This window comes from Streptomyces sp. NPDC002851, from assembly GCF_053591935.1.
Genome location: NZ_JBSFUT010000020.1, coordinates 1 through 57,671, shown reverse-complemented (window position 1 = coordinate 57,671; position 57,671 = coordinate 1). Strand labels below are relative to the sequence as shown.

The window sequence follows — 57,671 nt, the reverse complement described above, 5'->3', positions numbered from 1 at the left end:
GGGCGCAGCTTCCAGAAGACGGCACCCGAGCCGACGGCACGGAAACGTGATGCGGAAGACTCGTCAGCGCCCCAAATACTTCGGCTGCTCCTTGGCGATGAACGCCTGCACCGCGATCGTGTGATCCTCCGACGTCCCCGCCTTCTCCTGAAGCTCCTCCTCCTTGTCGAGCGTCTGGCTCAACGAGTGGTCGGCCCCGTATGCGAGGGACTCCTTCAGCGCCCCGTACGCGAGCGTCGGACCGGCGGCCAGCGTCCGGGCGATCTTCTCCGCCTCGGCGGCCAACTCCTCGGCCGGTACGAGCTTGTTGGCGATGCCGAGCTCGTACGCCTCGTCGGACTTGATGTTGCGCGGGAACAGCAGCAGGTCCGCCGCGCGGCCCCGCCCGACCAGGCGCGGCAGCGTCCACGACACACCCGAGTCGGCGGTGAGCGCGACCCCGGCGAACGAGGTGTTGAACGCGGCGGTGTCCGCGACCACGCGGTAGTCCGCGGCGAGCGCGAAGCCGAATCCGGCGCCCGCGGCGACGCCGTTGACCCCGGCGACGACGGGCTTGGGCATCTCGGTGAGCGCCCGCACGATCGGGTTGTAGTGCTCGCGGACCGTGCTCATGGTGTCCCCGGTGCCCGCCTCGCGCCCGGCCTGGAGCGTGCCGATGTGCTCCTTGAGGTCCTGGCCGACGCAGAAGGCGCGCCCGGTGGCGGTGAGCAGCACCGCCCGGACCGCCTCGTCGGCGGCCGCGGCCAGGGCGGCCTCCCGTAGCGCGACCTTGGCCTCCGTGTTCATGGCGTTCATGGCCTCGGGACGGTTGAGCGTGATCGTCGCGAGTCCGTCGGTCACGTCGTAGAGCACGGTTTCGGCCATGGTGGGGATCCCCTCCGTCGGTGCGGCTCGCCCGCTTCGGAGCCGTCGTCAGAGCACAGCATGACGTAGATCACTTACGCCGGGCACGGGGGCCGGGATGTGACCTGCGTCAAAGAATCGCCGGTCCGCCGGGCATGTGCGGTGGCGCAGTATCGCAGCCACGTCGCCGAATTGAGTGGTTTTGCGGAGGCGCGTTGCGCAAGCGATGCGGACCGATGTTGGTCATCGGGTCCTGCGATGCGGGATAATGGCTGGGAAGCAATGTGTTCGATGCCGGTGACGCGGCGCCTGTTACGGGGCCGTCGGCTGACGGTGAGCTGGTTTCAGGAAGGGGAACGAGCATGGCGGCCATGAAGCCGCGGACGGGCGACGGCCCGCTCGAGGTGACCAAGGAGGGGCGGGGCATCGTCATGCGCGTTCCGCTCGAAGGCGGCGGTCGACTTGTTGTCGAGCTGACTCCGGACGAAGCCGATGCCCTCGGCGACGCCCTGAAGAAGGTCGTCGGCTAACGATGCGAATACGGCGATTCCGCCGTCGCGCGTGATGCGCTTATTCGGTTTTTCCTGCCCCGGCACACTAACAGCGTGCTGGGGCAGGGTCATGTCGGGGGACTCCGCCTCCGATGACGCGGTGGGGCGCGCGGATGCTCAGGCGCTCCGGCGCGTGCTCAGCGCTTGACGGCGCAGAGCAGTCCGTCGCCCATCGGCAGCAGCGCGGGCACCAGGTCGTGGCTCTCGCGCACCGTACGCAGCAGCTCCCGCAGCGTCAGGACCTCGGCGGGCTGCGGTCCCGAGCCCACCGTACGGTCGTCCGCGAAGACGCCCTCGAAGCAGACCAGGCCGCCGGGCCGGAGCAGGCGCAACGATTCAGCGAGGTACTCGAGGCACTCCATGCGGTCGCCGTCGCAGAAGACCAGGTCGTATCCGCTGTCCGCGAGCCGCGGCAGCACCTCCAGGGCGCGGCCGGGGATGAACCGGGCCCGGTTGTTCGCGAAACCGGCGGCGCGGAAGGCCTGGCGGGCGAACTGCTGCCGCTCGGGCTCCGGGTCGACCGTGGTCAGGACGCCGTCGGGGCGCATGCCGTGCAGCAGATGGATCCCGGAGACGCCGGTTCCGGTGCCGATCTCGGCGACCGCCTTGGCGCCCACGCTCGCGGCGAGCATGCGCAGGGCGGTGCCGGTGCCGGGCGACACCGGGCGCAGCCCGGACTCCTGAGCCCGCTCGCGGGCCCAGTTCAGGGCGTCGTCCTCGGCGACGAACGCGTCGGCGAACGCCCAGCTCGTCTGCCGGTTGGCGGTAATGACCCTCTCCTGTCCCCGTTGTTGGCGGCCTCGGCCTGCCGGTGACTGTATCCGTTGGACCGGGAACCCGCAGATGGGACCGGGCGTTGGAAAGGAGGGGGAAGGAGAACGGCGCTTATGCCAAATTCACGTAAAAAAGCTTATCCGGAGCTAACGGACGGGATGGCTATGGTAGGTGCTCCACTGGACACCACCAGAGCCGACAGGGGAGGTGCGGCCGCTGCCGGGGACCGGGGACGAGTGTCGCGACTGCGGCGCTTCCTCAGGCCGGCGAGCGAGCCGAAATCCGTGACCTACACCGCTGACCGTGACCGCGCCGCCGACTCCGCACAGACCGCGACCTTCGCCGCCGATGCGGAATCGCAGGCGTGGACTCCGCCCACCTGGGAGGAGATCGTCAGCACGCACAGTGGTCGCGTCTACCGCCTCGCGTACCGACTGACGGGCAACCAGCACGACGCCGAGGACCTCACGCAGGAAGTCTTCGTGCGCGTCTTCCGCTCGCTCTCCACCTACACCCCGGGCACCTTCGAGGGCTGGCTGCACCGCATCACGACCAACCTCTTCCTGGACATGGTCCGCCGCCGCCAGCGCATCCGCTTCGACGCGCTCGGTGACGACGCCGCAGAGCGCCTGCCCAGCCGCGAGCCCTCGCCCCAGCAGGTCTTCAACGACACCCACTTCGACGCGGACGTGCAGCAGGCGCTCGACACCCTCGCGCCCGAGTTCCGCGCCGCCGTGGTCCTCTGCGACATCGAGGGCCTTTCGTACGAGGAGATCGCCGCGACCCTGGGCGTCAAGCTAGGTACGGTCCGCAGCCGTATCCACCGCGGCCGCTCCCAGCTCCGCAAGGCCCTCCAGCACCGCTCACCCGAGGCCCGTGCCGAACGCCGTTCCCTCGCGGTCATGGGTGTGCCCGCTCTGGGACGAGGGGGCGCGACCGCGTGAGTGGATCACGGCGGAACCCTGCCGAGCAGCACCTCGCCGAGCAGCACCTGGGGGACCGGCTCGCCGCCCTGGTGGACGGAGAGCTGGGCCATGACACCCGCGAGCGTGTGCTCGCCCACCTTGCCACCTGCCCGAAGTGCAAGGCCGAGGCCGACGCCCAACGACGCCTGAAGACGTACTTCGCCTCCACGGCCCCACCCGGCCCCTCCGAGAGTTTCCTGGCCCGCCTCCAGGAACTGCCCGGCGGCGGTGACGACGACTCGACCGGCACCTTCGCCTCGGGCCTGGCCGATACGGTCTTCGAGCCCGAGGCCGACGGCGTCTTCACGCGACGGCGCGGCACCTTCGGCCTCGGTCCCTCCGGGGCACCCGGCGGCATGCTGCCCGGCGGCGCCCGGGAGCGCGGCTTTCGGATACATGAGGTCGGCCGGACCGACGCAGGCCGGACCGCGCAGGAGCGTGCGGCCGCCTCGCGCGGGCGTCGATTCGCCTTCGCGGCCGCGGGGGCGGTCTCGCTCGCCGCGATCGCGTTGGGCGGGGTGACCACGGGCACCCCGATACCGGCCGACACCGGCGCGGAGTCACGGGGCTCCAAGGCGGCCCCACAGCGCGGCCCGAACGCCTCCGGCGGCACCGCGGCCGACCCGGGACGCCGCCGCTCTGCCGGACGCGGCAGTACGACGGACACAGTCGGCGCTTTCGGCCTGACCGGGGCGCAGCGGAGCGGTCCCGGTACGGGCTCGACACCCATGTCGATCACGGGCACGGCGCCACCGGGCATGCCCGGACCCGTCCTGCCGGGGCTCGCACCGCAGGGGCCCGGGCTGCTCGGTTCCGGAACACATCTGCCCGGTGGATCAGGACCCGACCCCGGCACGGCCCCGGGCGGAGCCCAGGAGCCCCGCGCTCCCGGCTCCTCGCCGCTGCTCTCCGGAGCGACCGCCCTGTCCCCGCTGATACGTCCGCCCGCCGGTTCCCCGCAGTACCCGGCGCCGGGCCTCGGCGGCCGACCCGGGCAGGCGACGGCACCAAGCACCTCGCCCCTGCTGCCCCAGCCCCCGACGGACGCCTCGTTCCCGTCCGGCCGCTGAGCGAACTCTGCGCGGCGGTTCGCAAACCTGATTGAATCTGGGTGGGCCGTGTCCGCTGAGGCGGGAGTTCGACGAGCCGCGGGCCGAGCCCCGCGGACCAGGTGTGGGGAGAGCATGGACGAGGCGAAGTCCACGGGGCCGAAGGCGAAGTGGTGGAGCCGCCCCCGGACGAGTGCGGCGGGCGAGACAGCCACGGAGCCCGAGGCGGAGCGGGCCGGTACGGCAGATCAGGCGGCGGGAAGCAGGTCCGCCGACGGCCGGGCTCCGGTGGACGGCGGTCCGGGCGCGCGGATATCCGGGGGTGTTCCTGGGGCGCGTGCTGCCGGGGATGCCACTGAGCCCGTCGGCACCGCCCAGGCGCCTGCCGCTGCCGAGGCGGTCAGGGAGCGGCCCAAGCCGTTGCACGATCCCGATCCGTACGGGACCCCGCCTTACGGTGAGCCCGGTCCCTGGGCCCCCGCGCCGCCGGTTCAGCACCCGGGGGCGACTCCCGCGCAGGGCACGCCGGTTCCACAGGGCGGCGGCGGTGCCCCGACTGGCCTGGGTACTCCGGCGCAGGGCACGCCCGTGCCTCCGTACGCCGAAGCGCAGAGCGCACCGCTCCCGGCGAACCCGGGGAACCCCGCGAACCCGGGTAGCGGCACCCCGCCCCACGGGACCGTCACCCACCCCCCACAGCACCACCCTCAGGCCCAGCCGCCCCAGGACCCCCACCCGCAGCCGCAACCCCAACCCCAGCCCCACCCTCAGCCGTCCACCCCCGCCCCCGCCCCCTGGCAGCAGTACGACCCCTGGAGCGCCTCGCGCCCCCAGCCCCTGCTCGGGGTCGACGGAGCCGCGCCAGGGCGGAAGCCGAAGCGGGGGCGCCTGGCCGTTGCCGGGCTGCTGCTCGCGCTGGTCGCGGGCGGGATCGGTGGCGGCGTAGGGGCGTATGTCGAGCGGAATGGCGCCGCGGGCACCGTTGAACTGCCGCAGGCGGGGCCGGAGTCCAAGGAGCGGCCGCCGGGGAGCGTTGCGGGGATCGCCGCCAGTGCGCTGCCGGGCGTGGTCACGCTGCACGTCAGCGGGGCCGACGAGGCGGGCACCGGTACGGGGTTCGTGCTCGATGCCCGGGGTCACATCCTCACCAACAATCACGTGGTGCAGCCCGCGGGCGACGGCGGCGACGTCACGGTGACCTTCAGCGGCGGTGAGACCGCCAAGGGCGAGGTCGTCGGGGGCGACGCCGGGTACGACCTCGCGGTGGTCAAGGTCGACGGCGTCTCGGGGCTCAAGCCGCTGCGCCTGGGCAACTCCGAGAACGTGCAGGTCGGAGACCCGGTGGTGGCCATCGGCGCGCCCTTCGACCTGTCGAACACGGTGACCGCCGGGATCATCAGCGCCAAGGAGCGGCCGATCACCGCGGGCGGCGAGGAGGGCGACGGCAGCGACGTCAGTTATGTCGACGCGCTCCAGACCGACGCCCCGATCAACCCCGGCAACTCGGGCGGCCCCCTGGTCGACTCCAAGGCCCGGGTCATCGGGATCAACAGCGCGATCCGTTCCGCGGGCAGCGGCTCAGGGCTCGACGGCGGTCAGGCGGGCTCCATAGGGCTCGGCTTCGCGATCCCCATCAACCAGGCCAAGCGGGTCGCCGAGGAGCTGATCAACACCGGCAAGGCCACCCACCCGGTGATCGAGGTCACCCTCGACACCAAGTTCACGGGCGACGGCGCGCGGGTCGCGGAGAAGGCCGGGGACGGCAGCCCGGCGGTGCGTCCGGGCGGGCCCGCGGACAAGGCGGGTATCGAGGCGGGCGACGTCATCACCCAGGTGGATGGCCAACGGGTGCACTCGGGTGAGGAGTTGATCGTGAAGATCCGCGCCCACCGCCCCGGCGACCGGCTGAAGCTGACCCTGGAGCGAGGCGGCAAGGAGCGCACCCTGTCCTTGGTCCTCGGCACCGCGGCCAGCAGCTGAGCCCCCGGTTCCGGGCGGCAGCGGCTGCCGAGAACGGCCGCCGGTTCCGGGCGGCAGCGGCTGCCGACGGGCGGTCCCGGTCGGCAACGGCCAACAGACGGCCCACGGTGGCTGGGCGACAGCGTCCGACCACCCGTACGCCACCTCGGGAACACCCGGAGGTCGGCTGAACCGCCCCGGGACAGTACCGGGCGTACAGGATCGCCGGGTACCGTGGGACCGGCCCGGACCCGGCCTCGGCCTGCCCCGGGACGCGGACGACGCGGACATCGCAAGGAGCTGCAAGGAGCTGCAAGGTGTTCAACGACATAGGTGGACTCGAGCTGGTGACGCTCGTGGTCCTCGCCGTGCTCGTCTTCGGCCCGGACAAGCTGCCGAAGGTCGTTCAGGACGTGTCCCGGTTCATCCGCAGGATCCGGGACTTCTCGGACAGCGCCAAGCAGGACATCAGGCAGGAGCTGGGCCCCGAGTTCAAGGACTTCGAGTTCGAGGACCTCAACCCGAAGACGTTCATCCGCAAGCAGATGGACAACGACGAGCTCGGCCTCAAGGAGATCCGCAACGGCTTCGACCTGCGGAAGGAAATGGTCGAGGTGGCCGACGCCGTGAACGGCCACGACACCGGGACCTCCGTCGGCGGCTCCGCCACGACGGCATCGAGCACGTCCGGCACCTCCGGCCCCAGCCTGACGAAGAGCTCCGGCCCCGACCTGGAGAAGAAGCCGCAGAGCCTCCAGAAGGACGAACGCCCGCCCTTCGATTCCGACGCCACCTGAGCCGTCGAGCGACCCCGCCGAGCAGCCGAGCGACCCTACCGAGCCGCGGAGCGACCCCGCTGAGCGACCCGCGCGCCCCCGCCTGAACCCCATCTTGAGTTGATGAGATGGCTATTCTGCTCAGTTGTTGTCCGGACTCAGGACGCCCGAGGGGGGCGGGCCGCTCCGGACCGACAGAAGGAACGAGGAGGCGGCCGGGCACATGGACACCACGAGTCGGACCGGGACGTATGCGACGTCCACGGCGCGGATGGAACACGCGGTCGACGGCTACCTGCTGGCGTCGTTCCCGTGGTACGGCCTCGACGAGGCATTCACGGGCCCACGCTGGCTGATGCCGGTCGGCACCGCCGCCGACGGCACCGTCGAGCACGGGTCGATCGGACACGGTGACGAGCCAACGGTACGGAACGACGCGAACCCGGGCCGCGAGCGCTTCACGGTCGTCGTGACCGTCGGGGCCAGCCCGGTGCGGCGCAGCGCCGACGGCACCGGCACCCTGGAGGCGACCTCGGTCTCGTCCGCGGCCTGGCTGGCCGGGGTCGGCCTGCTCACCGTCAGCTGGCCCCGCCAGATGGACCACACACTGCGCGACGACTGGCTGGAGCAGCAGACCGAGACGGCCTGGGTGCTCGCGGACGACCTCGGGGGCGCGGACTGGTCGGCGCTCACGCTGCCGGTGGACGGCGTGCCCACGCCGTTCCACTACCGCGAGTCCGAGTTCGGCTGGGTCCTGGCCGGGTCCCCGGGCTCGGGCGTGCACCTGGGCGCGTACGGGCGCGGGATGAGCGCGTACGGCCTGGGCTTCTCGGTGGTGAAGGACGTCGCGGCGTACGCCTGATACTCCAGCCCCTCCGGCGTTTGAGGAGCGGGGGTCTGGGGGCGGAGCCCCCACCACGCGGCGTTAGCCGCATATCGATACTGCGGGAAGGGGCGGGACTGGGGAAGAAAGCCATCCCAGTCCCGCCCCGACGTACCGAAGCGCTTCAGAACTTGTTCTTCGGCGTAATCCCCAGCGACATCCCCGACAGCCCTCGCTGCCGCCCACCCAGCTTGCCCGCGATGGCGCGCAGGGCGGAGCCCGCCGGGGACTCCGGGTCGGTCAGGACGACCGGCTTGCCCTCGTCGCCGCCCTCGCGCAGGCGGACGTCGATCGGGATGCCGCCGAGCACCGGCACGTTCGTGCCCGTGGTCTTCGTGAGGCCCTCGGCGACCCGCTCGCCGCCGCCGGTGCCGAAGACGTCGACCATCTCGCCGCAGTGCGGGCAGGGCATCCCCGACATGTTCTCGACGACGCCGACGATCTTCTGGTGGGTCTGCACGGCGATCGCACCGGCTCGCTCGGCGACCTCGGCCGCGGCCTGCTGCGGGGTGGTCACGACCAGGATCTCGGCGTTCGGGACCAGCTGGGCCACCGAGATCGCGATGTCACCGGTGCCCGGCGGGAGGTCGAGGAGCAGCACGTCCAGGTCGCCCCAGTAGACGTCGGCGAGGAACTGCTGGAGCGCGCGGTGCAGCATCGGGCCGCGCCACACCACCGGGGCGTTGCCCGGCGTGAACATCCCGATGGAGATGACCTTCACGCCGTTCGCCGCCGGGGGCATGATCATGTTCTCGACCTGGGTGGGGCGGCCGTCGGCGCCCAGCATGCGGGGCACGCTGTGGCCGTAGATGTCCGCGTCCACGACGCCGACCTTCAGGCCGTCCGCGGCCATCGCCGCCGCCAGGTTCACCGTCACCGAGGACTTGCCGACGCCGCCCTTGCCGGAGGCCACGGCGTACACCCGGGTCAGCGAGCCCGGCTTGGCGAAGGGGACCTCGCGCTCGGCGGTGCCGCCGCGCAGCGCGGTGGCGAGCTCGCGGCGCTGCTCGTCGCTCATCACATCGAGCGTGACGTCGACCGAGGTCACGCCCTCGACGCGGGCGACCGCCTCGGTCACCCGGTTCGTGATCGTCTCGCGCATGGGGCAGCCGGAGACCGTCAGATAGACCGTCACGGCCACCGCGCCGTCCGCCCCGATTTCGACCGATTTGACCATGCCGAGGTCAGTGATCGGCTTGTTGATCTCGGGGTCGTTGACCGTCGCGAGCGCTTCGCGGACCGCGTCTTCGGTCGGATACGTGTCGGTAGCCATACGGGAATGGTACGGCGGTGGTGTCGGGGGTGGGGAAGGGCTACTGGCGGTCGCCTTCGTCACGGTGACCGTCGGGGCCGCCGTGCAGGTCGGCCATCTCCCTGAGCACCTCCTGGAGTTCCGAACGGATCCAGTCGCGGGTGGCGACCTCGCCGAGTCCGGTGCGCAGGGCCGCGATCTCCCGGGTCAGATACTCGGTGTCGGCCATGGACCGCTCGTTCTGCTTGCGGTCCTGCTCCAGGTCGACCCGGGAGCGGTCGTCCTGCCGGTTCTGGGCGAGCAGGATCAGCGGGGCGGCGTACGAGGCCTGGAGGGAGAGGGCCAGGGTCAGGAAGATGAACGGGTACTCGTCGAACCGCAGGGAGCCCGGAAGGAGCACGTTCCAGGCCACCCACACGATGATCACCACCGTCATCCAGACGATGAACCGGCCGGTGCCCAGGAACCGGGCGATCTTCTCCGACAGCCGCCCGAACGCGTCCGGGTCGTACTCGGGCAGCAGCTTGGGGCGCCGGGGGCGCGGCTGGTCGAGGCGGATCCGCGGCTGCCACTGCTCGGCCGCCGCCCGTGACTCCCGGTCGCGGCCGCGTTCAGTGATCGCCATGGGGTGCCTCCCCCGAGTCCGTGGAGCCCGCCGAGTTCGTCGGGCCCGCGTCCGTCGAGGCCGCGTCCGCCGCGTGGAACTCGGTCTCGCGCCAGTCCTCCGGCAGCATGTGGTCGAGGACGTCGTCCACGGTCACCGCGCCGAGCAGCGCGCCGCTGTCGTCGACGACGGGCGCCGCGACCATGTCGTACGTGGCGAAGAACCCGGCCACCGCGGGCAGCGGGGTGTCCGGGGCGAGGGTCCGAAGGTCCGTGTCGAGCATGCCGCCGACCAGCGTGAACGGCGCGTCGCGCAGCAGCCGCTGGAAGTGCACAAGGCCCAGGTACTTGCCGGTCGGCGTCTGGTCGGGCGGTCGGCACACGTACACCTGCGCGGCCAGCGCGGGCGACAGATCCGGTTCCCGTACTCGCGCGAGCGCGTCGGCGACGGTGGCGCCCGGCTGCAGCACGATCGGCTCGGTGGTCATCAGACCGCCCGCGGTGCGCTCCTCGTACGACAGGAGGCGCCGCATGTCGGCAGCGTCGTCCGGCTCCATCAGGCCGAGGAGGCGCTCCTGGTCGTCCTCGGGCAGTTCGTTGAGGAGGTCGGCCGCGTCGTCCGGGTCCATGGCCTCCAGGACGTCGGCGGCGCGCTCTTCCTTGAGCTTGCCGAGGATCTCGATCTGGTCGTCCTCGGGCAGCTCTTCGAGTACGTCGGCCAGGCGGTCGTCGTCGAGGGCCGCGGCCACCTCGGAGCGTCGCTTGGCGGAGAGGTGGTGCAGGACGTTCGCGAGGTCGGCGGGACGCAGCTGCTCGAGCGTGGCGAGCAGGCTCTCGGCGCCCTGGCCCTGCTCTTCCAGGGAGAACCCCGTGACCGCCGACCACTCGACCGTCAGCGTCTCTCCCTTGCGCCGCAGCGCGCCCGTCTTGCCCTTGCGTACGAAGACCCGGTCGATCTCCCAGTCACGGCGGGCCGGAAGCTGCCGCACCGACACATCGAGCACGGTGACCTGCTCGCCGGTCTCGACCAGGGTGACCCGGCGGTCGAGCAACTCGCCGACGACGAGGCGCTCTGCGGGCCGCTGCTCGAACCGCCGCACATTGAGCACGCCGGTGGTGATGACCTGGCCCGCCTGGATGCTGGTGACGCGGGTCATGGGCAGGAAGATGTGCCGCCGGTTGTGCAGCTCGACGACGAGCCCGAGCAGCTGGGGCGGCTTGCGGCCCACGCGCAGCATGGCGACGAGGTCCCGGACGCGGCCCACCTGATCGCCGTTGGGGTCGAAGACGGCGGTGCCGGAGATGTGCGAGACAAAGACCCGGGTGGCAGTGGCCGGCATTCCGTACGCCTCCTTCGCGGTGCCGCAGCCGTACCTTTACGTCCGTCGCTCTCTTCCGTGGCTCTCTTCCGTGGTTCTCTTCCGTCGTTCTCCGACGTCGTTTTCGCCGTTTTCTTTGTCCGTCTTTTTCTTCCGGCTTCGTGTCGTATCGCGGGCTTCAGGCTAGCCCGTCCTGGTCAGAGACGCCCTGGTGGGACGTCCGGACGGCTCTCTTCCGGGTGCCGTCTGCGGCCCGGGTACGCTGCCGTACTGTCTCCCCGGACCACCGTATGAGAGGCAGTGCAACACGTGACCCTCCTTGCCCTCGGCCGAGCCCGCCGTACCGCCCTGGCCAGCGCGGTGTGCGCGGGGATCGTGGCCGGAATGACGGGCCTGACGGGGTGCGGCGGCGGCAGCACCGAGAAGAACCCGGACGCGGGCACCAACGGGATCGGCAAGCTGACCGCCGCGAAGATCCAGGACGAGGCACAGCAGGCGGCGCGGTCCGCGTCCTCGGTGCGCCTCGCCGGATCGGTGGTCAGCAAGGGCGCGACGTACAAGCTGGACATGCGGCTCACCGGCGACGGCGGCAGCGGCGAGGTCACGTCGAAGGACCGCACTTTCGAACTGCTGCGGATCGGCGGGCACCTCTACCTCAAGGCCGACGGCAGGTTCTGGGCCAGCCAGGGCGGCGAGGGCGGCAAGGCCGACCAGGCGGCGGCCGGGAAGCTCGACGGCAAGTTCGTGAAGGTGCCGCAGGGCGACCCCTCGTACAAGCAGCTCAGCGGCTTCACGGACAAGGACCTGCTGCTCGAGGGGCTGCTCACGCTGCACGGCAAGGCGTCGACCGGGGCGCGCGGCAAGGTCGACGGCAAGCGCACCATCAAGATCTCCGGCGACAAGGGCGCGGGCGGCACCCTCGACGTCTCCCTGGAGGGCAAGCCGTACCCGCTGCGCCTGGCGCGCGCGGGCGACGCGGGTGTCCTCCACCTCACGGACTGGGACAAGGACTTCGACCTGGAAGAGCCGCCGAAGAGCGACACGGTGGACTACGGGAAGCAGCTGCCGACGTCCTGACCCGGTCGTGACCGCAGGGCCGCGCTCAGTCCGTCTTGCGGCCCGTCTTGCGGCGCCGCTTGAAGAGTATCCGCGGCAACGCGCCCGGGATCGGCTCCCGGGTCGTCGCCGGAGTCGGCAGCGGCGGGGCCGCGAGGGAGCCCGAGGGCGGCTCGGCGCCCGCGGTGTTCTGCGGCTCCAGGCGTACGACCCGGCACTCGCGGGCCCAGCGCTCCGTCATCTGCTCGGCGTCCGGCGCGTTCAGGCGCTTGCCCTTGAGATCGGCGACCGCCGCCTCCCACTCGGGGGAGTGCGGCGCGAGCTCGACGACCTTGGCCGTCCAGGTGACCAGACGGCCGCCCTTGTCCTTGCTGCGCACCGTGACCTCGGCACTCGCCCCGTCGGCGAGCTGCGGCAGCGGCTGCTCGCCGGGGCCGTCGCCGACGACATGCGCGGCGCCCTCGTGCCATACATGCCAGAGCGCGCGGGCGGGACCGGCGGCCCGGACCCAGATGAGGCCGGACTTCTTGGTGGCTTCCTCGACGAGGGCGCGGTCGAGCATGGGGTCACTCATGGGCGCAGCTTATCCAGCGGGTGCGTACGAGGTGCCCGGCGGGCGCGTACGGGCCGCAGGGCCGGGTCAGAGCCAGCCGTTCCGCTTCAGTGTCCGGTGGATGGCGAAGCAGACCACGGCGATCCCGCCGAGCACCATCGGGTAGCCGAACCTCCACTTCAGCTCCGGCATGTAGTCGAAGTTCATGCCGTACACGCCGCAGATCATGGTGGGCACGGCGATGATCGCCGCCCAGGACGTGATCTTGCGCATGTCCGCGTTCTGCGCGACCGTCGCCTGCGCGAGGTTGGCCTGGAGGATCGAGTTAAGCAGCTCGTCGAAGCCGATGACCTGCTCCTGCACGCGCGCGAGGTGGTCGGCGACGTCCCGGAAGTACTTCTGGATGTCGGGGTCGATCAGCCGCATCGGCCGCTCGCTGAGCAGCTGAAGCGGCCGCTGGAGCGGGGAGACGGCCCGCTTGAACTCCAGGACCTCGCGCTTGAGCTGGTAGATCCGCCCGGCGTCGGTGCCGCGCGGGCCGCCCTTGCCCGCGGGCTGCGCGAAGACGTCGCTCTCGACCTCGTCGATGTCGTCCTGCACGGCGTCGGCGACCGCGATGTACCCGTCCACGACGTGGTCCGCGATGGTGTGCAGGACCGCGCTCGGCCCCTTGGCGAGCAGCTCCGGGTCGTCCTGGAGGCGGTGCCTCAGCGCCCGCAGCGAGCCCTGGCCGCCGTGCCGCACGGTGATGAAGAAGTCCCGCCCGGTGAAGCACATGACCTCGCCGGTTTCCACGACCTCGCTGGTGGCGGTGAGTTCGGCGTGCTCCACGTAGTGGATGGTCTTGAAGACGGTGAACAGTGTGTCGTCGTACCGCTCCAGCTTGGGCCGCTGGTGGGCGTGGACCGCGTCCTCGACGGCCAGCGGGTGCAGCCCGAACTCGGCGGCGATACCGGAGAATTCCGCCTCGGTCGGCTCGTGCAGCCCGATCCACGCGAAGCCGCCGTCCCGGCGTACCTGGAGCATCGCGTCGTGCGGCGTGAGCGGCTCTTCGGTGGGTACGCGGCGGCCGTCCCGGTAGACCGCGCAGTCGACGACGGCGCTGGTGGCGGTCGCGTCGCGGCGGGTGTCGTACGCGCCGTAGCCGCCGTCGCGGCCCTTGCGGAGCTGGGGGCGGACGGCGGCGCGCAGGTCACGAATCATCGACATTGGCAGGCTCCTTCGCAACGCGGCTGCGACGCGGGGGTGGAACTGCCCGGAATGGGGACGTACGGCTCTTGTCACGTCCGCAAAGCGGGCGGCACCGCTCCGTCGCGGCGACATCCTTCGCTACTGACTCAGGTCAAGCAGAGAGACGAGACGCTCTTCCGTGGTGCGAAGTGCCGTGGGAATGCACAGGGCTTCAGGTGTTTGCCCGGCTGCGGCCCGGGTACGGAAAGCCCCGATGAAAAGATGCAGTCACCTGGCGGAAGAGCGGGTGGTACTGCACGGTCGACTTCGGTCCATGTGAGCCCCACCTCCTCCGGCCGGTCCCCGTAGGGAAAGTCCTGTCCCCGTAGGGAAGTCCCGCATCGCCCGGGCGCGAACTCGCGCTTCTGCGCGCTGCCCTGGACGGCTGCCAAGAGTATCAGCCGACCGGAGCGTCAAGGCGCCGCTTTGCCAGCCCTCCACGAGTTCTATGCTCGCGCCATGGCAGAAGTTCTTGCGCTGGTCGAGGCCAGGTTGCGTACGGCACTCGGGGAACCGGACGCGCGGGCGGCGGTGACGTTCCTGGGCACGGAGCGGATCGAGGTGTTGCGCTTCCGGGACGGCGACGTCCTGCGGTACGCGACGCTCGGGATGTCGGCGCAGCCGATGGCCGATCCGGCCGGTCCCTCGCCCGACCACCACCCCTCAACGAGCCGCTCCGCGGCGCCCCTGTCGATTGTGCTCGCCGACCCGGTGAAGGGGCCGCGCGCGGAGCTGGTTCTTTCGGTACGTGGGGGCGCCAAAGGCACGGCGGACACCGACAAGGTGCTCCGGCCGCTCGCCGTGCTCGCCGCTTCGCCGCAGGTCGAGGGGGTGGTCGTGGTCCCGGGGGCCTCGCTCGACGTGGGGGAACCGCTGTGGCCGGACGCCCCGTTCACCTCGGTCCTGGTCGCCGAGCCGGGCGGCCTGGTCGAGGACCTGGTGCTCGAACCGCCCATGGATCCGGTGCAGTTCCTGCCCCTGCTTCCGATGACGCCGAACGAGGCCGCGTGGAAGCGGGTGCACGGCGCCGGCGCGCTCCAGGAGAAGTGGCTCGCGCACAACACGGACCTGCGCGATCCGCTGCGCCGGTCCGTGAGCCTCGACTGAACTCCTCACTTCGACCTGGCGCCGTACGGCCCGGACGGGTGATCGTCCTTGACGCGGCGACGGCCGGGTAGGACTGTTGAACGCTATGAGGGGCGAACCCAGTTGCCCGAAGTGCGGTGGCCGGGTCAGGGCTCCCGGTCTCTTCGCCGATACGTGGCAGTGCGATGTACACGGGACCGTGCATCCCCTGCAGCCCGTGATTCCACCGAGCGTCGAGGCCCTCAGTGTTGTGGTGCACCGCACCCACGTACCGGTGTGGATGCCGTGGCCGCTGCCGCTGGGCTGGCTGTTCACCGGGGTGGCGTGCGCGGGGGACGACAGAAACGGGGGCCGGGCGACCGCGGTCGCCTGCTCCGGGCCCGGGCCACTCGGCGGGATGGGCGAGATGATCCTCGTCTCCGAAGAGTTGGGTGTCGGCCTCGGCGCGCGGTACGCGGGCATCCAGGGCCCCGACCCCGGCCCGCACCTCAACGTCGAGAAGCCACCGCAGGCCAAGGTCCTCGCGGCCGGCCGACCGACCCCGCTGTGGCACGTCCCGGGTTCCCCGGACGACCGCGCCGTCTTCGTCGGAGAGGCCCGCGGGCTCTGGCTGTGGGCCGTGGTCTGGCCCGAGCAGACCGGCCTCCTGATGTACGACGAGCTGGTCCTTACGGATCTGCGGGACGCGGGCGCGGAGGTCGAACTGCTGCCGTGCGGGGCGCTGTCGCCGAGGCTGATTTCTTCGAGCCCGTCCGGCGATTGAGGACGAGCGCCTTCAGCGCGATGGGGGGGTCTGGGGGCGGAGCCCCCCACGCGGCGTTAGCCGCATATCGACACAGCCGGGAAGGGGCGGGGCCGGGGAGGAAGCCCGCCGCAGGCGCACCCTCGCACCACGCGCGTCAGGGAGCACACCCACCGGGCGATACCCTTAAGCGTCCCCCGCCCGTCCCCGTCCGCCGCCCGGAGGGTCCTCGTGCGCATCGATCTGCACACCCACTCCACCGCGTCCGACGGTACGGACAGCCCGACCGAGCTCGTCCGCAAGGCCGCGGCCGCCGGGCTCGACGTCGTGGCGCTGACCGACCACGACACCACCCGTGGCCACGTCGAGGCCCGTGCCGCGCTCGCCGAACTCTCGACCGGGCTGACCCTCGTCACCGGCGCCGAGCTCTCCTGCCGCCTCGACGGCACACCGCTGCACATGCTGGCGTACCTCTTCGACCCCGAGGAGCCGGAGCTCCTGCGCGAGCGCGAGCTGGTCCGCGACGACCGGGTGCCGCGCGCCCGGGGCATGGTCGGCAAGCTTCAGGAACTCGGCGTTCCGATCACCTGGGAGCGGGTCGCCGAGATCGCGGCCGACGGCTCGGTGGGCCGCCCGCACATCGCCGAGGCCATGGTCGAACTCGGCGTCGTGCCCAGCGTCTCCGACGCGTTCACGTCCGACTGGATCGCCAACGACGGCCGGGCGTACGTCGAGAAGCACGAGCTGAACCCCTTCGACGCGATCCGACTGATCAAGGCGGCCGGTGGGGTCGCCGTCTTCGCGCACCCGCTGGCCGTCAAGCGCGGCGAGGTGGTGCCCGAGTCCGCGATCGCCGAGCTCGCCGCGGCCGGTCTGGACGGGATCGAGGCCGACCACATGGACCACGACGCGGCCACCCGCGCCCGCCTGCACGGCCTCGCCACGGACCTGGGCCTGCTCGCCACCGGGTCCAGCGACTACCACGGCAGCCGCAAGACCTGTGTCCTCGGGGAGTTCACCACCGACCCCGAGATCTACGGCGAGATCACCCGCCGTGCCACCGGGGCGTTTCCCGTGCCGGGTGCGGGCGGGACTGACGCCTAGGCGTCGCTTCCGTTTTACGTATCCCCGCTTTACGTATCCCCGCCGTCAGCTCGGTGACCGTCCTGGGGGCTGCGCCCCCGGACCCCCGCTCATCGCGCTGAACGCGCCGTCCTCAAACTCCCCCACTCTCGGCTTCGCTCGAGCGGGAGGTACCCCCGGGACGGGCTCCTTCAGTACCACCCCAACGCAAGGCTCACCGTGTTCGATCTCGCCGTCTTCGGCTCGCTCTTCTTGACCCTCTTTGTGATCATGGATCCGCCCGGGATCACGCCGATCTTCCTCGCGCTCACCGCGGGGCGCCCCGCCAAGGTGCAGCGGAAGATGGCGTTCCAAGCGGTGTGCGTGGCCTTCGGGGTGATCGCCGTCTTCGGCGTCCTGGGCCATCAGATCCTCGACTACCTGCATGTCTCCGTGCCCGCCCTGATGATCGCGGGCGGTCTGCTGCTTCTGCTCATCGCGCTCGATCTGCTCACCGGCAAGACTGACGAGCCGAAGCAGACCAAGGACGTCAACGTCGCCCTCGTACCGCTCGGCATGCCGCTGCTCGCCGGGCCCGGCGCGATCGTCTCGGTGATCCTCGCGGTGCAGGACGCGGAGGGGCTCGGCGGGCAGCTGTCCGTGTGGGGCGCGATCGTGGCCATGCATGTGGTGCTGTGGGTGGTGATGCGGTACTCGCTGGTGATCATCCGCGTGATCAAGGACGGCGGTGTCGTGCTCGTGACGCGGCTCGCGGGGATGATGCTCTCCGCGATCGCCGTGCAGCAGATCATCAACGGGGTCACGCAGGTGATTCAGGGCTCCTGAGCTCCTGGGCGCCCGGACGCCTCTCGTCGGGTACGCACATCTCGTCGGGTATGCAAACGGCCCCCGTGCCGCGTTGCACGGGGGCCGTTCGAGCTGGTGGCGGCGTTACGAGGCCGCGGGCTCGGTCGGGCGGATGTAGATGCGCTGGCCGATTGCGGCGGCCTGCTGCACGATCCGGTTGACGGAGGCGGCGTCCACGACGGTGCTGTCCACGGCGGTGCCGTTCACATCGTCCAGGCGCAAGATCTCGAAGCGCATAGCTTCTCCCTTCGTCCGGTGATCCTCCTGCAAGGAGAACTTTCAGTATGTACGCGCGCTATGTCGCCCGGTTTCCCGAGCTGTTACGAGCGCGCGTCACTGGTGACAACGACTTGCCCCCTGCAAACATTCCCTACGCTAAGGAAATTTTTCGCGCCCCTAATTTTTGGCGCTAAACAGTCGCTGTGACGTCGTCCCAGAAGGCGACGAGTGCGGCCGCCGTGGGCCCGGGTCGGTCCGTGTTGGGGGAGTGCTCGGCGCCCGCGATCACGGTCCGGTGCGCGTCCAGGCGTACGGCCATGGAGTCGAGCAGCGGCACCGGCCAGACGTCGTCCCGCTCGCCGGACAGGACGTGCTTGGGCAGGGGTACGCGGGCGAGCGCGGCCACCCGGTCCGGCTCGGTGCGCAGCTGCCGACCGGTGGTGGTGAGCTGGGCGGGGCTGGTGCGGAGCCAGCGGTTCCGTAGTGCGGGCCTGGTGGGTTCGTCGAAGCTGGCGGCGGCGTCCTCAGGGGGCTCCAGCTCCTGCATCGCGTCCCACACCGCCGCCATGTCCAGGACGGTGAGCGCGTCGAGCAGCAGCTTCACGCGGTCCTGCTGGGACGGGGAGACCTGGGCGGGGCCCGAGGACACCAGCGTCAGGGAGGCGAACGGGGCGGCGTCCCGCAGCACGGCGGCGCGGGCGACCAGTCCGCCCAGGGAGTGCCCCAGGAGGTGCACCCGGCCCCCGCCGCCGATCGCCTCGGCCTGCGCGAGCACGTCCTGCGCCAGCTCGTCCATTGCGTAGGGGGCCTCGTCGTCGTCCGGCCCCTCCGTCTCGTACTGCCCACGACCGTCGACGGCGACCGCACGGTAGCCCGCGGCCGCGATCGGGGCGAGCAGCTCGATGAAGTCCTCCTTGCTGCCGGTGTACCCGGGCAGCAACAGCACGGTGCCCCGGTGCGCCGTCTCCGGCCCGGTGTCGAGAACGGCGAACGCGCCGCGCGCGGTGGGGAGTTGGTACGCGGCGATACCGGGCGGGGGCGTGAAGAAGGGGGGCCTGCTCATGGGAGGAGGCTAGGCCCTGTCGTCGAACTCCCGCCCACCGGGCGACGACGGGACGTTGACAGCAGGACCTGGCGACAAGATCTGGCGACCGGACCTGGCGGCACGACCTGGCGGCAGGCGTACGAATGCCGATGGCCCGGCCCCTCATGGAGAGGACCGGGCCATCGGCGTTGCGGTGAGGCGAGTGTCAGGCGTCCGCCTGCTCGGCCGCGGGCTTCGCGGTCGCCTTGCGGGTACGGCGACGGGGCTTGGCCTCGCCGGTCGTGTCCGCGGTCTTGGCCTCTGCCTCCGGGGCGGTGGCGGTGGCCTTGCGGGTGCGACGGCGGGGCTTGGCCTCGGCGGCGGCCTCGGTGCCTTCGGCGGTGGCGACGGCGGCCTCGGGGGCCGCCTCCGGGGCGGTGGCCGTCGCCTTGCGAGTACGGCGGCGGGGCTTGGCCTCGGCAGCCGCCTCGGTGCCTTCGGCCGTGGCGACGGCCGTCTCGGCGGGGGTTGCCTCCGGGGTGGCCGTGGTCGCCTTGCGGGTGCGGCGGCGGCGCGGCTTGACCTCGGCGGTGTCCGTCGAGTCCGTCGCGTCCGTCCGCTCCGTCGTTTCCGGCGTCGCCGTCGGCTGGGGGATCACCGCGGTCTCGGCGGTGGTCTCCGGGGCCGTGGCCGCTGCCTTACGCGTACGGCGGCGACGGGGCTTCGCCTCGGTGCCCTCCGCCGTGTCGACGACGGCCTCCGCCCGCCCGGCCGGAGCCGGGACCGAAGCCTCGGCGGTCACGGTCGCCTCGGAAGCGGGCGCACCGGCCCGGGTACGGCGACGGCGGCGCGGAGTGCGCGGTGCCTCGGCCGGCGCGGCGGCCGCGTCGGCGTCCGGACCGGCCGGAGCCGGAGCCGTGGCGCCGTCGACCGCGGACCCGCCGACCGTGGACCCGTCGGCCGGGGCGCCCTCGACCGGCGCGCCCCCACGGGTGCGGCGGCGCTGACGCGGGGTCCGGGTGCGCCGCGGGCGCTCTTCCACAGCGTCCTGGGCGTCTCCACGCGAGCCCTTGCCGCCGCGGCCACCACGGCCGCGGCCACCGGTCTCGCCCAGGTCCTCGACCTCCTCGGCCCGCAGCCCGGCGCGGGTGCGCTCGGAGCGGGGCAGTACGCCCTTGGTGCCCTCGGGGATGCGGAGCTCCTCGAAGAGGTGCGGGGACGTGGAGTACGTCTCCGGCGGGTCGTTGAAGTCCAGCTCGAGCGCCTTGTTGATCAGCTGCCAGCGCGGGATGTCGTCCCAGTCGACCAGCGTGATCGCGATGCCCTTGGCGCCCGCGCGGCCGGTGCGGCCGATGCGGTGCAGATAGGTCTTCTCGTCCTCGGGGGACTGGTAGTTGATGACGTGCGTGACGCCCTCGACGTCGATACCGCGGGCGGCGACGTCGGTGCAGACGAGCACGTCCACCTTGCCGTTGCGGAACGCGCGCAGCGCCTGCTCGCGGGCGCCCTGCCCGAGGTCACCGTGGACCGCGCCGGAGGCGAAGCCGCGGCGCTCCAGCTGCTCGGCGATATCGGCCGCCGTGCGCTTCGTGCGGCAGAAGATCATCGCGAGTCCGCGGCCCTCGGCCTGAAGGATGCGGGCGACCATCTCCGGCTTGTCCATGGAGTGGGCGCGGTAGACGTGCTGCGCGGTGTTCGCCACCGTCGCGCCCTGGTCGTCCGGGGCGGCGGCACGGATGTGCGTGGGCTGCGACATGTAGCGGCGGGCCAGGCCGATGACGGCGCCCGGCATGGTCGCCGAGAACAGCATCGTCTGACGCTTCGCCGGAAGAAGGTTGATGATCTTCTCGACGTCGGGCAGGAAGCCCAGGTCGAGCATCTCGTCGGCCTCGTCGAGGACGAGCGCGCGGACGTGCCGCAGATCGAGCTTCTTCTGGCCCGCGAGGTCGAGCAGTCGGCCGGGGGTGCCGACGACGACGTCGACGCCCCGGTTCAGCGCCTCGACCTGGGGCTCGTACGCCCGGCCGCCGTATATGGCGAGGACCCGGACGTTGCGGACCTTGCCCGCGGTGAGCAGGTCATTGGTGACCTGGGTGCACAGCTCGCGGGTGGGAACGACGACGAGCGCCTGCGGAGCGTCGGTGAGCTCCTCGGGGGCCGCCCGGCCGGACTCGACGTCCGCGGGGACGGTGACGCGCTCGAGGAGCGGAAGGCCGAAGCCGAGGGTCTTGCCGGTGCCGGTCTTGGCCTGGCCGATGACGTCCGTACCGGCGAGGGCGACGGGGAGAGTCATCTCCTGGATGGGAAAGGGGGTCGTGATGCCGACGGCCTCGAGGGCTTCGGCGGTCTCGGGAAGGATCCCGAGCTCTCGGAACGTAGTCAGGGTGCTGCCTCTTCTGTGAGACGCGGCGCGAGGCGAACGCTGGGGGGTCGTGACCGCGCCGGGGTGTGCATCCGGCCGCTGTAGTGCGAGGCCGGGTGGCACGGGACCACTGCCGTCGCTCGAGCGTCACGCCGCTGAGGGCCCCTCCTGCGTACGCGCTGACGCATACGGCCCGGAGGGCTGTCGGGTCGGAGCCGATCGGGCCACCGACCGGGCATCCTCATTCGGATGGCCCGTTGAGTTACTCGGAAACCTCCGAATACTCGGCGGGCGCATTAGCACCATACCCCGGATCGGCGCAGGCGTGTCTGCCAAATTGGTCACGTAGTCGTGGTCACAGTGACTGACCAGGAACTTCCCTGATCGTACGAGCGGGCTATTGTGCGCTCCATGGAGACGCCTGACACGCCTGACCACGCCAAGGACGCCGCCGAGGCCACGGACGCCGCCGCGGCCGAAGCCCCGACCGGAGTCGCCGCCCAGGACTGGGCCACGGCCTCCGCCGATCCGCAGTACCGCGCCGCGGTCGTCGACCTGCTCGGGGCGCTCGCGTACGGCGAGCTCGCGGCCTTCGAGCGGCTCGCGGAGGACGCCAAGCTGGCGCCGACGCTCGCGGACAAGGCGGAGCTGGCGAAGATGGCCTCGGCCGAGTTCCACCACTTCGAGCAGTTGCGGGACCGGCTCGCCGCGATCGGCGCGGAGCCGACCGAGGCGATGGACCCGTTTGTGGAGGCGCTCGACGGCTTCCACCGCCAGACCGCACCGTCGGACTGGCTCGAGGGCCTGGTCAAGGCGTACGTCGGGGACTCGATCGCGAGCGATTTCTACCGTGAGGTGGCGGCCCGGCTCGACTCGGACAGCCGGGAGCTGGTGCTCTCCGTGCTCGACGACACCGGGCACGCGAGCTTCGCGGTGGAGAAGGTGCGGGCGGCGATCGAGGCGGATCCGCGCGTGGGCGGGCGGCTCGCGCTGTGGGCGCGGCGGCTGATGGGCGAGGCACTCTCGCAGTCGCAGCGCGTGGTGGCGGACCGGGACGCGCTGTCGACCATGCTGGTCGGGGGCGTCGCCGACGGGTTCGACCTCGCGGAGGTGGGCCGGATGTTCTCGCGGATCACGGAGGCGCACACCAAGCGGATGGCGGCGCTGGGGCTCGCGGCCTGACGACGGCAGGTCCTGACGACGGGAGCTAGGTCGCGACTGATCGCCGCGGCCCCCGTGACGGCCGGAGCAGCAGGGAGAGCAGGGCCATCGTGAGGACGGCCGCGCCGGCGAGAGTGGCCAGGGCGTGGCCCGGGCCCAGGGACGAGTGGGTGATGAACGCACCGAACACCGCCCCGGCGGCGCCGGTGGTCAGGACGAGGGCGCGGGACGGCAGCCGCTCGGCGAAGCGGTAGGAGGCGGCCCACGCCAGGGCCAGGCCGAGCGCGGCGGAGCCGAGCGCTTCCCAGATCATGTGTCCTCCCGGCGGCCGGAGCGGAATGTCGTCCTTACGTCGATGCCGGTCTTACCCGGGGTGGCCGGAATGCAATCCTCCGCTTGCTCCGGGGCGTCCAGTTACTCCGGGGTGTCCGGCACAGCAGACGCGGTACGCAGAAGGGCGGGGCCCGGGTTCGATGGAACCCGGGCCCCGCCCTTTGAAGTTGCTGCGCGGCGCTCAGAGTGCGCTGAAGCCCACCTTGCGCGCCGTCGGCTCGCCGATCTCGACGTACGCGAGCTTTTCCGAGGGAACCAGAACCTTGCGGCCGTGGTCGTCCACGAGGGACAGCAGCTGCGCCTTGCCGCTCAGCGCCTCTTCCACCGCCTTTTCGACTTCCTCGGTGGTCTGAGCGCTCTCCAGCACGATCTCGCGCGGCGCGTACTGCACGCCGATCTTGACCTCCACGGCTTTGTCCCTCCGACGGTCAGTGATGTGCGCGGCCGTCCGCGCCGTACTGACCACACATTAGCCCGGTGAGGGGACGGACAGTCCGCGACGCTGCACGCTGGCAGCGAACAACCCGCGCCGGTACGGAGCTCAGTGCTGTTCCGTGCCGTGCAGCGGGAAGCCGGCGATGCCGCGCCAGGCGAGCGAGGTGAGCAGGCTGACCGCCTTGTCGCGGTCGACCGTGCTGTCGCTGGACAGCCAGTAGCGGGCCACCACCTGCGAGAGGCCGCCGAGGCCGACGCCGAGCAGCATCGCCTCGTCCTTGGGCAGTCCGGTGTCCTCGGCGATGACCTCGCCGAACGCCTCCGCGCACTCCAGGGTGACCTTCTCGACGCGCTCGCGGACCGCGGGCTCGTTGGTCAGGTCGGACTCGAAGACCAGGCGGAAGGCGCCGCCCTCGTCCTGGACGTAACTGAAGTACGCGTCCATCGTCGCGGCCACCCGGAGCTTGTTGTCCGTCGTGGACTCCAGGGCCGTGCGGATGGCTTGCAGCAGGGCGTCGCAGTGCTGGTCGAGCAGCGCGAGATAGAGGTCGAGTTTGCCGGGGAAGTGCTGGTAGAGCACCGGCTTGCTGACCCCGGCGCGCTCCGCGATGTCGTCCATCGCCGCCGCGTGGTAGCCCTGCGCGACGAAGACCTCCTGGGCCGCGCCGAGAAGCTGGTTGCGACGGGCCCGGCGCGGCAGGCGCGTGCCCCGCGGGCGCGCCGCCTCTGTCTGCTCGATGGCTGTCACGCCGCCTCCCATGTCATTGAGCACGGCCTTCTCACGAGCGTGCTGTGGCCGTTCCGTGTGCGGTGTGCTGCCGCACCGCCATCGTACTTTTGGGTAACCGTGGTGTGCGCGGTGCGGACCGAGAATTTCACGTAGCGGACGCTCCGGCACCTGCCGCGACGGCCCGGAATGACCTCATACGTGGATGAAATAGTCATAACGGCAGGTGGCCGTGGTGGAGGTTTCCGGCCAGCCGGTGCACGGTGCGCGGTCGACGCCGGTCGTCCGGCCGCGGTCAGCGGTACTCGTCCTCGTCCAGGTCGATCACCCGGGCCTGCTCGGCCGCGTCCGCCGGGTTAGCCGTGGCCGGGTCGTAGTGGGGGAGCGGATCGTCGTGGTGCTGGCGCAGCTCCGTGTGCTGTTCGGCGGCGTCCACCTCAGGGGTCTCGGCGTCTTCGGTGAGGGACATCTCCGCCGCGTTGTTCGCCGCCTCGTCCTCGTCGTGCTCAACGGCGTACATGGGGTATTCGGGGTTCTCCGGGTCGCTCCGGTCGACGGTCATCGCTTCCACTCCCCTTTTCCCGGGATTCCCCCTCCCTTGAGCCTAGGAGACACCCCTGTCCGGCGCTACGTGATCGCTACCCGATCGTTGTGCGATCTGTGACGGCGAACACGTGATCCCATGCGTGATCGTCTCGTAACATTGCCGCATGTCTTCGACCGAGCTGCCGGGCGCCGTCGCCACCGAGGCGACTCCCGGGACCTTGCCCGTACGGGTGGCCGACGGCGAGGCGCTGCGCTCGGTCACGCTGCCGGGCCTCACGCTCGCCGTGCGGTCCCGCCGGTCGGCCCGCGCCGGACTGCCGCCCGCGCTGTACGTGCACGGGCTCGGCGGATCCTCGCAGAACTGGTCCACCCTGATGCCGCTGCTCGAGGACGTGGTGGACGGCGAGGCGCTCGACCTGCCCGGCTTCGGCGACTCACCGCCGCCGGACGACGGGAACTACTCGGTCACCGGGCACGCCCGCGCCGTGATCCGGTACCTGGACGCGAGCGGCCGCGGCCCCGTCCACCTCGTCGGCAACTCCATGGGCGGCGCCGTCACCACACGCGTGGCCGCGGTCCGGCCCGACCTCGTGCGCACCCTGACCCTCGTCTCGCCCGCCCTGCCGGAACTGAGGGTGCAGGCCAGCGCGGTGCCCACCGGGCTGCTCGCGGTCCCCGGCGTCGCGGGGCTCTTCGCCCGGCTCACCAAGGGCTGGACCCCGGCGCAGCGCACCCGCAGCGTGCTCGGACTCTGTTACGGCGACCCGGAGCGGGTGACGCCGGAGAGCTTCGCGCACGCGGTGCACGAGATGGAGCGGAGGCTTCAACTCCCGTACTTCTGGGACGCGATGGCCCGTTCGGCGCGCGGTGTCGTGGACGCGTACACGCTTGGCGGGCAGCACAACCTGTGGCGGCAGGCGGAGCGGGTGCTCGCCCCGACGCTGCTCATCTACGGCGGCCGTGACCGGCTCGTCGGATACCGCATGGCCCAGAAGGCGGCGCGCGCCTTCCGTGACTCACGGCTGCTCACACTGCCGGAGGCGGGGCACGTCGCGATGATGGAGTACCCGGAGACGGTCGCGGCGGCGGTGCGTGACCTGTTCGTCGACACCGGGCGCCTGGGCGCGGAGAGCTGAGGCGTCGGGGTGGGGAGGCATGCGAGGCGGGGGCCCGCGCCGGAGGGGACGGCGACGGGTACGGGGCAGATACCCGTCGTGCCCGGCGACGCCTCGGCCGGTGCCGCGTCGGCCGGTGCCGGGCGGCGCCGTCGCCCCGGCCCTGACGGTCGCCCCGAGGCGTACCCACCTCAGGAGGCGTACCTACCTCAGGAACCCCAAGCGGACCCGCGCCGACCCCGAACGGCGGTGGCGGAGCCGCATGTTCGTGGCGGGCATCCCGAGCACCGTGAGCCCGGCGGCGGCTGGGGTGCCATCGGGCCCATGACCACGGGAACCGGGCCCCGCGTGCCCGGCCCCCGGCGGGAGTACATAGCCGCCTTCGACGGGCTCGACGGCTCCGGCACCTCCGGTGGACCCCCCGGTGGCCCCGCCGGTCCCGCGGGCGGGCGCGAACTGCTCGAGGACGACGACGTATTCGCCGCCGGAGCGCCCGCGCGGCCCGACGACCCGTACGCCCCCGGCACCGACCGGCACGCCACGCCGGACCGCGAGGACGCACAGACGCCGGTGGGGACGCCCGAGGACGGCAGGGGCCGGAGCGGGAGCAAGGGGCGGACCTTCACCGGGATCGCCGCGGCCGCCGTGACCACCGTCCTCGCCGTCGTCGTCGCCGGGCAGGTGGCCGAAGGGCCGCAGCGCAGCGACACCCGGACCGCCGGTAGGGACCAGGGTGCGCACGGCGAGGCCGACTCCGTCCCGGGCTCCGAGGGCGGAACCTCCGCCGACAAACCCGCCGAGCCCGACAAGCCCGCCCCATTGACGTACGACCAGAAGATGGCCAAGAGGTTCCCGCTCGCCGTCGACCTGAAGGGCAGCGGAGAGTTCGAGGCCATCGGCGGGTTCGACAAGGCGCCCGGCCAGGGGCAGAAGTTCCGCTACCGGATCGACGTCGAAAAGGGACTCGGGCTCGACGGGCAGCTGTTCGCCGAGGCCGTGCAGAAGACCCTGAACGACGAGCGGAGTTGGGCGCACGGCGGCGGGCGTACCTTCGAGCGGATCTCCAGCGGACAGCCCGACTTCGTGATCACCCTGGCGAGCCCCGGGACGACGGCGGACTGGTGCGCCAAGTCCGGGCTCGACACCACCGAGGACAACGTCTCCTGCGACTCCGCCGCCACCGACCGCGTGATGATCAACGCCTGGCGGTGGGCCCAGGGCGCGAAGCCCTACGGCGACGCGATGCTCGCCTACCGGCAGATGCTGATCAACCATGAGGTCGGCCACCGGCTCGGGTTCAACCACGAGACGTGCACGCGCGACGGCGCGCTCGCGCCCGTCATGCAGCAGCAGACCAAGTTCCTCGAGCACAACGGCATCAAGTGCCGGCCCAACCCCTGGGCCTTCCCCGGGAATTGACCCTGCGTAACCGAGTCCGCGCTTAACGCGACGAAACGCTGGCCGTACGGGAAAGTTACGGTCCTTCACCCCTTTTGGTGGCGCGATGGACAACCGTCCGTCGCGCCACCGGTGGCACCGCTTACGTTCGTCCCGCTGCGGGCCGTCGGACCAACGGCGGCCCCCCTAAAGGGAGATCGGGGGTGTACTCGTGCGCATTGGACTGCTTACGGAGAGTGGCTACCCGTATGTCACCGGTGACACCAGGCACTGGTGCGACCGCCTGGTGCGCGGGCTCGACCAGCACGAGTTCGACCTCTACGCGCTCACCCACGGCGCCCACCAGGAGGAGCGCGGCCGGGTCGAACTGCCGCCCCAGGTAAGGCGGTTGCGTACCGCGTCGCTGTGGCGCGCCGAGGACGACGGCGTGGTGTACGGACGGCGTGCGCGCCGCCGGTTCGCCGCGCACTTCGGTGAGCTCGCGGCCGCGGTCTGCGCCGCCGAAGACGGTGACGCGGACCAGGCGGACCGTTTCGCCAGTGCCCTGTACGGGCTCGCCGAACTAGCCCGGGACGAGGGCGGTCTGGTCGCCGCGCTGCGCTCCGAGACCGCCGTGCGCGCCGTGGAGCGCGCCTGTCGCGCACCCGGCGCACGCCGCGCCGCCCTGCACGCACGCGTGCCCGACCTGCTCGCCGTCACCGGACTCCTGGAACGCCACCTGCGGCCGCTCTCCTTCGACTGGTACGAGGGCGCCGAAAGCCCCGACGGCGGGCTCGCGGAGGTCGACCTCTGCCACGCCGCGTCCGGCGGCGCCGCCGCGCTGCCCGGCCTGCTCGCCCGGCACTTCTTCGGGGTGCCGCTGCTCGTCACGGAGTACGGCGCGCATGTGCGGGCGCAGTACGTCGCCTCCGCAGCCTCGGCCGCTTCCGCCGCTTCCGCCGCTTCCGCAGCCTCGGCCGCCTCCGCCACCGGGCCGGTGGGCACGCCCGCGCGGGCGCTGCTCGCGGCCTTCCAGCGGCGGCTCGCGGCCGAGGTGTACCGGCGCGCCGAGCTCATCACGCCCGGCAATACGCACGTACGGCGCTGGCAGGAGAAGTGCGGCGCCGAGAAGGCCAAGCTGCGCACCGTCTACCCGGGGATGTCCGCCGGGCGGTTCGCCGAGGTCGGAGAGGCCGGGGAGACCCCCGGGGAGGAGCCCGGCGACCCGGACACGCTGGTGTGGGTCGGCCGGATCGAGCCCGCCAAGGACCTGATCGCGCTCCTGCACGCCTTCGCCGAGGTGCGCCGCGAAGAGCCCCGCGCACGCCTGCGCATCGTGGGCGCCCCGGCGCACGGCCAGGGCCCCGAGGCGGCCGCGTATCTCGCGCACTGCCGGGCGCTCGCCGCGCAGCTCTTCCCGGACGAGGCCGACGACCCGCACGCTGTCGGCGACAACCCCGTCTCCTTCGAGGAGCTCGGCAGCCCGGAGGTGCCCGAACTCGCCGACGCGTACGGGGCGGGCAGTGTCGTCGTCCTCTCCAGCGTCATCGAGGGGTTCCCCGTTGGCCTCGTCGAGGCGATGTTCTGCGGGCGTGCCACCGTCTCCACGGATGTCGGCGCGGTCGTCGAAGTCATCGGCGGTACGGGGCTCGTGGTGCCGCCGCGCAATCCCCGGGCGCTCGCGGACGCCTGTGTGGCGCTCCTGCGCGACCCCGAGCGCCGGAAGCGGATCGGGGCGGCCGCACGCGCGCGTGCCCTCGAACTCTTCACCGTCGAGCAGAACATCGCAGCGTTTCGTGGCATTTACCTGGAAATCGTCTCGCACTGCCCGGTCCGTCGCGAGGCCGTCGACGAGACCGGCGACCCACTGCCCTTCGCCCACCCCGCCGAGGCCCATGTGCCGGGGCGGTGGGCCGCGGTTCGGGGGCGGCCGGGGAGTGCTCGGTCCGGGCCTCGGCCTGCTGGGCGTAACTCTGCGAAGGGTGGGCCTAGTTGGGCGGCTGCCGGTGCTGGCGCTGGTGCTGGTTCCTGTTCCGGTGCTGGTTCCGGTACGGGCGAGGGTGCGGCTTCGGACGGGGAAGCGGTGCCTGCCGGAACCCCGGCTGCCGACCCGGCTGCCGACCCGGCTGCCGACCCGGCGCCGGTCGCGGTGTCCGCCGGAGCCTCCGGTGCCCGGTCCGGGGAGGTGGAGGCGTGAGGACGTCGCGAGGAGTACGTACGTCGCGTACGGAGTCGGCGGACATGCCGGTGACGCCGGGCAGCCCCGGGGGTTGGGACAGCCGGTCCGAGGAGGTGCTTGCCTCCGGTTCCGCGGCGGCGCGAACGGCAGGGGCCGCGCGCAGGGCGCCGCGGCGCGGGGCCGTCGATCCCGTTAAGGCGCTGATGCACCGGCACCAGGAGCTGTGCGCACGGGCCGTCGATCCACTGGAGATCGCCGCGGGCCTGGAGGCGCACGGCATCACCGACCGGACCGCGGCGCGGTTCCGGCACCGGGATGTGTTCTCGCTCGCCGAGGAGATGTACGCCCGCGTGCCGCGCGGCGCCGAGCAGAGCACCGTGCGCGCACCCCAGGTGCCCGACGCGCCCGCCGCCTCCGCCGTCCCGCCGACCCCGCCGATGCCCGCCGGGTGGGCCGTCGTAGCGCTGCTGCCCGGCGCGCTCTGCGCCGCCGCCTTCGCCGTGGTGCCGCTCACCCCCGGGCGGATGCGGCTCGCCGTGCTCGCGGCAGGGGTGCTCGCCGTATGCGCCGCGCTGCGGGTGAGCCTGCGGTACGGGCCGCTCGGGCCGGTGTCGGCAGTCGCGGCGCCTTCCCTTCGGGTGGACGCCGCGGGGCAGGCGGGACTTCCGACACAGGCCCGAGGGGCCGGGGGGGTGCGGTTCTCGGGCGGTACGCGCGCGTGGAGCTGTCTGCTGCTCGCGTACGCCGTGGCCGGGGACGGGCTTGCGCGGGGCGGGATGCTCGGGACGTCGCCGGGCGACTGGCCGCTCCGTACTTCTGTAGTGCTCGCCCTGACGCTCGCCGTCGCCCCAGGGGCCTGGTGCGCCCGGCTCTTCTCCGTACGGGTCGGGCGGCGGCTCGCGGTCAGCCGCGGGCTTCGGGACTTCGCGGCGGGGGCGCGGCCGCTGCTGCTCGGGGTGCTCGCGCTGTTCCTCGCGGCGGTCCTGGGGCTGCTCCTCGTCGCCGGGCGGGTGCTCCGGCAGCCGCTCGGGCCGGTGGAGCTCGCGGCGGCCGGGGCCCTGGGAGTGCTGCTGCTCCTGGTGCGGCTGCTCGCGGTGTATGGGGAATCGGCGGGCGTCGGGCTCGTCCTGGGCACGGCCTGCGCGGTCGAGGCGGTGGCCGTGGGCGTGGGCGTCGCGGGGCGGCTTCCGGAGGCGTTGCTGCCGTACGTGCCGCTGGTGGCATGCGGCGGGGCGGCCCTCGTCCTGGCCGTACGGGCCGCCCGGCGCCTGACGCTGGCCGCCACCCACGCGGGCGCCCTGTGGGAGGAGCGGTGAGGCGGGACGGAGCGGTTCGGAGAAGCAGTACGGAAGTGCACAGGCAAAGAAATGCGCGCAAATTCAGTGACTCATGGCAACACCCTTGAAGGAGAAGGCCAGATGACCCCTCATCCCCGGGAATCCGCCGCAGGCGCGCCCCGTGAAACTGCCTCCGGAGCCGCCCGATGAGGGTGCTGTTGCTCGGAGCCAATGGATATCTCGGCCGCTTCGTCGCCGACCGGCTGCTCGCCGACCCGGCCGTGCAGCTCACCGCGCTGGGCCGCGGGGACGACGCCGACGTCCGTTTCGACCTCGCAGGCGGCAGCCCCGGCGCCCTGGCCCGGTTCCTGGACGCCGTGCACCCCGGGGTCGTCGTCAACTGCGCGGGTGCCACCCGGGGCGGCGCCCGTGAACTCACCCGGCACAACACCGTGGCCGTCGCCACCGTCTGCGAGGCGCTGCGCCGCAGCGGCTGCGGGGCCCGCCTTGTGCAGCTCGGCTGCGCCGCCGAGTACGGGCCCAGCCAGCCCGGATCGTCGACGGCGGAGGACGCCGTGCCGCGGCCCGGCGGACCGTACGGCGTGAGCAAGCTCGCCGCCACCGAGCTGGTGCTCGGGTCCGGGCTCGACGCCGTGGTGCTCCGGGTGTTCTCGCCCGCCGGTCCGGGGACGCCCGCGGGCTCACCGCTCGGGCGGCTCGCCGAGGCGATGCGGCGCGCCATGCAGTCCGGCGACGGCGAGCTGAAGCTCGGCGGGCTCGGCGTGCAGCGGGACTTCGTCGACGTACGGGACGTGGCCCGGGCCGTGCACGCCGCGTCGCTCTCCGCCGCCCAGGGTGTGGTCAACATCGGCTCGGGCCGGGCCGTGCGGCTGCGCGACGCGGCAGCCGTGCTCGCCCGCGTGGCCGGGTACGGCGGCGCGCTGCACGAGCTGGACGGCGGCCCCGGCGGCCGTCCCGCGCTCGGCCACCCGCGCGACGCGGCCGACCACGCGCCGCCGCCCGTCCACCCGTATCCGGACGGCTGCGGCAGCTGGCAGCAGGCCGATGTGCGCACCGCACGCGATCGGCTCGGCTGGCGGCCCCGGATCAACCTCGAAGAGTCACTCGCCGACATCTGGATGGAGGCCGCATGCCGCATCTGACCAGCGCGACCGGCACCACGCAGCGGTCCGGGGCCCTCGGCATGGGCGTCGGGGTACCCGGATACGCCCACCCTCTGGTCGCGCCCGTCGAGTGGGCCACGCTCACGGCGATGGCCGCCGGTACTTCAGTAGAAGGCGCCGGGGAAACCGCCCGTACTTCAGTAGCGGCGGAAGCGGCGCCTTTGCACTGGACCGTCCTCAATGTGGCGGACGGTCCCGGTGCCCGTCCCGACCCGCACTGTCTGGAGGCGGCGGGGAGACTCAGGAACACCGGGAGTCGTGTTCTCGGTCACCTCGACCTGGACTTCGGGGACCGCTGCTTCGGGGAGCTGGTCTCGGAGGCGCACCGCTATCTGGACTGGTACCAGGTCGACGGCTTCTACCTCGACCGGGCCCCGACCGAGCGGGCCGCCCTGCCCGACACCCGGCGTACCACCACGACCCTGAAGGCCCTCGTCGGCGGCGCGGACGCGCACCTCGTGCTCGGCCCCGGCACCCACCCGTACCCCGGATACGCCGAAACCGCCGACCAGTTGGTGACCTTCTCCGGCACCTGGGCCGACTACCGCTGGTCCCAGGTCGCCGAGTGGACCGCCGAGTATCCGGCCGAGCGGTTCTGCCACTTCGTGTACGGGGTGCCGCACGGCCACCTCGACGAGGCGCTGCGGATCGCCCGCTGGCAGGGTGCGGGCACCGTCTATTTCACCGACCGCACGGACCGCGGCGGAACGGCCGACCCGTTCGAGGCGCTGCCCGGCTACTGGGACGATTTTGTCTCGCGTATCGGACGCTGTGTCTCGGAATGAAGATGGCTGTGGCAGCGTTACGGGTAGATGTCCCCGCCAAGCGGCGGGGCTGTCCCCGGTCCGAACACGACAGACGGAGTCCCCGTGTCGCTGCCACCCCTGGTCGAGCCAGCTGCTGAGCTCACCGTAGACGAGGTCCGCAGGTACTCCCGCCACCTGATCATCCCCGACGTGGGGATGGACGGGCAGAAGCGGCTGAAGAACGCCAAGGTGCTCTGTGTGGGCGCGGGCGGCCTGGGGTCGCCCGCCCTGATGTACCTGGCCGCGGCCGGCGTCGGCACCCTCGGCATCGTGGAGTTCGACGAGGTCGACGAGTCGAACCTGCAGCGCCAGATCATTCACAGCCAGGCCGACATCGGCCGTTCCAAGGCGGAGTCGGCCAAGGACACTGTCCTCGGCATCAACCCGTACGTCACGGTGAACCTCCACAAGGAGCGGCTCGAGGCCGACAACGTGATGGAGCTGTTCAGCCAGTACGACCTGATCGTCGACGGCACGGACAACTTCGCCACGCGTTACCTGGTCAACGACGCGTGCGTGCTCCTGAACAAGCCGTACGTGTGGGGCTCGATCTACCGCTTCGACGGCCAGGCGTCCGTCTTCTGGAGCGAGCACGGCCCCTGCTACCGCTGCCTCTACCCGGAGCCCCCGCCCCCCGGCATGGTCCCGTCCTGCGCCGAGGGCGGCGTGCTCGGCGTGCTCTGCGCGTCCATCGGCTCGATCCAGGTCAACGAGGCGATCAAGCTGCTCGCCGGTATCGGTGACCCGCTGGTCGGCCGCCTGATGATCTACGACGCCCTGGAGATGCAGTACCGCCAGGTCAAGGTCCGCAAGGACCCGAACTGCGCGGTCTGCGGTGAGAACCCGACGGTCACCGAGCTCATCGACTACGAGGCGTTCTGCGGCGTCGTCTCCGAAGAGGCCCAGGAGGCCGCTTCCGGCGCCACGATCACTCCGAAGCAGCTCAAGGAGTGGATCGACGAGGGCGAGAAGATCGACATCATCGACGTCCGCGAGCCGAACGAGTACGAGATCGTCTCCATCCCGGGCGCCCGTCTGATCCCCAAGAACGAGTTCCTGATGGGCGGCGCCCTCCAGGACCTGCCGCAGGACAAGAAGATCGTCTTGCATTGCAAGACGGGTGTCCGCAGTGCGGAAGTACTCGCGGTACTGAAGTCCGCGGGCTTCGCCGACGCCGTGCACGTCGGCGGCGGCGTCATCGGCTGGGTGAACCAGATCGAGCCGGAGAAGCCGGTTTACTGAGCGCTATCTTGCGGACGACGTTCCGCACCGTTGCACGAGCCCCGCAGGTCGCCCCTGCGGGGCTCGTCCTCAATCGCCGGACAGGCTCTATTTGCAGGTCTTACCGTCCTGCGGCACCTTCCCGTCCAAGAGGTACGCGTCCACCGTGGCAGTCGCGCAGCCGTTCACGCCGTACGTGCCGTGCCCCTCGCCGGTCACGGTGAGCGTGACCCCGACGTCCTTACCGAGCGCGTCGGCCATGTTCTTCGCGCCCTCCACCGGGGTCGCCGGGTCACCGGTGTTGCCGATCACGAGCATCGGCGCGGCACCCTTCGCACCCACCTCCGGGGTGGCGCGCTCGCCCTTGACCGGCCACTCCGAGCAGCCCGGCAGGCCCCAGGCCAGTGCCTCGCCGAAGACCGGGGACGCCTTCTTGTACGCGGGCAGGTGCTTCTTCACGTCGGCGACCGTGAACCGCTCGTTGGTGTCGACGCAGCTGATCGCGGCGTTCGAGGGCTGCTGGGTGCTGTAACGGCCCTGCTGGTCCCGGCCGTTGTAGTAGTCGGCGAGGAAGAGCAGCGTGGCGCCGCTGCCCGCCTTGGCCTCCTTCAGGCCCTGCGTGAGGTACGACCAGGTCTCCTCGTTGTAGAGCGCGGCCGCGATGCCGGTGGTGGCCATGCTGCGGGTGAGCTTGCGGCCGCCGAGGACGTCGATGGGCTGCCGCTCCAGCTTCTCCAGGAGGTCGACGATCTCCTGGGTGCCCTTCTTCGGGTCCTTGCCGGTGGACTCGAGGTAGTTGTCCAGGGCCAGTTGGAAGCCCTTGACCTGGCCGATGGCCGACTCGACGGTCGATTTCCCCGGGTCGACGACGGCGTCCAGGACGGCGCGGCCGACGCGCTTGGGGAACAGGTGGGCGTAGACGCCGCCGAGTTCGGTGCCGTACGAGATGCCGAAGTAGTTCAGCTTCTCGTCGCCGAGCGCCTCGCGGAGCAGGTCCAGGTCGCGGGCCGCGTTCTCGGTGCCGAGGTGCGGCAGCAGCTTCCCGGAGTGCTTGGCGCACGCCTGCGTGAACCGCTTGGTGTCGGCGACGAGTTGCTTCTCCTCGGAGGCGGTCTCCGGGACGCTCTCGTCCGCGGCGAGCAACTCGTCCAGGGACCGGTCGTCCAGGCAGGTCACACCCGCGCTCTCACCGACCCCGCGCGGGTCGAAACTCACCAGGTCGTAGCGGGAGTTCAGCTTCTTGTAGTCGGCGGCGGCCAGCGGCAGCGTGAACACCCCGGAGGCGCCGGGGCCGCCGAAGTTGTAGACCAGGGAGCCGATCCGCTTGTCCGGATTTGTCGCCGGCTTACGGATCAGGGCCAGGTCGATCGTCTCGCCCTTGGGCTTCTCGTGGTCGAGGGGAACCCGCATCGTGGCGCACTCCCAGGCGCCGCCGGGCGCCTTGCCGCCGCCCTGCGCCACGGACGGCGCCTCGCACGGCTGCCAGTCGAGCCCCTCGCCCGCCGCACCGCCCGATGCGCCCGGCTTCGCGGCGTCCCCCGCGCCGACACCGGGTCCGCCGCTACAGGCGGTCAGGGTGACCGCGGTGAGCAGCGCCGTGGCCACCAGGGCGGCCGGGCGCCGACGGGGTATGACGGGTTGCGTATCGCTCATCCTGGGAGATCCCCCCTGTATGGCAGCCCTGTATGGCAGCGCTCGCTGTGGTGGCTGCGTCAGGTGCAGATCTTCCCATCGGCCGGGACGCGGCCGGACAGGAGGTACGCCTCGACCGCGCCGTTCACGCAGCCGCTCGGCCCGCCGTACGCCGTGTGCCCCTCGCCCTTGTACGTGAGCAGGACGCCGACGCCGTCCCCGAGCTCGTCGACCATCTTCTCCGCGCCCTCGTACGGGGTCGCCGGATCGCCCGTCGTGCCGACGACCAGGATCGGGGCGGCACCGGGCGCGCTCACTTCCGGGGTGCGGTGCTTCCCGGCGACCGGCCACCGGTGGCACCAGCCCGCCGTGTCCCAGCCCAGATACGCGCCGAAGACCGGCGAGATCCGCTCGAACTCGGGCAGCGCGGCGCGCGCCTCGGCGGCGGTCGGTCGTTGTGCGGCGTCGGCGCACGAGATGGCGCGCTGCGCGTGGCCCGAGGTGCCGTAACGCCCGGACGGATCACGGTCGTTGTACTGGTCGGCGAGGCGGAGCAGGCCCGCGCCCTCGCCCTGGTCGGCCTCGTCGAGGGCGGTGGTCAGCTGGGGCCAGAGCGTCTCGGCGTACAGGGCCTGGGTGATGCCGGTGAGGGCCAGGGCCTCGGTGAGGCGGCGCTCGCCGTCCCCGGGCAGCGGCTTCCGGTCGATCCGGGCGAGCAGATCGGCGAGGTCCCGGCTGCCCTTCTTCGGATCCTTGCCGGTGGACCTGAGGTAGTTGTCCAGGGCGCGCTGGAAGCCGGTGGTCTGGTTCTTGGCGTGGCCCATGAGGTCGGCGCTCGGGTCGACGACGCCGTCCAGGACGAGCCGTCCTACGTTCTCAGGGAACAGGTGGGCGTAGACACCGCCGAGGTGGGTGCCGTACGAGTAGCCGAGATAGTGCAGCTTCTTGTCGCCGAGCACCCGGCGCATCAGGTCCATGTCGCGCGCGGTGTCGACGGTCGAGAGGTGGCCGAGCACCTTGCCGGAGCGGCGTGCGCAGCCCGCGCCGAACGCGGCGGCGTCCGCGAGGTACGCCGCGGTCTCCGCGGGCGTGTCCGGGGTGAGGTCGACGGTGGCGTGCGCCCGCTCCGTCTCCTCGTCGCTGCGGCAGCGCACGCCCTGGCTGGCGGCGACCCCCCGCGGGTCGAAGCTGACCAGGTCGTACCGCTCGGCCAGGGCCGGGTAGCCGTCGGCGAGCCGGGGGAGCCGGGCGACCCCGGAGCCGCCGGGCCCGCCGAAGTTGAAGAGCAGGGATCCGATCCGGCGGCTCTTGTCGGTGGCCGGTCGGCGGATGAGGGCGATGTCGATGGTCTTGCCCCGGGGCTCGGCACGGTCGAGGGGCGCGGTCATCGTGCCGCACTGCCAGGGGGCGCCGGGGGCCGGGGCGGGGCCGCTGGGTGTGGGTGTGTCCTGGCAGGGGCCCCAGTGGAGTTTCTGGTCGGTGAGGGATGCGGGGAGCGGAGGGGGTTCGGGGGTGGGGGAGGACGAGGCGGGTGGGCGGGATGTGTCGCGGACGGGTTCGTCGGGCGGCGGGCTGCTGTTCGTACAGCCGACGGTGAGTGTCGCGGTGAGCAAGGCGGTGGTCGCGTACCGCAGGAAGGGGGTGAACCGCGTGGCCCCGCCCTTGAACCCGCTGGATCCCGCCATGACCGCGCCCCCTCGCAAGCCCCCCGCTTCGACAGTCCCGTCATGGTAGGGGCGGTTTCCGTGGACCGCCGTACTGAAGTGGAGACGGCGGCCACGGACCCGTCGGCCCGCCGTAACAGAAGAAGAGCCGGAGTACCGACGGCCTCTATCGACGGCCGCTACGGACAGACGGTCCCCGCCTTCGGAGTCTTCCCGTCGAGCAGATAGCCGTCCACGGCCCGGCGTACGCACGGGTCCCCGCTGTCGTACGCGCCGTGTCCCTCTCCGTGGTACGTCAGCTCGATCCCGACGCCCTTGCCGAGCGCCTCGGCCATCTTCTTCGCGCCCTCGAACGGTGTGGCCGGATCCCCGGTGTTCCCGACGACGAGGATCGGAGCGGAGCCCGGAGCGCTCACGTCCGGGTGGTTACTGGCGCCGTCCACCGGCCAGTCGGTGCAGCTGATCATGCCCCAGGCGAGGAAGTCACCGAAGAGCGGCGACACCTCGCGGAACTCGCCGAGCCGCGCCTTCACGTCGGCCACCGAGTACCGCTGCTTGGAGTCCGCGCAGTTGATGGCCACGTTGGCGGCCTGGAGATTGCTGTACGTGCCGTCCGGGTTGCGGCCGTTCAAGGAGTCGGAGAGCGCGAGCAGGGTCCGCCCGTCGCCGTCGTACGCCTGCTCGAGGCCGTCGGTCAGGTACTGCCAGAAGTCCTTGGAGTACAGCGCCTGCGCGATGCCGTTGGTGGCCGCGGTCTGGGTCAGCCGCCGCACGCCCGAGCCGGGCAGCGGCTTGGCGTCCAGGTCCTTGAGCAGCCGGGCGATGCGGGCCTGTACGTCCTCGGGGGTGTCGCCGACCGGGCAGTCCTCGGCCTGGGACGTGCAGTCCTTCGCGTAGTTCTCCAGGGCCTGCTGGAAGCCCTTGGCCTGGCCGAGCGAGCCCTGCTCGGGCGACAGGGTGGGGTCGACGACGGCGTCGAAGACGGCGCGGCCGACGTTCTTCGGGAACAGGTGGGCGTAGACGCCGCCGAGTTCGGTGCCGTACGAGATGCCGAAGTAGTGCAGCTTCTTGTCGCCGAGCACCTCGCGCATCAGGTCCAGGTCGCGGGCCGCGTCGGTGGTGTGGACGTAGGGGATGACCTTGCCCGAGTTGTCCTCGCAGGCATCGTTGAACTCCTCCACGCCGTCCAGGAGTTCCCGTTCCTCCGCGGCGTCGTCGGGGGTGCCGTCCTGCTGGAAGTACTCGTCCAGCTCGTCGTCCGACGAGCACTGCACCGGGTCGCTGTGGCCGACCCCGCGCGGGTCGAAGCTCACCAGGTCGTAGCGGCTGTGGAGGGTCTCGTACGTGTCGCCGAAGGCGGGCAGGGTGGTCACGCCGGAGCCGCCGGGGCCGCCGAAGTTGAAGATCAGGGAGCCGATCCGCTTGTCCTGGTCCTTCGCCTTGGCCCGGATCAGCGCGATGCCGAGGGTGTCGCCCTCCGGGTCGTCCCAGTCGAGCGGCGCTTTCATCGTGGCGCACTGCCAGGTGGTCCCGCCGGGCAGCGGGGACGGTGCGTCGCCGCCGCCTTGGAGCGGGTCGGGTGCCGGGCAGTCCTTCCAGTCCAGTTTCTGGGCGCTTAGGTCCTCGTCGCTGTCGCCGCAGCCCCCGAGTGTGACGGCCAGGAGGACGGCCGAGGCGAGGGCAGCGGTGATACGGGTACGGGGCGGGGTCGGCATGCGTCCATCCTGCGCCGGGGGCAGGGGGTGCGCTTGGGGTGCGGGCCGTACAGGTGACCGGGGCGGGATCATCCGAGCAGCCGCCTCGCTGCCTCGCCGCCTCCGCGCCCGTCGCCTGGTTCAGCTCTACGAAGGACGGCGCTGCGAAGGACGGCGCTGCAAAGTATGGCCGCCCCTACAGCGCACCCTTGCGCGTCAGATGGTTGAAGGACAGCCACCCCGGAAGGACCGGCAGCCAGAGCGTGAGCAGTCGGTACAGAAGGACGGCCGGGTACGCGACCTCCTTCGGCAGGCCGATCGCCACCAGGCCGAAGATGAGCGTCGCCTCGACCGCGCCCACACCGCCGGGCGTCGGCGCCGCCGAGCCGAGCGCGTTGCCCGCGAGGAAGACCACGGCGACGCTCGCCAGGCTCAAGGACACCGTGTCGTCACCGGAGAACGCGCGCACCGAGGCGTACAGGCACAGCACGAAGGCCCCGGTGAGCAGCAGCATCCCGCCGATCCCGGTGAGCAGCTTCTGCGGCCGCTGCAACACGTCCAGCATGCGCGGCACCACACCCGCGAACAGCGACCTGATGCGCGACACCACGAACTGGCGCAGGAACGGAATCGCCGTCACCACGAGCACGAGCACCGCGACCGTGAGCAGCCCCGCGATGACCGTCCGGGACGGCGTCAGCTCCGGCGTCTTCTCGGTCCCCGTCAGATAGCCCATGGTCAGAAGCAGCAGGATGTGAGAGCCGAGGCCGAACAGCTGCGAGGCACCCACCGACGCCACCGCGAGCCCGGAGCGCACCCCGGCCCGTTGCAGGAACCGGGTGTTCAGGGCCACACCGCCGACCGCCGCCGGTGCCACGATCTTCACGAACGACCCGGCGACCTGCGCCGCCACCGTCCGCACGAACGGCACCCGCTCCGGCACGAAACCGAGCAGCGCCATCGCCGCCGCGATGTAGCTGAACGCCGAGAACGCCACCGCCGCGGCCACCCAGCCCCACTTGGCCTCGCGGAACATAATCCCGAAGTCGATGTCGGCGAGCTGCGACAGCAGGAAGTACGCGCCGATCGCTCCCGCGATGAAGCTGATCAGCGTGCGCGGCTTGATCCGCTCCAACTGGGCCGGTTCCACCGGCGCCTGCGGCCGGATGAGCAGCACCTGGTGGCGGATCTGGGTGAGCAGATCCTCCTCGCGGGCCGCTTCAAGGGCCTCCTCGATCGCCCGTTTCTCGGCCTGCTTCTCCGCCTTGGTGACCTTGCGGTCGGGCGCCGCCGCGCCCGTGGTGTCCGTCGTCGTTTCCGCGGTCTCGACCGCTTCCGTCGCTCCTGCTGTTCCTGCCGCTCCTGCCGCTCCTGCCGTTCCGGCTGTTCCTTCAGTGCGCACGTGTTTCGACCGGCGGGACGCCTCAAGGACCGCCTCGCGCTCCCGCTGGGCGCGTTCGCGGCCGAGCCTGCGCAGCGTCGCGCGGGTCGACCGGGACAGCGCGATCGGCTGGAGCAGCGGCAGACAGTCGGCGACCGCGTCCGGGCCGAGCGCGTCGACCGCCGCGGCCACCGCGCGCTCGGCACCCACGCGGAGCCCGAAGGTGGTGAGCAGCTGCGCGATGTCCATCCGCAGGATCAGATCACCGGCCGCGATCTCGCCGCCGCGCAGATCCGTGATGATCACCTTGCCGGAACGATCCACCAGGATCGCGTCCCCGGCGAGCCGCCGGTGGGCGATCCGCCGTGACTGGAGCGCCGCCACCTGTAGCCAGGTGTCGCGCATCAGCTCGTCGGTGATCGCCTCGTCCGGCAGCGCGTCCAGGGTCTGGCCGCCCAGGTGCTCGTAGACGAGCATCACGGCGTCCGGGCCGAGCTCGGAGGTCGCGATCAGCTTCGGCGCGTTCGCCCCGGCCGCGATCGCCGCGTACGACAGGAGCGCCTCCTGCTCCAGGGCCTGCCGCAGCGACTGGAGGCTGCGCCGGGTGGTGATGCCGCGCAGCGTGAGGCGGCGCCAGACCCGGTAGAAGAAGCCGTGCGCCTGCTGCTCCCGGTCCACCACGGTGACGTCCAGGGGCGGGCCGTCCTCCAGGGTCACGAAGTAGCGGCGGCCCCGGTCACCGGCCTCGGTGGCCTCCGGGATGTCCGCGGTGCGGGCCGCGCCGACCGGGCGGAAGCCGACGTGCCGCAGCCCGGCGAGGAGCGTCTGCCCGGTGGGCCGTACGTTCGGCGAGCCCACCGCGTACAGCGTTCCGTACGCCACGGTCCAGCCGATCAGCACCGTCAGGATGATCGAGAACGGTGTGGTGAGCCCGGCGACCAGCATCGACAGGGCGTCGAGCAGCAGCACCGTCCACAGCACGAACCGCCAGCGAGGTCTTCGGGACATCCCCACCGCGGTCATATACGCGATGACGGGCGCGAGATAGCCGTGCACCGGGTCGCTGAGCGTGCCCGCGTCCTCCGCGAGCGGCCGGGTCAGGGCGTCCTGGATCGAGCCGGGCGCGGCCTTCGCCACCCACAGGTCGGTGGCGAGCGTCACGCCGTGCGCGAGCACGGCCGCGAGCACGCCGTCGGCGATCCGCAGCCCGTCCCGCTTGATCAGCCGCTCGATGGCGAACGCCACCGGCACCAGGAGTACGGCGATGCTGGCGCTCAGACCCGCGAACTTCAGGAGGAGGTCGGGCGCCTGCTCCGTACCTTTGTTGATGTCCTGTTCGAGCCCGGACGTGGTGCCGTGCGCGAACGCGGCGACCGCCAGGACCAGGCCGATCGCGAGGATGCCGACGAGCAGCCGCATCAGGTCGGACGGCCGGTGCACGCGCGCGGGAAGCAGCGGTTCGTCCCCTTCGACATGGTCGACGGGGTGCCCGTGGTTTCCGTCGTCGGCCGGGCCGTCGGTGGCTGGCGGACCGTCGTCGGTGGGCGGACCGTCCTCGCCCGGAGGGTTCTTGCCGGTCGTCGTGGGGCTGCCTTCGGCCGGGGAACCGGTGTCCGGGCGCGACGGAGCGTCAGAGGTGCGCTCGTCCTTCGGGGGCTGCACTCCCTGATCCTTCTCCGTCTGTTCCGACGCTTTTTGCTCTCGTATCACCAGTCACCGCCCGCACGATGGTGGCACGAAGGACCGACAACGCAGGGCATCAGGGGCCCGTGAACGGTCCGGCCGGTCCCGTGGTACGCACCGCGGTGCCTTCCAGGGTGCCCCCGACCGCGCCACTGGAGGTACTCCGGCCGGAGTGCGGGAGCCCGCCCGGGCTGTCGGTGGCGTGCGGCAGGATGGACGGAATGAGCATGGACGGGACGACGACTGAGGAACCGCCGGAGCTCCCGGCGTACGCGGAGCGGGTGCTCGACGTCGCCGAGCGCATCCCGCCGGGCCGCGTGCTGACCTACGGCGACATCGCGGAGTGGCTCGAGGAGGGCGGGCCCCGGCAGGTCGGGCGCGTGATGGCGCTGTACGGCGGGGCCGTGCCCTGGTGGCGCGTGGTGCGCGCGGACGGCGTGCCGCTGCCCGGGAACGAGCTGCGCGCCCTGGAGAACTACCGCGCGGAGGCCACCCCGCTGCGCACCACCGGCGACGGTGAGCACCGGGTCGACATGCGGCGGGCGCGCTGGGACGGCGCAGGCTACGCCTCGGGCGGCGCCTCGGCCGACGGCGCGGGCGACGCCTCGGGCGACGGTGGGGCGCGGGCTCACACATGACAGCTTCCGCCATGCGCAGGCGCCGCGGGCGCCCGGTGGCCCGTACGAGGGAAGCGGCGGAAGCCGTCGACGCGGAGGGATCGGCGAAAGCGGCGGAACCGGCAGAGCCGCCGCGGCCCTGTCGTCGCGCGTCAGGCGGGAGTTTGACGACAGGGCCGCACCCCCCGCGGCCCCTGGCGTAGCGTCGGGCACGGCAGTCACCGCGCCGCCGCCCCGCGCACGGCGTCCCCCGACGGCAGCCCCGATCGCGGCCGTGACAGGCCGCACCGCCTCGACCGCATCTCGACCCACCGAGTCTCCGCTCTCCAGCACACCCACCAGGACCGGCGATCCACGTGAGCTCCTCTTCTTCCGACCGGCACGCTCCGGACGCGTACCCGCGTCAAGGGAGGCCCGGTACGTACCGACTGGTGCGCACCACGCCGGAACCGGTGGATCCCCCCCGTCTGGACGCACCACAGCGCGCGGTGGTTGACCACCCCGGCGGCCCCCTCCTGGTCCTCGCCGGACCAGGCACGGGGAAGACGACCACGTTGGTCGAGGCGGTTGCGGCCCGGATCGCGAAAGGCACGGACCCCGAGCGGATCCTGGTGCTCACCTTCAGCCGCAAGGCCGCCGTCGAACTGCGCGACCGCATGTCCCTGCGGATCGGCGGCGTCCTCGCGCCGCAGGCCACCACCTTCCACTCCTTCTGTTACGCCCTGGTCCGCGCCCACCAGGACGCCGATCTCTTCGTAGAACCGCTGCGGCTGCTCTCCGGCCCCGAACAGGACGTCCTCGTACGCGAGCTCCTCGAGGGCCAGCCCGACCTGGAGAAGCACGGCCACGCGCGCGTGCGCTGGCCCGACGAGCTGCGCGCCTGCCTGACCACGCGTGGCTTCGCCGACGAGGTACGCGCCGTGCTCGCCCGCAGCCGCGAACTGGGCCTCGGTCCCGCCGCCCTGGCCGACTTCGCCCGCCGTACCGGCCGCCCCGACTGGGGCGCGGCGGCCGGGTTCCTCGCCGAGTACCTCGACGTCCTGGACGCCCAGGGCGTGCTCGACTACGCGGAGCTGGTGCACCGGGCCGTGCTCCTCGCGCACCGGCCGGAGGTCGCCGACCAGTTGGCGGCCCGGTACGACGCGGTGTTCGTGGACGAGTACCAGGACACCGACCCGTCCCAGGTGCGCCTTCTGCATGCCCTCGCGGGCGGCGGCCGTTCCCTGGTCGCCTTCGGCGACCCGGACCAGTCGATCTACACGTTCCGGGGCGCCGACGTGAACGGCATCCTCGACTTCCCCGACACCTTCCGGCGCGCGGACGGCGGCCCGGCCCCGGTCGAGGTCCTCACGACGTCCCGCCGGGCCGGAGCGGGCCTCCTGGAGGCCACCCGCCGGATCACCCAGCGGATGCCGCTGCCCCGGCTCCCCGCCGAGCAGGTGCGGCGCCACCGGGCGCTGAATCCGGTACGCGACGGCGGCCGCACCGACGTCCTCACGTTTCCGACGCCGGGCACGGAACTGGAGAACATCGCGGACATCGTGCGCCGCGCCCACCTGGAAGACGGCATCCCCTGGTCCGACATGGCCGTCCTGACCCGCGCGGGCTCCCGCAGCCTGCCCTCGTTGCGCCGCGCCCTGACAACGGCGGGCGTTCCGGTCGACATGGACGGCGACGATGTGCCTCTGCGGGCGGAACCAGCGGTGGCGCCACTGCTGGCGGCGCTGCGGGCGGCGGCGGAGGGGGCGTTGGGGACCGCGCCTGCTCCTTCTTCTGTGGGCAGTGATTCCGCTCCCGGTTCCCCTGCCCTTTCTGCTGTGCCCCCGGTGCCGAGCGCCCAAGCGGACAACGTCGTGCCGGACGCCCCTGACGGCACCCCGGACCACGGCACCCCGACCTGGCTCAGCACAGAAACGGCCCTCACCCTCCTCACGTCCCCCCTCGCCGCCCTCGACCCCACCGACCTGCGCCGCCTGGCCCGAGCCCTCCGCGATGAGGAAAGGGCCGCGGGCAACCCCGTCCCGCCCTCCTCCGACGACCTCCTCGCACGGGCCCTCGCCGAGCCCGAACGGCTCACCGTCCACGACCCGTCGTACGCCCGAGGAGCCCAGCGCCTCGGCGCCCTCCTCAAGGAGACCCGCGAACTCCTCGCGGACGGCGGCACCGCCGAGGACGCCCTGTGGACCCTCTGGAACGGCACCCCCTGGCCCAGCCGCCTGCGCCGCGCAGCGCACCGCGGCGGCGCCGCGGGCCGCAACGCCGACCGCGACCTGGACGCCGTATGCGCCCTGTTCGCCACCGCCACCCGCGCGGAAGAGCGCACCGGCGGCCGCGGCACCCTGAACTTCCTCGAAGAGGTCGACGCCCAGGACATCGCCGCCGACACCCTCGCCCAGCGGGCCGTACGCCCCGACGCCGTACGCCTGATGACCGCGCACCGCTCCAAGGGCCTCGAATGGCGCCTGGTCGTCGTCGCCGGTGTGCAGGAGGGCCTCTGGCCGGACCTGCGCCGCCGCGGCTCCCTCCTGGAGGCGGACCGCATCGGCCGCGACGGCCTCGCCGAACCCCTCACACCGGGCGCCCTGCTCGCCGAAGAACGCCGTCTCTTCTATGTAGCCGCCACCCGCGCGCGCGAGCGCCTCGTCGTCACCGCGGTCAAGGCCGCGGCCGACGACGGCGACCAGCCGTCCCGCTTCCTCACCGAACTCGGCGTCACACCAAGGGACATAACGGGCCGCCCGCGCCGCCCCCTGTCCGTCTCCGCGCTCGTCGCCGAACTGCGCGCCACCACCGTCGACCCGCGGGTCTCGGACGGCTTGCGCGAGGCCGCCGCACAGCGCCTCGCCCGGCTCGCCGCGCTCAGCGACGAGGACGGGCGGCCGCTCGTGCCCTCGGCCCACCCGTACCGCTGGTGGGGCATGCACGAGCCGACGCACAGCGAGGTGCCGCTGCGCGACCGGAACACCCCCGTCACGCTCTCCGGCAGCGCGCTCGACCAACTCGCCAACAGCTGCGCCTTGCAGTGGTTCCTCGGCCGCGAGGTGAAGGCGGACGCCCCGGCGACCGCGGCCCAGGGCTTCGGCAACGTCGTACACGTCCTGGCCGACGAGGTCGCCTCCGGGCGCACCCCGGCCGACCTCTCGGTGCTCATGGAGCGCCTGGACTCCGTATGGGACGCGCTCGCCTTCGACGCCCCCTGGAAGTCCGTACAGGAGAAAGAGCACGCACGCGTCGCGCTCGAACGCTTCCTTCAGTGGCACTACGCGTCGAACGAGGCACGCGGCGGACGTACTCCAGTAGCGAGCGAATACGACTTCGACGTCACCCTGGACGCGGGCGGCGCATACGAGGTGCGCATCCGCGGCTCCATGGACCGGGTCGAGACGGACGGCCAGGGACGCGCCTACGTCGTCGACTTCAAGACCGGCAAACAGGCCCCGACCGCGGCCGAGGTGGCCCGCCACCCGCAGCTCGCCGTCTACCAGTTGGCCGTCCAGGAGGGCGCCCTCGACAAGGTCTTCGACGGGCGGCGCCCGGAGTCCGGCGGTGCCGAACTGGTGCAACTGCGGCAGCCCGCCGCGCAGCGGGACGGCGGCGAGACCCTGCCCAAGGTGCAGTCCCAGGAGCCGCTGTCCGGCGCCTGGGTGGGGGAGCTGCTCGCCACCGCGGCGGGCCGCGTCCTGGACGAGCGGTTCACGCCCACCACCGGAAAACACTGCACCCACTGCGCGTTCCAGGCCTCGTGCAGCGCCCGGCCCGAGGGCCGCCACGTGATCGAGTGATCGATCAGAGTGACCCTTCCCACCCCCGGAGCGGCCAATTCCGCTCGGAACGCGCCTTAAGGTCCAGGTAAGGCATCAGCGCGACCGGTACCCAGGAGGGGACAAACACATGGCAGCCACCCGGAAGTTCATGGCGACAGCAGCGGCCTGCGCGGCCGCGCTCGCCGGCGTGACCGGCTGCTTCGGCGAAAAGGACGCCTTCGACGGGCAGAGCGCCGACCAGATCGCGGACAAGGCCGTCGCCGCGATGCGGGGTACCGACTCGCTCAAGATGCACAGCACGGGCAAGCAGGACGGCAAGCCCGTCACCGTCGACCTCGAGGTGGCCGAATCCGGCACCTGCAAGACCTCCATGAACCTCGCGGACATGGGCAAGGTCGAGTCGCTCACCGTCGACAAGCAGACGTACACCAAGGGCGACGCCACCTACATGAAGAAGATCCTGGGTGAAGACGCCGCCAAGAAGGCCTCCGGCCGCTGGCTGAAGCAGCCCGAGGGCCAGGGCGGCGGCGCCGCGCAGGACTGCGCCACCGACAAGATGTTCACGTCCTCCGAACTGAAGGGCGTCAAGCGCGGCGACGACAGCGAGGTCGCGGGCAAGAAGACGGTCACGCTGGTCAAGAAGGACAAGAACCAGACCACCACCTTCCACGTCGCGGCCGAGGGCGAGCCGTACATCCTCAAGGCCGAGACCAAGGGCAAGGACCCGAGCATCGCGGACTTCACCGGCTTCAACCAGAAGTTCACGGTCAAGGCCCCGCCGGCCGACGAGATCGTCGAGCTCGAGGAACTGCTCGGATCCTGACGACAACGCCGCAGATGTGCGTGCCGGGGCTCGCGACGCCGGGATGATCCGGAAGAGAGGGCCTAGGCCCGCACCGGCTCGGCCCTGATTGTCAGAGCCCCCCCAGTAGCCTCTCTCGAGTGTCCGCACGTATCACCGACCCCGAGCAGCTCAAGCAGCTCCTCGGCATCCCGTTCACCCCGGAGCAGACGGCCTGCATCACCGCACCGCCCGCCCCGCAGGTCATCGTGGCCGGAGCCGGTTCCGGCAAGACGACGGTGATGGCCGCGCGCGTGGTGTGGCTCGTCGGCACCGGCCAGGTCGCCCCGGAGCAGGTCCTGGGGCTCACGTTCACCAACAAGGCGGCGGGCGAGCTCGCCGAGCGCGTGCGGACCGCGCTCGTCAAGGCCGGGGTCACCGAGCCCGACCCGCTGCCCGACCAGCACCCCGCGCGCGAGCCCGCCACCAACGCGTCGTACGTCGAGACGGCGGGCGAGCCCGCCATCACCGCGCCATACGTGGAGACAGCGGGCGAGCCCGCCATCTCCACGTATCACGCCTTCGCGGGGCGCCTGCTCACCGACCACGGCCTGCGCATCGGCCTGGAACCCACCGTCCGGCTGCTCGCCGACGCCACCCGCTTCCAGCTCGCCGCGCGCGTGCTGCGCGAGGCCCCCGGCCCGTACCCGGCGCTGCGCCGCCCCTTCGCCGACCTCGTCGGCGACCTGCTCACCCTCGACGGCGAGCTCGCCGAGCACCTGGTGGTCCCCGAGCGGCTGCGCGCGTACGACACCGAGCTCCTGCGCACCCTCCAGAACACCCGGCTCAGCAACGCCGACCTGCGCAAGGTCCCCGAAGCGGCCGCCGCCCGCCTGGAGCTGACCGGCCTCGTCGAGCGGTACCGCGCGGCCAAACAGGCCGGCGGGCTCCTCGACTTCGGCGACCAGATCGCCCTCGCCGCGACCCTCGCCCGCACCCGCCCCGAGGTCGGCCGGATCCTGCGCGACGAGTACCGCGTGGTGCTGCTCGACGAGTACCAGGACACCTCCGTGGCCCAACGCATCCTGCTGTCCGGCCTGTTCGGCGCGGGCACCGGCCACCCCGTCACCGCCGTCGGCGACCCCTGCCAGGCCATCTACGGCTGGCGCGGCGCCTCCGTCGCCAACCTCGACGACTTCCCCGCCCACTTCCAGTACGCCGACCAGCGCCCCGCCACCCGGTACGCGCTCAGCGAGAACCGCCGCAGCGGCGGCCGCCTCCTCGACCTCGCCAACGGCATGGCGGCCCCGCTGCGCGCCCGGCACGCGGGCGTGGAGCCGCTGCGGCCCGCGCCCGGCGCCGAGCAGGACGGCATGGTGCGCTGCGCTCTCCTTCGTACGCACGCCGAGGAGATCGACTGGCTCGCCGACTCCATCGGCCATCTCGTACGCACCGGAAAAGCACCCGGCGACATCGCCGTGCTGTGCCGCACCGCGGGCGACTTCGCGCAGATCCAGGCCGCGCTCGTGGCCCGGGACATCCCGGTCGAGGTAGTCGGGCTCTCCGGGCTCCTGCACCTGCCCGAGGTCGCCGACCTCGTCGCGGTCTGCGAGGTGCTCCAGGACCCGGGCGCCAACGCCGCACTCGTACGGCTCCTCACCGGCCCCCGGTGGCGGATCGGCCCACGCGACCTGGCGCTGCTCGGCCGCCGCGCCCGCCTGCTCGTGCAGCACGCGCGCGTGCCGGACGGCGGGGCGGACGCCGACCGGCGGCTCGCCGAGGCCGTCGAGGGCGTCGACCCGGCCGAGGTGATCTCCCTCGCGGACGCCGTCGACACCTTCCTGGAGTCGGACGGCCCGGACGACGGCCTGCCGTTCTCGGCCGACGCGCGCGTCCGCTTCGCCCGGCTCGCCACCGAACTGCGCGAACTGCGCCGCTCGCTCGCCGACCCACTGATGGACGTCCTGCACCGGGTCCTGGCCACCACCGGGCTCGACGTCGAACTCTCCGCGTCCCCGCACGCCCTGGCCGCCCGCCGCCGCGAGACCCTCTCCAACTTCCTGGACGTCGCCGCGTCCTTCGCGGCCAACGACCCCTCGGCGTCCCTGCTCGCCTTCCTCGGCTTCCTGCGCACCGCCGCCCAGTACGAGAAGGGCCTGGACAACGCCCTGCCGGGCGGCGAGAACACCGTCAAGGTGCTCACCGCCCACAAGTCCAAGGGCCTGGAGTGGGACGTGGTCGCGGTACCCGGCCTGGTGACCGGAACATTCCCGTCCGCCAAGGGCCGGGAGAAGTGGACGGCCCACCCCCAGGTGCTTCCGCACGAGCTGCGCGGCGACACGGCCACACTGCCGGACGTCACGGCCTGGGACAGCAAGGGCCTGAAGGCGTTCCACGAGGCCATGCGGGACCACCAGGAGACCGAGGAACTCCGCCTGGGGTACGTCACGTTCACCCGCCCCCGCTCCCTGCTGCTCGGCTCGGGCCACTGGTGGGGCCCGTCCCAGAAGCGCCCCCGCGGCCCGTCCGCCTTCCTCCAGGACCTGTACGACCACTGCGCGGCGGGCCACGGCGAGATCGAGGAATGGGCCGACCCTCCGGGGGAGGACGAGGAGAACCCCGCCCTCCACACAGAGACGGCCGAGACGGCCTGGCCACTGCCTCTGGACGAGACGGCGCTGGAGAGGAGGCGGGCGGCGGCGCGGACTGTGCTGGCGCACCTGGACGACGGCCGCGACGGTGCTGACCGCTGTGGGCAGTCGTTCCGCAGGGCGGAACGGGTGGGCACAGCCCACGGTGCCGAGCGCCCAAGCGGACAACCTCACCCCGGCACCCCCGAGGTCCCGCACCCCTCCCCGGCTCCCGACCTCGACCCCGCCCACCCGCACATCCCGCACCCCCTCACCCCGGAGGAACAGCGCACCATCGCCTCCTGGGACCGCGACCTGGAGGCCCTCACCACCGAACTGCACCGCTCCCGCGAGACCACCCGGGACGTCCCCGTCCCCGCCACGCTCACCGCCTCCCAGGTGCTCCGCCTCGCCGCCGACCCCGACGGCTTCGCCGAGGAGCTGGCCCGGCCCATGCCCCGCCCGCCGCAGCCCGCGGCCCGCCGCGGTACCCGCTTCCACGCCTGGGTCGAGTCCCGCTTCGAGGCCCTCGAGCTGCCCATGCTCGAACCCGACGAGCTGCCCGGCAGCGACGCCGAGATCGCCGACGAGCAGGACCTGGCCGAGCTGAAGGCTGCCTTCGAGCGCACCCCGTACGCCCAGCGCACCCCGTACCGTGTGGAGGCCCCGTTCCAGCTCGCCATCGCGGGCCGGGTGATCCGCGGCCGGATCGACGCCGTGTACCGCGAGGGCGACGGCGCGGACGCCACGTACGAGATCGTTGACTGGAAGACCGGCCGCACCGGCACCGCCGACCCCCTTCAGCTGGCCCTCTACCGGCTCGCCTGGGCCGAGCAGCACGGCCTCGACCCGCAGGCCGTAACGGCGTCCTTCCTCTATGTACGGACGGGCGAGACGGTCCGTCCCGCGCACCTCCCGGACCGGGACGAAGTGGAACGCATCCTGCTCGGAGAGCAGGACCCCGAGGGCCCGCCCCCGCCGCCCGCGGACATGACACTCGAGGCGGGCGGATAGGCTCGATGCCATGAGCAAGCCCGTTGACAGTGGCGTCAGCGCCGTCCGCGCCTACATCGAGAGCCACCGCACCGCCTTCCTCGACGACCTCGCCGAGTGGCTGCGCATCCCCTCCGTGTCGGCCCAGCCCGAACACGCCGATGACGTGCGCCGCAGCGCCGACTGGCTCGCCGCCAAGCTCAGCGGGACCGGCTTCCCGACCACCGAGGTCTGGGAGACCGCGGGCGCCCCGGCCGTCTTCGCCGAGTGGCCCGCGGCCGAGCCGGACGCCCCGACGGTCCTGGTCTACGGACACCACGACGTGCAGCCCGCCGCCCTGGCGGACGGCTGGGATACCGAGCCCTTCGAGCCCGTCATCCGCGGAAACCGCCTCCACGCGCGCGGTGCGGCCGACGACAAGGGCCAGGTCTTCTTCCACACCCTGGGCGTACGCGCCCACCTCGCCGCCACCGGCCGCACCACCCCGGCCGTCAACCTGAAGCTGCTCATCGAGGGCGAGGAGGAGTCCGGCTCCCCGCATTTCCGTGCCCTCATAGAGGAGCGCCAAGACCGCCTCACCGCGGACGCCGTGATCGTCTCGGACACCGGCATGTGGTCCGAGACCACACCCTCCGTGTGCACCGGCATGCGCGGCCTGGTCGAGTGCGAGATCGAACTCCGCGGCCCGGACCAGGACATCCACTCCGGCTCGTTCGGTGGCGCCGTACCCAACCCGGCCACCGCCGCGGCCCGCCTCGTCGCCGCCCTGCACGACGAGCACGCGCGCGTGGCGATCCCCGGCTTCTACGACGGCGTCATCGAGCTCACCGACCGCGAGCGCGCGCTCCTCGCCGAGCTGCCCTTCGACGAGGAGCAGTGGCTGCGCACCGCCAAGTCCTACGCGGCACACGGCGAGGCCGGTTACTCGACTCTGGAGCGCCTCTGGGCCCGCCCGACCGCCGAGGTCAACGGCATCGGCGGCGGCTACCAGGGCGCCGGCGGCAAGACGATCATCCCGTCCTCGACCGTCCTGAAGCTGTCCTTCCGTATCGTCGCGGGCCAGCACCCGGAGAAGATCGAGCAGGCCGTGACCGCCTGGGTCGCGGACCAGGTCCCGGACGGCATCCGGCACCGCATCACCTTCGGCGGCGCCACCCGCCCCTGCCTCACCCCCCTCGACCACCCGGCCCTACAGGCCGTGGCGCGGTCCATGGGCCGCGCCTTCGAGCAGCCGGTCCGCTTCACGCGCGAAGGCGGCTCGGGCCCCGCCGCCGACCTCCAGGACGTCCTGGAGGCGCCGGTCCTGTTCCTGGGGATCTCCGTACCGTCCGACGGCTGGCACGCTCCGAACGAGAAGGTCGAGCTCGACCTGCTCCTCAAGGGCGTCGAAACGGCCGCCTACCTGTGGGACGACCTGAGCGAGCTGAGCGACCCGAGTGACCTGAGTGACCTGAACGAGCGGAGCGACTTGAGCACCCTGAAGGACCCCCGCGATCTCGGCGACGCGGCGGTCGGCATGGGGGAGTCCGGCTGAGCCGACACCCGCAGCAGCATCGCCGTACCGCCGTACTGCCGAATAGCCCATTCCACTGGGGGAGTTGGAAGTTCCTGTGACGACCTGGACCGACCACACCGCTGACCGGCCGCTCTCGCTGACGGCACCGAGCGGCATCGACCGCGCGGCCCACCACCGGCTCGACGAGGCGTGGCTTGCGGCCGCCTGGAGCCACCCGACGACCCGCGTCTTCGTCGTGTCCGGCGGCCAGGTGCTCATCGACGACACCCCTGACGGGCGTACGGAACTGGTGATGACCCCGGCCTTCGAGGCCCCGGTCACCGAAACCCACCGCTACTTCTTGGGCACCGACGAGGACGGCGTCAGCTACTTCGCGCTACAGAAGGACGGACTGCCGGGCCGCATGGACCAGTCCGCGCGCGCCGCGGGCCTGCGCGAGGCCGGGCTGCTCCTGTCGCCGCGCGACGCGGGCCTGATGGTGCACGCCGTCGCCCTGGAGAACTGGCAGCGCCTGCACCGCTTCTGCTCGCGCTGCGGCGAACGCACCGTCATCGCGGCCGCGGGCCACATCCGCCGCTGCCCGGCGTGCGGCGCCGAGCACTACCCGCGCACCGACCCGGCCGTGATCATGCTGGTGACCGACGAGCAGGACCGCGCGCTCCTCGGCCGCCAGGTGCACTGGCCCGAGGGCCGGTTCTCCACCCTCGCGGGGTTCGTGGAGCCGGGCGAGTCCATCGAGCAGTCGGTACGCCGTGAGGTCTGGGAAGAGGCGGGCGTCAAGGTCGGCGCGGTCGAGTACATCGCCAGCCAGCCCTGGCCCTTCCCGTCCAGCCTGATGCTCGGATTCATGGCGCGCGCCACGGACCCGGCGATCGATGTCGACGGCGAGGAGATCGAGGAGGCCCGCTGGTTCTCCCGCGACGAACTCACCGCCGCCTTCGAATCCGGCGAGGTCCTGCCGCCGTACGGCATCTCCATCGCCGCCCGGCTGATCGAACTCTGGTACGGCAAGCCGCTGCCACGGCCCGTACCCTGACGCCGAAGATCGCTACGAAGAAGGGCAAGGGTGCCGCCGTGGCCGACTACCGCATCGAGACCGTCCGTACCGGCTACCGGAACTGGACGGCCCGCAACGACCGTGGCGCGGAGGTCCGCATCGCCGCTGCGGACGACGCCGACGCGCAGCCGTCCTTCACCCCCGTCGAGCTGCTTCTGGCCGCGCTCGGCGGCTGCGGAGGGCTCGTCGTGGACCGCACCGCGCGCGCCGTCGACCACGACGACCTGCGCATCGTCGTGGAATCCAGCTCTACAGAAGAAGACGACGGCCGCGTCGGCAAGGTCCGGGTGATCTACGAGCTCGACATCCCGGAGGATGCCAACGGCGGCCGCGCCGCCGACGTCTTCGCCCGCGGCGTGCGCCTGACCCACGAGAAGCACTGCACGGTCAGCCGCACCGTCGAACACGGCGCCAAGGTCGAGGCCATCCTGCCGGATGGCACGACCGGCTTCATCGGCGGCTGACCGCGCCGCCACCGGCCGCGGAACGCGCGCCGGCCCCCGCCTTACGACGGGGGCCGGAGGCAGGTACGCGGGCGAAGCTCAGGCCCCGACCTTCTGCTTGACCTGCGCGAGCGACGGGTTCGTCAGCGTCGAACCGTCCTCGAAGAGCACGGTCGGAACGGTCTGATTGCCGCCGTTCGCCTTCTCCACAAAGGCCGCCGACTCCGGGTCCTGCTCGATGTTGATCTCCTTGTACGCGATGCCCTCGCGGTCCATCTGGCCCTTCAGCCGACGGCAGTAGCCGCACCACGTAGTGCTGTACATCGTCACAGTGCCCGGCATCTCTCGTACTCCTCTGTCTGGCTTGGTGCGTGGTCGCACCGAGAGTGAACGTACGGGACCCGACCGCCATTCCCGCATTAGTACGACGAGTGCCTCACGCCTGTGGACAACCGGCGCACGGGTCACGGGGGACCTGGCAGCATGGCGGGGTGACAGCAGCAACGCACTCCACCCTCTTCCCGCAGGTGCCGGGCGCGAGCCAGTACACGGCTCCGCCGCCGGACGCCGACGCCGTGCTCGCCGGGCTAGACCCGGAGCAGCGCGAGGTCGCCACCGCCCTGCACGGACCGGTGTGCGTGCTCGCGGGCGCAGGCACGGGCAAGACCCGCGCCATCACCCACCGCATCGCCTACGGAGTACGGGCGGGCATCCTCCAGCCCGCCAGCATCCTCGCCGTCACCTTCACCAACCGCGCCGCGGGGGAGATGCGCGGCCGCCTGCGCCAGCTCGGCGTCACCGGAGTCCAGGCCCGCACCTTCCACTCGGCCGCGCTCCGTCAGCTCCAGTACTTCTGGCCCAAGGCAGTAGGCGGCGAACTGCCCCGCCTCGTCGAACGCAAGGTCCAGCTGGTCGCCGAGGCCGCCGCCCGCTGCCGGGTCCGCCTCGACCGCAGCGAGCTGCGCGACGTCACCGGCGAGATCGAATGGGCCAAGGTCACCCAGACCGTGCCCGCCGACTACCCGGCCGCCGCCGCGAAGGCGGGCCGCGAAACCCCCCGCGACCCCGCCGAACTCTCCCAGCTCTACGGCACCTACGAAGAACTGAAGCGCAACCACTCGGTGATCGACTTCGAGGACGTGCTGCTCCTCACCGTCGGCGTCCTCCAGGACCGGTACGACATCGCCGAGCAGGTCCGCGCCCAGTACCAGCACTTCGTGGTGGACGAGTACCAGGACGTGAGCCCACTCCAGCAGCGCCTCTTGGAGCTCTGGCTCGGCGACCGCGACAGCCTCTGCGTGGTCGGCGACGCCAGCCAGACGATCTACTCCTTCACCGGCGCCACCCCCGACCACCTCCTCAACTTCCGCACCCACCACCCGAGCGCGACCCTCGTGAAACTGGTCCGCGACTACCGCTCGAGCCCCCAGGTCGTCCACCTCGCCAACGGCCTGCTCGCCCAGGCCCGCGGCCGCGCCGCCGAGCACCGCCTCGAACTCGTCTCACAGCGCGAAGCGGGCCCCGAACCCGCCTACGCCGAGTACGGCGACGAGCCCGCCGAGGCCGAGGGCACCGCCCGCCGCATCCGGTCCCTCCTCGACTCCGGCGTCCCCGCCAGCGAGATCGCCGTCCTGTTCCGCACCAACGGCCAGTCCGAGCTCTACGAGCAGGCCCTCGCCGACGCCGGGATCTCCTACCAACTGCGCGGCGCCGAGCGGTTCTTCGAACGCAGCGAGGTCAAGCAGGCTCAGCATTCTCTGCGAAGCGCGGCCCGCTTCGGCGCCAACGACGCACTGCTCGACGACGCGGTGGACGTCCCCTCCCAGGTCCGCGCCGTGCTCTCCACCAAGGGCTGGACCAGCGAACCCCCGTCAGGCTCCGGCGCCGCCCGGGACCGCTGGGAGTCCCTCGCCGCCCTGGTGCGCCTCGCCGAGGATTTCGCCCGCGCCCGCCCGCAGGCGACCCTCGCGGACCTGGTGGCCGAGCTCGACGAACGGGCGAACGCCCAGCACGCCCCCACCGTCGAGGGCGTCACCCTCGCCTCGCTGCACGCCGCCAAGGGCCTTGAGTGGGACGCCGTGTTCCTGGTCGGCCTCACCGAGGGCATGCTCCCGATCGCGTACGCCAAGACCGACGAGCAGATCGAAGAGGAACGCCGACTCCTCTACGTCGGCGTCACCCGCGCCCGCCAGCACCTCACCCTGTCCTGGGCCCTGTCCCGCTCCCCGGGCGGCCGCGCCTCGCGGCGGCCCAGCCGCTTCCTGGACGGCCTGCGGCCCGGCTCCGCGGCCGCGGCCCCACGCACCGCGGGCGCCACCACCGGCGGCATCGAGCGCGGCGCCCGCCGCCGACGCGGCCCCCGGGGACCGGTGCCCTGTCGAGTGTGCGGCCGTACCCTGACCGACGCCGGTGAAATGAAGCTGATGCGCTGCGAGGACTGCCCGTCCGACATGGACGAAGGGGTCTACGAGCGGCTGCGCGACTGGCGTGCCCAACGGGCCGCCGAACTCGGCCAGCCCGCGTTCTGCGTCTTCACCGACAAGACCCTCATCGCCATCGCCGAGACCATTCCGGAGGATGAAACTCAACTTGTGAAGATTCCCGGTGTCGGAACCCGCAAGTTGAGTCGCTTCGGAGCCGATGTCCTGGCCATCTGTGCAGGTGACGAGCGTGCGGCAGAGCTCGAAGCGCCGGACGAAGACGACTGATACAAACCTGTCGAGAAAATAGTTTGCGCCCGCGCAAGGAAGACCCATAGGTTCTTAACCACGGAAACAGCGGCTTCTCCGAAGCCCTGGTTCCGTGCTGTACTTGTAGGCCTTGCACATTGCGGACCGGTTCGCGCCGGTCCCCGAGACGCCGAGAGGAGGCGATTGAAGTGATCAGCATTAACAGCAGCACCGTCAGCAGCGCCGTCGTCAAAATGACCGATCCTTCGGTCGTCGCCACGTGCCCGCTCGGCATCTCGTTCCGGGGAACCGGTCTGTCCGCCGGCCTTGCCGCCGCGCGTCCGGCTGCCCTGCTTCTCGCGGATGTTCCCGCGCGAGAGCGCAATGAGCGACCGACGAAGGCACCGGCAGCAGTAGCAGCGGCACAGGCGGACGCCTATGCCTTTGCGGCGGCCGGTGCCGGATCCCGGAAGCAGACGACGACGCAGCACCACATGTGGGCCTTCCGCGGGCTCGAACCCTGGAGTGATCCAGCCTGATCGACGATCAGGCCGGCGCCTTCAGGGCCGCGGAACCCCACCCGGGATCCGCGGCCCTTCTGTTTGTCCCGAACGGGACGAGCGGAGCGAAGGGGCCAACGGGCAAGCAGGACCTGGTACCAGCCGCCACCCGGCCGACCGGCCGGACCGACCAGACGAGGAAGACGCCAACCGTGCAGACCGAAACGCACGCCCCGTCCGTACCGCCTTCAGAGACGATCCCCCCGCCCGGCCTTCAGGAGAACACCTTGACTCCGCTCACCGCGCTCACCGCGCTCGACGACGCCATCGAGAACCTCGGCGTACCCGTCCCCTGCCGCAGCTATGACCCGGAGGTCTTCTTCGCCGAGTCGCCGGCCGATGTCGAGTACGCCAAGTCGCTCTGCCGTACCTGCCCGCTGATGGAGGCCTGCCTGGCCGGCGCCAAGGAGCGGCGTGAGCCGTGGGGCGTCTGGGGCGGCGAACTCTTCGTCCAGGGCGTGGTCGTGGCCCGCAAGCGGCCCCGTGGCCGCCCGCGCAAGAACCCGGTCACGGCATGAACGCCACCGGAACCATCGACCGTCCCCTGACGCACGACCCCATGAAGCAGGCCTCGATGAAGCCCTTCCCCAGCGAGCCCGCCGGCTCCGCGACCCCAGAGACCACACACTCCGGTGCGAACACCTCGCGCCAGAACAGGACCCGTGAGATGCAACTTCAACCCGAAGCCCTGGCTCGTGCCCATATGCACGAGCGGCTGCGTGAGGCCGAGCACGAACGCCAGGCCATCCGCCTGGTCACCGCCCGCCGCATGCAGCGCCGCGCCGAGCGCGCCTCGCTGCGCGCCCGCCGCGCCCTGGCCATGGCGGTCATGAACTGACCTGACCGCCCCTTGGCGAGTGCCCCTTGAACAAGACGCCGGTCTGATCTACCTCGTTGGTGGATCAGACCGGCGTTGTGTTTCGTGTGCTCTCCTAGTGCACGGCCGTACGACCGTGCACTAGGGCGTTTCTCTTGGATCATCGTGCGGCCCAGAGGAAGATGCCTGCGATGAGTAGTCCGGCCTGGTAGATGGCGGCGGTTTTGTCGAAGC

The 57,671-nt window shown here is 71.9% G+C and carries 48 protein-coding genes and 1 pseudogene; 30 read left to right on the top strand and 19 right to left on the bottom strand.

The features are described 5' to 3' along the window. Positions 1 to 63 precede the first annotated feature (63 nt). Positions 64 to 864, bottom strand: a complete 801-nt coding sequence (gene chcB / locus ACWD10_RS21745) for a 2-cyclohexenylcarbonyl CoA isomerase (protein ID WP_451093376.1) — start codon at positions 862 to 864, stop codon at positions 64 to 66. A gap of 341 nt (positions 865 to 1,205) precedes the next feature. On the opposite strand from chcB, the gene ACWD10_RS21740 reads away from it, so the two are divergent. After that, the gene (locus tag ACWD10_RS21740) at positions 1,206 to 1,373 is read left to right on the top strand and encodes a DUF3117 domain-containing protein (protein WP_003966491.1); all 168 of its coding nucleotides are present in this window, start codon (positions 1,206 to 1,208) and stop codon (positions 1,371 to 1,373) included. Between the two features lie 158 nt (positions 1,374 to 1,531). Here ACWD10_RS21740 and ACWD10_RS21735 read toward each other — a convergent pair whose 3' ends face one another. Continuing rightward, positions 1,532 to 2,215: an O-methyltransferase gene (locus tag ACWD10_RS21735; RefSeq protein ID WP_451093536.1), complete on the bottom strand. Its 684-nt coding sequence runs from the start codon at positions 2,213 to 2,215 to the stop codon at positions 1,532 to 1,534. Between the two features lie 117 nt (positions 2,216 to 2,332). Here ACWD10_RS21735 and sigE point away from each other — a divergent pair, with 117 nt between their 5' ends. The 5 genes from sigE (at position 2,333) to ACWD10_RS21710 (ending at position 7,779) form a co-directional block, all read left to right on the top strand. Further along, positions 2,333 to 3,112 carry an RNA polymerase sigma factor SigE gene (gene sigE, locus ACWD10_RS21730; RefSeq protein WP_451093374.1) on the top strand — a complete coding sequence of 260 codons (780 nt, stop codon included), beginning with the start codon at positions 2,333 to 2,335 and terminating at the stop codon, positions 3,110 to 3,112. Continuing rightward, positions 3,109 to 4,203: a zf-HC2 domain-containing protein gene (locus ACWD10_RS21725; protein WP_451093372.1), complete on the top strand. Its 1,095-nt coding sequence runs from the start codon at positions 3,109 to 3,111 to the stop codon at positions 4,201 to 4,203. Before sigE ends, ACWD10_RS21725 begins: the two co-directional genes overlap by 4 nt. Positions 4,204 to 4,317: 114 nt before the next feature. Beyond that, positions 4,318 to 6,162, top strand: coding sequence for a trypsin-like peptidase domain-containing protein (locus ACWD10_RS21720; protein WP_451093370.1), 1,845 nt, complete (start codon positions 4,318 to 4,320; stop codon positions 6,160 to 6,162). Between the two features lie 296 nt (positions 6,163 to 6,458). After that, on the top strand, positions 6,459 to 6,938 hold the full coding sequence (locus tag ACWD10_RS21715) for a sec-independent translocase (RefSeq protein ID WP_451093368.1): 480 nt from the start codon (positions 6,459 to 6,461) through the stop codon (positions 6,936 to 6,938). Between the two features lie 202 nt (positions 6,939 to 7,140). Further along, positions 7,141 to 7,779: a hypothetical protein gene (locus ACWD10_RS21710; protein ID WP_451093366.1), complete on the top strand. Its 639-nt coding sequence runs from the start codon at positions 7,141 to 7,143 to the stop codon at positions 7,777 to 7,779. Positions 7,780 to 7,924: 145 nt separating this feature from the next. On the opposite strand, the gene ACWD10_RS21705 is transcribed toward ACWD10_RS21710, so the two are convergent. Genes ACWD10_RS21705 through ACWD10_RS21695 form a run of 3 tightly spaced genes read right to left on the bottom strand, consistent with a single transcriptional unit; the run spans position 7,925 to position 10,995 of the window. After that, entirely contained in the window at positions 7,925 to 9,073 is a 1,149-nt protein-coding gene (locus ACWD10_RS21705; protein WP_451093364.1) for an Mrp/NBP35 family ATP-binding protein, read from the bottom strand. A 40-nt stretch (positions 9,074 to 9,113) separates the two neighbouring features. Next, the gene (locus ACWD10_RS21700; protein WP_451093362.1) at positions 9,114 to 9,677 is read right to left on the bottom strand and encodes a DUF1003 domain-containing protein; all 564 of its coding nucleotides are present in this window, start codon (positions 9,675 to 9,677) and stop codon (positions 9,114 to 9,116) included. Beyond that, positions 9,664 to 10,995 (bottom strand): magnesium transporter MgtE N-terminal domain-containing protein, encoded by a 1,332-nt coding sequence (locus tag ACWD10_RS21695; RefSeq protein WP_451093360.1) that lies wholly within the window; start codon positions 10,993 to 10,995, stop codon positions 9,664 to 9,666. Before ACWD10_RS21695 ends, ACWD10_RS21700 begins: the two co-directional genes overlap by 14 nt. Positions 10,996 to 11,283: 288 nt before the next feature. On the opposite strand from ACWD10_RS21695, the gene ACWD10_RS21690 reads away from it, so the two are divergent. Further along, a complete protein-coding gene (locus ACWD10_RS21690; RefSeq protein ID WP_451093534.1) occupies positions 11,284 to 12,051 on the top strand; it encodes a hypothetical protein in 768 nt (255 codons plus the stop codon). Between the two features lie 25 nt (positions 12,052 to 12,076). Here the strand turns inward: ACWD10_RS21690 and ACWD10_RS21685 are convergent, their stop codons facing one another. Beyond that, positions 12,077 to 12,604 (bottom strand): hypothetical protein, encoded by a 528-nt coding sequence (locus ACWD10_RS21685; protein WP_451093358.1) that lies wholly within the window; start codon positions 12,602 to 12,604, stop codon positions 12,077 to 12,079. 66 nt (positions 12,605 to 12,670) lie between these two features. Further along, positions 12,671 to 13,792 (bottom strand): magnesium and cobalt transport protein CorA, encoded by a 1,122-nt coding sequence (locus ACWD10_RS21680; protein WP_451093356.1) that lies wholly within the window; start codon positions 13,790 to 13,792, stop codon positions 12,671 to 12,673. 480 nt (positions 13,793 to 14,272) lie between these two features. Here ACWD10_RS21680 and ACWD10_RS21675 point away from each other — a divergent pair, with 480 nt between their 5' ends. From ACWD10_RS21675 to ACWD10_RS21660, 4 genes are all read left to right on the top strand, one after another. Then, the gene (locus tag ACWD10_RS21675) at positions 14,273 to 14,920 is read left to right on the top strand and encodes a suppressor of fused domain protein (protein WP_451093354.1); all 648 of its coding nucleotides are present in this window, start codon (positions 14,273 to 14,275) and stop codon (positions 14,918 to 14,920) included. A gap of 85 nt (positions 14,921 to 15,005) precedes the next feature. Continuing rightward, a complete protein-coding gene (locus ACWD10_RS21670; RefSeq protein WP_451093352.1) occupies positions 15,006 to 15,662 on the top strand; it encodes a DUF6758 family protein in 657 nt (218 codons plus the stop codon). A gap of 210 nt (positions 15,663 to 15,872) precedes the next feature. Next, a complete protein-coding gene (locus ACWD10_RS21665) occupies positions 15,873 to 16,745 on the top strand; it encodes a PHP domain-containing protein (protein WP_451093350.1) in 873 nt (290 codons plus the stop codon). 198 nt (positions 16,746 to 16,943) lie between these two features. Continuing rightward, positions 16,944 to 17,549: a MarC family protein gene (locus tag ACWD10_RS21660; protein ID WP_451093348.1), complete on the top strand. Its 606-nt coding sequence runs from the start codon at positions 16,944 to 16,946 to the stop codon at positions 17,547 to 17,549. Between the two features lie 105 nt (positions 17,550 to 17,654). Here ACWD10_RS21660 and ACWD10_RS21655 read toward each other — a convergent pair whose 3' ends face one another. The 3 genes and pseudogenes from ACWD10_RS21655 to ACWD10_RS21645 form a co-directional block, all read right to left on the bottom strand. Next, the gene (locus tag ACWD10_RS21655; RefSeq protein WP_451093346.1) at positions 17,655 to 17,807 is read right to left on the bottom strand and encodes a hypothetical protein; all 153 of its coding nucleotides are present in this window, start codon (positions 17,805 to 17,807) and stop codon (positions 17,655 to 17,657) included. A gap of 172 nt (positions 17,808 to 17,979) precedes the next feature. Next, positions 17,980 to 18,852: an alpha/beta fold hydrolase gene (locus tag ACWD10_RS21650; protein WP_451093344.1), complete on the bottom strand. Its 873-nt coding sequence runs from the start codon at positions 18,850 to 18,852 to the stop codon at positions 17,980 to 17,982. Between the two features lie 187 nt (positions 18,853 to 19,039). Then, positions 19,040 to 21,326 (bottom strand): annotated as a pseudogene (locus tag ACWD10_RS21645) (DEAD/DEAH box helicase). A gap of 260 nt (positions 21,327 to 21,586) precedes the next feature. Between ACWD10_RS21645 and ACWD10_RS21640 the strand changes: the two are divergent. After that, positions 21,587 to 22,357 (top strand): ferritin-like fold-containing protein, encoded by a 771-nt coding sequence (locus ACWD10_RS21640; RefSeq protein WP_451093342.1) that lies wholly within the window; start codon positions 21,587 to 21,589, stop codon positions 22,355 to 22,357. A 25-nt stretch (positions 22,358 to 22,382) separates the two neighbouring features. Here ACWD10_RS21640 and ACWD10_RS21635 read toward each other — a convergent pair whose 3' ends face one another. The 4 genes from ACWD10_RS21635 to ACWD10_RS21620 form a co-directional block, all read right to left on the bottom strand. Continuing rightward, positions 22,383 to 22,649: a hypothetical protein gene (locus tag ACWD10_RS21635; RefSeq protein WP_451093340.1), complete on the bottom strand. Its 267-nt coding sequence runs from the start codon at positions 22,647 to 22,649 to the stop codon at positions 22,383 to 22,385. 201 nt (positions 22,650 to 22,850) lie between these two features. Then, on the bottom strand, positions 22,851 to 23,078 hold the full coding sequence (locus ACWD10_RS21630) for a DUF3107 domain-containing protein (RefSeq protein ID WP_451093338.1): 228 nt from the start codon (positions 23,076 to 23,078) through the stop codon (positions 22,851 to 22,853). 132 nt (positions 23,079 to 23,210) lie between these two features. Continuing rightward, positions 23,211 to 23,852, bottom strand: coding sequence for a TetR/AcrR family transcriptional regulator (locus ACWD10_RS21625; RefSeq protein WP_451093336.1), 642 nt, complete (start codon positions 23,850 to 23,852; stop codon positions 23,211 to 23,213). A gap of 274 nt (positions 23,853 to 24,126) precedes the next feature. Then, on the bottom strand, positions 24,127 to 24,393 hold the full coding sequence (locus ACWD10_RS21620) for a hypothetical protein (protein ID WP_451093334.1): 267 nt from the start codon (positions 24,391 to 24,393) through the stop codon (positions 24,127 to 24,129). 148 nt (positions 24,394 to 24,541) lie between these two features. Between ACWD10_RS21620 and ACWD10_RS21615 the strand changes: the two genes are divergently transcribed. From ACWD10_RS21615 to moeZ, 7 genes are all read left to right on the top strand, one after another. Further along, positions 24,542 to 25,513, top strand: coding sequence for an alpha/beta fold hydrolase (locus ACWD10_RS21615; RefSeq protein WP_451093332.1), 972 nt, complete (start codon positions 24,542 to 24,544; stop codon positions 25,511 to 25,513). 303 nt (positions 25,514 to 25,816) lie between these two features. After that, on the top strand, positions 25,817 to 26,911 hold the full coding sequence (locus tag ACWD10_RS21610; protein ID WP_451093330.1) for a DUF3152 domain-containing protein: 1,095 nt from the start codon (positions 25,817 to 25,819) through the stop codon (positions 26,909 to 26,911). 190 nt (positions 26,912 to 27,101) lie between these two features. After that, positions 27,102 to 29,066, top strand: a complete 1,965-nt coding sequence (locus ACWD10_RS21605; RefSeq protein WP_451093328.1) for a DUF3492 domain-containing protein — start codon at positions 27,102 to 27,104, stop codon at positions 29,064 to 29,066. Continuing rightward, complete coding sequence (locus tag ACWD10_RS21600) at positions 29,063 to 30,364, top strand: hypothetical protein (protein ID WP_451093326.1); 1,302 nt, start codon at positions 29,063 to 29,065, stop codon at positions 30,362 to 30,364. The genes ACWD10_RS21605 and ACWD10_RS21600 overlap by 4 nt, the downstream gene beginning before the upstream one ends. Positions 30,365 to 30,531: 167 nt before the next feature. After that, a complete protein-coding gene (locus ACWD10_RS21595; RefSeq protein WP_451093324.1) occupies positions 30,532 to 31,488 on the top strand; it encodes an NAD-dependent epimerase/dehydratase family protein in 957 nt (318 codons plus the stop codon). Beyond that, a complete protein-coding gene (locus tag ACWD10_RS21590) occupies positions 31,476 to 32,294 on the top strand; it encodes a spherulation-specific family 4 protein (protein WP_451093322.1) in 819 nt (272 codons plus the stop codon). Before ACWD10_RS21595 ends, ACWD10_RS21590 begins: the two co-directional genes overlap by 13 nt. An 84-nt stretch (positions 32,295 to 32,378) precedes the next feature. Next, positions 32,379 to 33,557, top strand: coding sequence for an adenylyltransferase/sulfurtransferase MoeZ (gene moeZ, locus ACWD10_RS21585; RefSeq protein ID WP_451093320.1), 1,179 nt, complete (start codon positions 32,379 to 32,381; stop codon positions 33,555 to 33,557). Between the two features lie 87 nt (positions 33,558 to 33,644). On the opposite strand, the gene ACWD10_RS21580 is transcribed toward moeZ, so the two are convergent. The 4 genes from ACWD10_RS21580 to ACWD10_RS21565 form a co-directional block, all read right to left on the bottom strand. Continuing rightward, positions 33,645 to 35,189: an alpha/beta hydrolase gene (locus ACWD10_RS21580; protein WP_451093318.1), complete on the bottom strand. Its 1,545-nt coding sequence runs from the start codon at positions 35,187 to 35,189 to the stop codon at positions 33,645 to 33,647. 59 nt (positions 35,190 to 35,248) lie between these two features. After that, positions 35,249 to 36,853, bottom strand: a complete 1,605-nt coding sequence (locus ACWD10_RS21575) for an alpha/beta hydrolase (protein WP_451093316.1) — start codon at positions 36,851 to 36,853, stop codon at positions 35,249 to 35,251. Positions 36,854 to 37,011: 158 nt separating this feature from the next. Further along, positions 37,012 to 38,547, bottom strand: a complete 1,536-nt coding sequence (locus tag ACWD10_RS21570; protein WP_451093314.1) for an alpha/beta hydrolase — start codon at positions 38,545 to 38,547, stop codon at positions 37,012 to 37,014. Positions 38,548 to 38,722: 175 nt separating this feature from the next. Further along, complete coding sequence (locus tag ACWD10_RS21565; RefSeq protein WP_451093312.1) at positions 38,723 to 41,617, bottom strand: lysylphosphatidylglycerol synthase domain-containing protein; 2,895 nt, start codon at positions 41,615 to 41,617, stop codon at positions 38,723 to 38,725. Positions 41,618 to 41,811: 194 nt separating this feature from the next. Between ACWD10_RS21565 and ACWD10_RS21560 the strand changes: the two genes are divergently transcribed. The 7 genes from ACWD10_RS21560 (at position 41,812) to ACWD10_RS21530 (ending at position 53,412) form a co-directional block, all read left to right on the top strand. Further along, positions 41,812 to 42,228 (top strand): MGMT family protein, encoded by a 417-nt coding sequence (locus ACWD10_RS21560; protein WP_451093310.1) that lies wholly within the window; start codon positions 41,812 to 41,814, stop codon positions 42,226 to 42,228. 335 nt (positions 42,229 to 42,563) lie between these two features. Continuing rightward, positions 42,564 to 45,989 carry an ATP-dependent helicase gene (locus ACWD10_RS21555; protein WP_451093308.1) on the top strand — a complete coding sequence of 1,142 codons (3,426 nt, stop codon included), beginning with the start codon at positions 42,564 to 42,566 and terminating at the stop codon, positions 45,987 to 45,989. Positions 45,990 to 46,098: 109 nt separating this feature from the next. Then, positions 46,099 to 46,794 carry a hypothetical protein gene (locus ACWD10_RS21550; protein WP_451093306.1) on the top strand — a complete coding sequence of 232 codons (696 nt, stop codon included), beginning with the start codon at positions 46,099 to 46,101 and terminating at the stop codon, positions 46,792 to 46,794. 119 nt (positions 46,795 to 46,913) lie between these two features. Then, on the top strand, positions 46,914 to 50,396 hold the full coding sequence (locus tag ACWD10_RS21545; protein ID WP_451093304.1) for an ATP-dependent helicase: 3,483 nt from the start codon (positions 46,914 to 46,916) through the stop codon (positions 50,394 to 50,396). A gap of 10 nt (positions 50,397 to 50,406) precedes the next feature. Further along, positions 50,407 to 51,909 (top strand): dipeptidase, encoded by a 1,503-nt coding sequence (locus ACWD10_RS21540; protein WP_451093302.1) that lies wholly within the window; start codon positions 50,407 to 50,409, stop codon positions 51,907 to 51,909. 76 nt (positions 51,910 to 51,985) lie between these two features. Further along, complete coding sequence (nudC, locus tag ACWD10_RS21535; RefSeq protein WP_451093300.1) at positions 51,986 to 52,927, top strand: NAD(+) diphosphatase; 942 nt, start codon at positions 51,986 to 51,988, stop codon at positions 52,925 to 52,927. Between the two features lie 38 nt (positions 52,928 to 52,965). Next, on the top strand, positions 52,966 to 53,412 hold the full coding sequence (locus ACWD10_RS21530) for an OsmC family protein (protein ID WP_451093298.1): 447 nt from the start codon (positions 52,966 to 52,968) through the stop codon (positions 53,410 to 53,412). Positions 53,413 to 53,490: 78 nt separating this feature from the next. Here ACWD10_RS21530 and ACWD10_RS21525 read toward each other — a convergent pair whose 3' ends face one another. Continuing rightward, positions 53,491 to 53,733: a mycoredoxin gene (locus ACWD10_RS21525; RefSeq protein ID WP_381829955.1), complete on the bottom strand. Its 243-nt coding sequence runs from the start codon at positions 53,731 to 53,733 to the stop codon at positions 53,491 to 53,493. Between the two features lie 44 nt (positions 53,734 to 53,777). On the opposite strand from ACWD10_RS21525, the gene ACWD10_RS21520 reads away from it, so the two are divergent. The 4 genes from ACWD10_RS21520 (at position 53,778) to ACWD10_RS21505 (ending at position 57,458) form a co-directional block, all read left to right on the top strand. Beyond that, positions 53,778 to 56,099 (top strand): ATP-dependent DNA helicase UvrD2, encoded by a 2,322-nt coding sequence (locus ACWD10_RS21520; protein ID WP_451093296.1) that lies wholly within the window; start codon positions 53,778 to 53,780, stop codon positions 56,097 to 56,099. A 170-nt stretch (positions 56,100 to 56,269) separates the two neighbouring features. After that, on the top strand, positions 56,270 to 56,599 hold the full coding sequence (locus ACWD10_RS21515; RefSeq protein ID WP_451093294.1) for a hypothetical protein: 330 nt from the start codon (positions 56,270 to 56,272) through the stop codon (positions 56,597 to 56,599). Between the two features lie 173 nt (positions 56,600 to 56,772). Continuing rightward, positions 56,773 to 57,138: a WhiB family transcriptional regulator gene (locus ACWD10_RS21510; protein WP_451093292.1), complete on the top strand. Its 366-nt coding sequence runs from the start codon at positions 56,773 to 56,775 to the stop codon at positions 57,136 to 57,138. Further along, complete coding sequence (locus ACWD10_RS21505) at positions 57,135 to 57,458, top strand: hypothetical protein (RefSeq protein ID WP_451093290.1); 324 nt, start codon at positions 57,135 to 57,137, stop codon at positions 57,456 to 57,458. The genes ACWD10_RS21510 and ACWD10_RS21505 overlap by 4 nt, the downstream gene beginning before the upstream one ends. Positions 57,459 to 57,671 lie beyond the last annotated feature (213 nt).

What these genes read in the sequence shown, in the direction of transcription:
- ACWD10_RS21650 (WP_451093344.1), bottom strand. Translation starts at nt 18,852, where the DNA reads ATGAGCAGGCCCCCCTTCTTCACGCCCCCGCCCGGTATCGCCGCGTAC.
- ACWD10_RS21505 (WP_451093290.1), top strand. Translation starts at nt 57,135, where the DNA reads ATGAACGCCACCGGAACCATCGACCGTCCCCTGACGCACGACCCCATG.
- ACWD10_RS21570 (WP_451093314.1), bottom strand. Translation starts at nt 38,547, where the DNA reads ATGCCGACCCCGCCCCGTACCCGTATCACCGCTGCCCTCGCCTCGGCC.
- chcB (WP_451093376.1), bottom strand. Translation starts at nt 864, where the DNA reads ATGGCCGAAACCGTGCTCTACGACGTGACCGACGGACTCGCGACGATC.
- ACWD10_RS21740 (WP_003966491.1), top strand. Translation starts at nt 1,206, where the DNA reads ATGGCGGCCATGAAGCCGCGGACGGGCGACGGCCCGCTCGAGGTGACC.
- ACWD10_RS21580 (WP_451093318.1), bottom strand. Translation starts at nt 35,189, where the DNA reads ATGAGCGATACGCAACCCGTCATACCCCGTCGGCGCCCGGCCGCCCTG.
- ACWD10_RS21525 (WP_381829955.1), bottom strand. Translation starts at nt 53,733, where the DNA reads ATGCCGGGCACTGTGACGATGTACAGCACTACGTGGTGCGGCTACTGC.
- ACWD10_RS21700 (WP_451093362.1), bottom strand. Translation starts at nt 9,677, where the DNA reads ATGGCGATCACTGAACGCGGCCGCGACCGGGAGTCACGGGCGGCGGCC.
- ACWD10_RS21540 (WP_451093302.1), top strand. Translation starts at nt 50,407, where the DNA reads ATGAGCAAGCCCGTTGACAGTGGCGTCAGCGCCGTCCGCGCCTACATC.
- ACWD10_RS21655 (WP_451093346.1), bottom strand. Translation starts at nt 17,807, where the DNA reads ATGCGCTTCGAGATCTTGCGCCTGGACGATGTGAACGGCACCGCCGTG.
- ACWD10_RS21640 (WP_451093342.1), top strand. Translation starts at nt 21,587, where the DNA reads ATGGAGACGCCTGACACGCCTGACCACGCCAAGGACGCCGCCGAGGCC.
- ACWD10_RS21680 (WP_451093356.1), bottom strand. Translation starts at nt 13,792, where the DNA reads ATGTCGATGATTCGTGACCTGCGCGCCGCCGTCCGCCCCCAGCTCCGC.
- ACWD10_RS21610 (WP_451093330.1), top strand. Translation starts at nt 25,817, where the DNA reads ATGACCACGGGAACCGGGCCCCGCGTGCCCGGCCCCCGGCGGGAGTAC.
- ACWD10_RS21595 (WP_451093324.1), top strand. Translation starts at nt 30,532, where the DNA reads ATGAGGGTGCTGTTGCTCGGAGCCAATGGATATCTCGGCCGCTTCGTC.
- ACWD10_RS21635 (WP_451093340.1), bottom strand. Translation starts at nt 22,649, where the DNA reads ATGATCTGGGAAGCGCTCGGCTCCGCCGCGCTCGGCCTGGCCCTGGCG.
- ACWD10_RS21615 (WP_451093332.1), top strand. Translation starts at nt 24,542, where the DNA reads ATGTCTTCGACCGAGCTGCCGGGCGCCGTCGCCACCGAGGCGACTCCC.
- ACWD10_RS21705 (WP_451093364.1), bottom strand. Translation starts at nt 9,073, where the DNA reads ATGGCTACCGACACGTATCCGACCGAAGACGCGGTCCGCGAAGCGCTC.
- ACWD10_RS21685 (WP_451093358.1), bottom strand. Translation starts at nt 12,604, where the DNA reads ATGAGTGACCCCATGCTCGACCGCGCCCTCGTCGAGGAAGCCACCAAG.
- ACWD10_RS21575 (WP_451093316.1), bottom strand. Translation starts at nt 36,853, where the DNA reads ATGGCGGGATCCAGCGGGTTCAAGGGCGGGGCCACGCGGTTCACCCCC.
- ACWD10_RS21720 (WP_451093370.1), top strand. Translation starts at nt 4,318, where the DNA reads ATGGACGAGGCGAAGTCCACGGGGCCGAAGGCGAAGTGGTGGAGCCGC.
- ACWD10_RS21590 (WP_451093322.1), top strand. Translation starts at nt 31,476, where the DNA reads ATGCCGCATCTGACCAGCGCGACCGGCACCACGCAGCGGTCCGGGGCC.
- sigE (WP_451093374.1), top strand. Translation starts at nt 2,333, where the DNA reads ATGGTAGGTGCTCCACTGGACACCACCAGAGCCGACAGGGGAGGTGCG.
- ACWD10_RS21620 (WP_451093334.1), bottom strand. Translation starts at nt 24,393, where the DNA reads ATGACCGTCGACCGGAGCGACCCGGAGAACCCCGAATACCCCATGTAC.
- ACWD10_RS21560 (WP_451093310.1), top strand. Translation starts at nt 41,812, where the DNA reads ATGAGCATGGACGGGACGACGACTGAGGAACCGCCGGAGCTCCCGGCG.
- ACWD10_RS21675 (WP_451093354.1), top strand. Translation starts at nt 14,273, where the DNA reads ATGGCAGAAGTTCTTGCGCTGGTCGAGGCCAGGTTGCGTACGGCACTC.
- ACWD10_RS21550 (WP_451093306.1), top strand. Translation starts at nt 46,099, where the DNA reads ATGGCAGCCACCCGGAAGTTCATGGCGACAGCAGCGGCCTGCGCGGCC.
- ACWD10_RS21695 (WP_451093360.1), bottom strand. Translation starts at nt 10,995, where the DNA reads ATGCCGGCCACTGCCACCCGGGTCTTTGTCTCGCACATCTCCGGCACC.
- ACWD10_RS21670 (WP_451093352.1), top strand. Translation starts at nt 15,006, where the DNA reads ATGAGGGGCGAACCCAGTTGCCCGAAGTGCGGTGGCCGGGTCAGGGCT.
- ACWD10_RS21710 (WP_451093366.1), top strand. Translation starts at nt 7,141, where the DNA reads ATGGACACCACGAGTCGGACCGGGACGTATGCGACGTCCACGGCGCGG.